Here is a 57,058-nt window from a genome sequence, read left to right as displayed (position 1 = left end):
CCGCACGTGGCCAGCCAGTCTTCGGCAAGGGCATCGTGGCCGAACATGTAATGCGCGGTTTGCGCCGTACGGGTCAGCGGACTGCTCAACACCACGGCTTGTTGCATGCCCAGTCTGACGAAGCCTTCGCCGACTGATTGCGCCGCGCTGCTGCCCAGTTCGGTGATGCCATCCGCCGGGCCCAGGCAGGTATTGCTTGAGCGGTCACAACGTTCGGTGTGCCGCACCAGCGCAACGACTTCACCGGCTCGCCAGGCTTTTATCCATTCAGCGGTGGTGCTGCGTCCGGCATGATCGAGGTCGGTCGGTGAGCGTGGCCACCAGACAAACCCGCTGACCAGAATGGCCACAAGCACGACGCACACCAGTGCACTCCATAGCCGAAAGCGCGGCGTGCGCCGGTAGCGGAATAAATGTTTCAACTGAAATAATTGCGCCACAATGTTGCCTCTTAAAACGCCAGATAGTTCATTCATTGCAACGCAAGGCTTGGGCAGCGAGAAACTTTACGACTGTTTACTTGAATGCTGGCTGAACACTACGTTCGAGGTCGTCGGGGCGCGGTGAAGAACATGTGAAAAAATTGCCAGAAGTTGATCGGGGTAACTAAAGCGGCCATTTGATAAATAAACTCAATTGTTGTTTTTATTTATCGGAGGGCCTTACCAAGTCTGCACCGTTGCGGTGACGCTCAGGATTACCGGGCAACGGCGTAGCGCTGGGCTATCGTTGCCGTGACATGGATAAACAAGGGGCCACTCAAACGCATGGATCTCAAGCAAAGCCTGACGAAACGGATCGTGATTGTGTTCGCGCTGATGAGCGCCTTAGTCGCCGGTGTCTTTGCATTGGGGATCGTCGCGACCGTACACGTGGTGGAGCGCAAGTTGACCACCACCACGTTGAGCGGGGGGCTACACCGGTTATTGGCAATGGACGACATCCGTCTCTGGAGCCATACACCGGAAAAAAGCGAATTGTTTTTCTTCGAGGGCGGGCAGGGGCCGTTGGCACTGACTCGACAACTGGCTGAGTTACCCTTGGGTTTTCAGGAAATCACCTTCCACGGTGATGCCTTCTACGCCATGGTCGAAGCCGTCGGCGGGCGCAAATACGTGTTGTTGCGCGATCAGGAGAGCCTCGAAAAGCGTGAGCATCTGCTGTTTATTGTGGTGATCGTCGGATTCATCCTCAGCATCGTTCTGGCGCTGGTCCTCGGCCGCTTGCTCGCACGACGGGTCATGGCGCCGGTGATTCGCCTGGCCCGACAAGTGCGCCATCGCGATCAGCTCATTGAAGTGGCGCCGCCGTTGCATCCCGATTACGCCGCTGATGAAGTCGGCGAGCTGGCGCTGTCGTTCGATCAGACTTTGGGACGCCTGCGCGCCACCTTGAGCCGGGAGAAACTGTTCACCAGCGATGTCAGCCATGAACTGCGCACACCCTTGATGGTGCTAACGACGTCCTGCGAACTGCTGTTGGCCAATCCGTCGCTTGATGCCCGTTCAGGCGCGCAGGTCAGCCGGATTGCCCGGGCCAGCCACGAGATGCGCCTGTTGGTCGAAACCTTTCTGATGCTGGCGCGCAAGCCTGAAGAAGTTCGCGTGCAATCCACGTGCACGCTCAAGGAAATTGCCGATGCGCAGACAGAGGTGTGGGGCCGCTTGATCCGCGAAAAAGGCCTGGAGTTTGTCTACGATCCTCAGCACGCCGGCGCCGGACGCTTCAACCTGACTTTTCTGCAATCAGTGATGGGCAACCTGTTGCGCAATGCCTGGCATTACACCGACCACGGTTACGTGCGCCTGACCCTGCTCGAAAACAGCTTCGTGGTTGAAGACAGCGGCATCGGTATTCCGGAAGAACAGCGCCATGCGATGTTCCAGCCCTTCGTGCGCGGCGATGAACAACGCGGCGAGGGGCTCGGCCTCGGGCTTTCGCTGGTGCAGCGGATCTGCAGCCAGCAACACTGGCAAGTGCAACTCACCACCCGTGAGCCGAATGGCTGTCGCTTTACCGTGAGCCTGACTCAGGACGCGGGCGGGCAGCCGCGCGGATTGCCGGCGGCCTGACTGATCGCCGCAGCCAGGCGTTTGACGTTGTTCTGCTGGGCGCCCACCAGATCGTCGATGGTCTGGCCGGACGGTGTTTGCAGGGTCGAACGGCAGGTCAGCGAGCCATTGTCAGTGGCGCCGACGGGACGCAAGCGCCATTTGGCGTCGATCAGGCCGTACTGACCGGGGATCGAGTCGAAGCGTTGCACTTCGATGCGCACCGAAACATTGCCTTGCCCACTGGTATTGCTCAATTGATCGGCCAACGCACCGCGCAACTCATCCGCCAGTGTCGCCCCCCACCAATCTGTTTCCAGAATCGCCAGGCCGCTGTTGCCCTGGCGGATAACGATTTGCGCACGATCGACCTGCGGCGGCACGCTCAGCGCTTCAATCGGAATCTGCGCGCCGGTCCGTGTGTTGGCGATCTGCACCGGCGTCAGCGTGTGAAAACTGATCGGGTCGCTGCGGCAGGCGCCAAGCAGCATAAACGCAGCGAGCACGGTGATTTTCAGCGGTACAGCCATGGTTCAGCTCCTGTGCTCAGTTGCGTGGCGGGCCTTTCAGATCGATAGGCGCGGCGTTATCGGGGCGACCACGAATCAGCGATTCCGGATGACGACCGAGATAATCCGACAGCTCACGCAGCGAACGCGACATGCGCCCGAGTTCATCGAGGGTTTCCGTGAGTTTTTCGCGCTGTGGCGAATCTTCGGCCAGGGTTGAGCTGGCGGACTGTAAGGTCTTGCTGACATCGGCGAGGGTGCTCTGCACGCCCGGCAGGGTCTTGGCGTTGAACTGGGTCAGGCCTTTGCGCAGCTCGATCAGATTGCTGTCGAGGTTGTTGGCGATGCGATCGACCGGCAGCTTGTTGAGTTTGTCGACCACGGCTTCGAGTTTCTCCTGCAGCTGTTCGAGGCTGCCCGGAACGGTCGGTAGAACGACCGGGCGAGCGCTCGGATCGAACGCGACTTTCTCCGCTTTCGGGAAGAAGTCCAGTGCCACGTACAACTGACCGGTCAGCAGGTTGCCACTGCGCGCCTGAGCGCGCAGGCCATTGTCGATGAAGGTGCCCAGCAGGCGGATGCCGGCGGCTTCGTCGTTGGGGTCGTGCTTGAATTCGGTGAGCATCTTTTTGTAGGCCTGACCGAGACGCTGCGGGTAAATGACGATGCCGACGTTAAGCGGGAAGGTGCGTTTTTTCGCATCGAAATCCAGGTTGATGCCCACCACCCGGCCGATTTCCATACCGAGGAACTCGACCGGCGCATCGACCTTGAGTCCGCGCAGTGACTGTTCGAAACGCAACACCATGTATTGCGCCTTGCCGTTCGGCGGGGCGAGGGCGCTCTGCTGGTCGGCGAACAGTTCGAAATCCTTGTCGTCGGCGGCGGCCACATCGTTGGGACTGTAGTCCGGAGCTCGGAACGCAATACCGCCCACCAGCATGGTCGACAGCGATTCGGTCTTCACGGCAAAGCCGTTGGCACCAACATTGATGTCGATGCCGCTGGCATTCCAGAAGCGGGTGTTTTCGGTGACGAACGCGTCGTTCGGCGCGTGAATGAACACCTCGATATCGACCCCTTTGCCTTCCGGGTTAAGGGCGTAAGTGACGACCTGACCGACCGGAATCTTGCGGTAATAAACCGGTGAACCGATGTCCAGTGAACCGAGGTCCGGCGCATGCAGCATGAAGCGCTTACCGGGCTCGCCATAGGTTATCGGCGGCGGATTTTCCAGCCCCTTGAAGTTCTTTGCGCGGCTATCGGACTGGCCGACGTCGGCGCCGATGTAGTCACCGGAAAGCAGGGTGTCGATGCCCGAAACGCCGCCGGCACCAATGCGTGGGCGCACCACCCAGAACTGTGAATCTTCGCGCGTGAAGGTTTCCGCCTGTTTGGACAGTTTGATGGTGGCGTCGACGCTTTTCTGGTCGCCACTCAACTCGACATCCGTCACCTGACCGATGACCACGTTGCGGTATTTGACCTCGGTCTTGTTCGCCGTCAGGCCGCTGCCGGTCTTGAAGTTGACGATGATCGTCGGCCCTTCCTGCATCACGTTGTGCACCACAAGCGAAATGCCCACCAGCACTGCCACGATCGGCACGATCCAGACGAGGGAGATGCCGAACCGGCGGGTTTTGACGGGGGCTTGGCCTGGCGCTCGCGGTTCGTCGGTGGCTGACGACTTCATCCATGTCTCCTCGATTGAATGGGCACTGAGCGTCAGGAACGCAAAAGCACCTCATCAATATAGAAGTGCTTGGCGATAGAGCAAATGTGTACGGGGCATACGTCATGGAATCTGTAGGAGCTGTCGAGTGAAACGAGGCTGCGATCTTTTGATCTTGATTTTTCAGGATCAAAAGATCGCAGCCTTCGGCAGCTCCTACAGAGGCATGGTGTTCGGCGCGGATTACGGTTATCCGAGCATTTCCCGCAGGCGATACCAGAACATGCCCAGTGCCAGTAGTGGCGAGCGCAGGGCCGGGCCGCCGGGGAAGGTCATATGCGGCACGCCGCTGAACACGTCCATGCCCTGGCTGTGGCCGGCATGAATCGCCTCGCCGAGCAGCTTCGCGCACCAGTGCGTGACGTTCAGGCCATGGCCGGAATAGCCCTGCGCGTAGAACACGTTCGGGTGCTGTTTGAGCCGGCCGACCTGCGGGAAGCGGTTGGCGGTGATGCCGATCTTGCCGCCCCACTGGTAATCGATGCGCACATCCGCCAGTTGCGGGAAAACCTTGAGCATCTTCGGCCGCATGTACGCGGCGATGTCCGCCGGATCGCGGCCGGAATAGTGGCAGGCACCGCCGAACAACAAGCGCCGATCGGCCGAGAGCCGGTAGTAATCAAGGCCGACTTTCTGGTCGCACACCGCCAGATTGTGCGGGATCAGTTGCGTGGCGCGTGCCTCGGACAACGGCTCAGTGGCGATGATGTAACTGCCGGCCGGCAGCACCTTGCCACTGAGTTGCTGTTCGAGTTCGTCCAGATGCGCATTGCAGCCGAGCACCAGACTGCCGGCGCGCACGGTGCCGGTTGCGCAACGCACCTGCACGGTCGCGCCGTGGATGATTTCCAGCACCTCGCTCTGTTCGAAGATCCGCACCCCCAGCGAGGCTGCCAGTCGCGCTTCGCCTTGCACCAGATCCAGCGGATGCAAGTGACCGGAACCCATGTCCACCAGGCCGCCGGCATAAATGTCGGAGTTGACCACTTGCTGGCGGACCTGCTCCGGGCCGATCAGACGGGTTTCGTGGGCATAGCCGAGTTCGGCGAGGTCGACCAGTTCGTCCTTGAAGGCGTCGAACTGCGCAGGGGTGTTGGCCAGGTCGCAGAAGCCCCAGCGCAGATCACATTCGATACCGTTGTCGCCGATGCGCTGGCGCACCAGTTCCACCGAATCGATGCCGGCGCGCTGCAAATAGCGTACGCCTTCCTGACCGACATACTTGGCGAAGCCTTCGACCTCATGACCAATCCCGCGAATCAACTGACCGCCGTTGCGCCCGCTGGCACCCCAGCCGATGCGCCGGGCTTCGATCAACACCACCGACAATCCGCGCTGAGCCAGTTCGATGGCGGTGTTGACCCCGGTGAACCCGCCGCCGATCACGCAGACATCGGCGGTCAAGTCACCGTCCAAAAGCGGATAAGGTGTGCTCGCCCGGGCCGAAGCGGCGTAATAGGAGCGAGCGTGTTCCTGGGTGTACTGATTCATTTGTTCGACTTCACTTTGCTCCAGGACCGGGTCATCAGACGCATGATCGCTTGGGGCGGGGTGGTAGAAATATAGAGTTTGTCGAGCACTGCTTGAGGTGGGTAAACCTCTGGATTGTTGACCAGCTCCGGATCCATGTACTGCTTGGCGGCCGGGTTCGGGTTGGCGTAACCGACCGAAGCGCTGACCTTGGCGATCACTTGTGGATCGAGCAGGTAATTGATGAAGGCGTGGGCTTCTTTGGTGTTGCTCGCATCAGCCGGGATCGCCAACAAATCGAACCAGAGGTTAGCGCCTTCCTTTGGAATCGCGTAGGCGATGTTCACGCCGTTCTTGGCTTCCTTGGCGCGGTTGGCGGCCTGGAACACGTCGCCGGAATAACCGAAGGCTACGCAAATATCACCGTTGGCCAGGTCGGACACGTATTTCGAGGAATGGAAATAGGTGATGTACGGGCGAATGCTCAGCAGTTTCGCTTCAGCCTTTTTATAGTCTTCGGGGTTTTCGCTGCGTGGGTCCATGCCCATGTAATTGAGCACGGCAGGGAAGACTTCGTCGGCGGAGTCCATCATCGACACGCCGCACTGGCTGAGTTTTTTCAGGTTCTCAGGCTCGAACAGTACGGCCCAGGAATCGATATGATCGATGCCCAGCACTTGCTTGACCTTGTCGACGTTGTAACCGATGCCGTTAGTGCCCCACAGGTACGGCACCGAGTGCTCGTTGCCCGGGTCGTTTTTCTGTAGCAGTTCGAGCAGTTTCGGGTCGAGGTTCTTGAAGTTCGGCAATTGCGAGCGATCAAGTTTGAGAAATGCGCCGGCCTTTACCTGACGCGCGAGAAAGTGGTTGGACGGCACCACCACGTCATACCCGGTGCGGCCGGCGAGCAGTTTGCCTTCGAGGGTTTCGTTGGAGTCGAAAACGTCGTAGATCACCTTGATCCCGCTTTGGCTCTGAAAGTCGGCGAGGGTGGTTTCGCCGATGTAGTCGGTCCAGTTGTAGACGCTGACCTGAGGTTGGGCTTGGGCTCCGATGCTGCACATCAGGGCCAGAGCGGCGGGAACCATGGTTTTCAATAGACGCATTTCGACACCTCTTAAATTGTTGGATTTTTCAGGTGGTTCGCTATTCCCTTGTGGGAGCGAGCCTGCTCGCGAAAGCGGTGGGTCAGGCAACATCAATGGTGACTGTGCTGACGCCTTCGTCGGAACGCCGCCCGGAGCAGGCTCGCTCCCACAGGGATTTGTGCAGATTTGAGTTAGACGCTCAGCATCAGAAACTCACGCTCCCACGAGCTGATCACGCGCTTGAAGTTTTCATGCTCGGCACGCTTCACCGCGACATAGCCACGGACAAACTTGTCGCCAAGGTATTGCGCGACGGTTTCGCATTCTTCCATTTGCGTCAGCGCTTCTTCGATGGTGATCGGCAAACGCAAGTTACGGCGTTCGTAGGCGCGGCCTTGTACGGCGGCGCTCGGTTCGATGGCTTCGACCATGCCGATGTAACCGCAGAGCAGACTCGCGGCGATCGCCAGATACGGGTTGGCATCGGCGCCCGGCAGGCGGTTTTCCACGCGCATGGCTTCCGGGCTGGACGTCGGTACACGCAGGCCGACGGTGCGGTTTTCTTCGCCCCATTCGACGTTGACCGGTGCTGAGGTGTCCGGCAGGAAGCGGCGGAACGAGTTGACGTTCGGCGCGAACATCGGCAGCACTTTCGGAATGTACTTCTGCAAACCGCCGATGTAATGCAGGAACAGCTCGCTCATCTGCCCGTCGGCATTGGCGAAAATCGGTTTGCCAGTGGCGATGTCCACCACGCTCTGGTGAATGTGCATGGCGCTGCCCGGCTCATCGCCGATCGGCTTGGCCATGAAGGTCGCGGCGACGTTGTGCTTGAGCGCTGCCTCACGCATGGTGCGTTTGAACACGGTGATCTGGTCAGCCAGATCCAGCGCATCACCGTGGCGGAAGTTGATTTCCATCTGCGCCGGGCCGTCTTCGTGGATCAGCGTGTCGAGGTCCAGGCCTTGCAGTTCGCACCAGTCGTAGACGTCTTCGAACAATGGATCAAATTCGTTGGCGGCATCGATGGAGAACGACTGCCGGCCACTTTCCGCGCGGCCCGAGCGGCCCAGCGGTGCCTTCAGCGGCAGGTCCGGGTCTTCACAGCGCTGGGTCAGGTAGAACTCCATTTCCGGCGCCACAATCGGCTTCCAGCCTTTGTCGGTGTACAGCTGCAAGACTTTCTTCAGCACGTTGCGCGGCGACAGTTCGATCGGGTTGCCGAACTTGTCGAAGGTGTCGTGGATGACGATGGCGGTCGGTTCGATCGCCCATGGAATCACGTAGACCGCGTCAGCCACGGGCTTGCAGACCATGTCGATGTCGGCAGGATCGAGCAGGTCGTAGTAGATGTCGTCGTCGACAAAATCCCCGGTTACCGTTTGCAGCAGCACACTCTCCGGCAGGCGCATGCCTCGCTCATGCAGGAACTTGTTGGTCGGTGCGATCTTGCCGCGGGCAATGCCGGTCAGGTCGCTGACCACACATTCAACTTCGGTAATCTTGTGATCTTTCAGCCACGTGAACAGCTGATCGAAAGGGGCATTCATAAAGACCTCGTTATTGGTTTTATAGACGCCGGGGAGGGCGGGTTTCATCTTCCGCCCCTTCCCCTGTGGCGTGTTGACGACTATCTTGGGCGAGCCTTGCAGTTCCATCTATCCACTTTAAGCAGCACCAAAGCGCACCAAAAGAGTGCGCAAGGTCACCCCATGACAACGTGCAATCCGCTACACGTCCAAGCGTTCAACACCGCCGATGTGGCCGAGCAAATCCGCGCCACACCGGGCTGGGTCCAGCATTACCAACAGATGTCGCCGGGCCATTTCGCCGGGCAGATCCGCTATCTGGATCTGCAGGGTGTCGAGGTCTATGAAGAGCAGATGAACACCCGGGTCGAGCAGAATTTCAGCGCGCCATCGGGTGCGCTGGCGTTCTGTTTTGATCGCAGCGACAACGCGCTGTACCTGCTCAATGAAGACAGCCGCAACATCTGGATCACCCCGGAGAACTACCAGGAAATCGCCGTGGTGTTCGGTCCGGATTTTGTCCGTCAGCATGGTTTGAATGTGGCGAAACTCGAAGGGTTGTTCATGACCCAACTCAATTGCGGGCAGAACGCTTTGTTCAGTCGCTGGTTAAGCTCGATTCTCACGAAGGTGTCGCAAGCTGTTGATCCGCTTGATAAAGATGCGCTGACAAAGCAACTGCTCGAAGACTGTCTGTACATTCTCGACAACGCCCATACCAGCCTCGATCGCGGTGGCCTACAGCGTCGTACCGAAGAACGAATGATCATGAAACGGGTTGGAGAGTGGGCGGCGGATTCGCCGGAAGACACGGTCAATCTGCTGGAGCTTTCCCAAGTGGCCGGGGTGCCGTTGCGGCAATTGCAACAGGCGTTCAAGGCCTACACCGGGATGACCCCGAGTCACTGGCTGCGCCTGCGCCGGTTGAACAGCGCACACCGCGAACTGCTCAAGCGCCGGCCGACGGAAACTACGGTGGCCGAGGTGGCGATGCACTGGTCGTTCTGGCATTTGGGAAGGTTTTCAAGCAGTTACCGGGCGTTGTTCAAGGAGTTGCCGAGCGAGACGTTGAAGCGCTCATGAATGCCGTGGATAAAAAGGCTTTGTGTCGGCGCGCAAGTTAAATAGAATCACTCTCATTTGAAACTGACATCGCGCAGGACTCTTGAGATGACTGAAGCAGCGACGCCATCGCCGCAGCACCTGCACGAACTCTATCGCGATCACCGAGGCTGGCTGGAAACCTGGCTGCGGCGGCGCATGGGCAATGCGTGGGATGCGGCGGATTTGAGCCAGGACACCTTCCTGCGCGTACTCTGCAGTGCGCAACCGATCGCCGACATGCGCGAGCCGCGCGCGTATCTGCTGACCGTGGGCAAACGCCTGCTGAGCAATTTCTACACCCGCCGCAGTCTGGAAAAAGCCTATCTCGAAGCCCTCGCGCAATTGCCCGAAGAATGCGTGCCGTCGCCGGAGCAACGTTGGCTGCTGTTGGAAACCCTGCAAGCGCTGGATGAGCTGCTCGATGGTTTGCCGCGAGCGGTGCGTCGGGCGTTTTTATGGAGTCAGCTTGAAGGCCTCGGTTATCGCGAAATCGCCGAGCGCCTGCAGGTCTCCGAACGCACAATAAAACGTTATATGGCGCAGGCTTACGAGAATTGCTTGATGTTGGATCTAGCATGCGCGTAGCGCCCAACGCAGAAGTGCGCGAAGTGGCACGCGCCGCCGCGCAATGGCTGGCGCTGCTCGAATCGGGCGATGCCACGGATGATGATCACGCACGGCTGCAGCATTGGCGCAACAGTGACAGTCGTCATGAAAATGCCTGGCAGAAGATCCAGCTGTTGCGCCAACGCTTTTCCGCTGTGCCGGCGGCGTTGGCCATGGCCACGCTGGATCGTCCGGATCTGGCGCGTCGCGCGGCGCTGAAACGTGCGCTCGGTCTCGCCGCGTTGGTGCCGGCAGCGTGGCTGATCAGTCGACAATTGCCGATGGATGTATGGCGTGCAGATCTGCACACCAGCACTGGAGAGCGCCAGCGTTTGTCGTTGGGTGACGGCAGTTCGTTACAACTGAACACCGCCAGCGCAGTGAATGTCGATCTGCCGGGACGGCAATTGACGCTGGTGCGTGGCGAGATAGCGCTCAACGTTCCGGGCAGTTCGGCGCTGACTATCAACGCGCCTTACGGCCGGATCATCGTCAGCCGCAGCGAAGTGTGCGTGCGTCTCAATGAGCGTGATTGCAATGTTTCGGTGGTCAGCGGGACGGTGCAGTTACAGCCGTTGCACGGACCCGCGCTGGTGTTGAATCAAGGACAGCAAGTCAGCCTGCAAGCGTCTGGCGCAGGTTCGGTCAAAGCATTCGATGCGTTAATGCCGGGCTGGCGTGACGGCGTGTTGATGGCGCAGAACCAAGCGCTGGGAGACTTCTTGCGCGAGCTGAGTCGCTATCGTTCGGGGCTGTTGCGCTGGGATTCGGCGTTGGAAGCGTTGCGCATCACCGGCAGTTTCCGCCTCGACAATACTGATCAAATCCTCGCACTGCTCGCGGCGAGCCTGCCGATCGACGTTCATACGCGTACGCGGTTCTGGGTGTCTCTCACGCCTCGACACATTCCCCCCTCAGAAAAAACTGGTTGAAGTCTGTCCCTTTTTTTCGCCTCACCGGTCATTGCAGGTAAGTGAACAAAATCGAGAGCTTCTTCCAATGCCCGCAGTATTCCCAAGTCGTTTGCGTCCGTTGTTGCAGTTGAGCCTCCTGCTGAGCCTGAGTGCCAACCCTGTGTTGATCCAGTCGAGCTGGGCCGAAGATGCCCGGCGCAGTTATCAGGTGCCGGCCGGCAGCCTGAGTGCAGCGTTGACGCGGTTTGCCGGATTGGCCGGGGTCAATCTGTCGGTCGATCCGGCGCTGGTCAGCGGGCGCAACAGCAACGGTTTGTCCGGCGAGTTTGGCGTGGAGGAGGGGTTCACCCGCTTGTTGCTCGGTTCTGGCTTGCAACTGCAACCGCTAGGCGAACACGCTTACACCCTGGTGCCAGCGGCGGAGGCCGGCAGCCTGCAACTGGCGCCGACGTCGATTCTCGGTGCCACCGGTTCCAGCGATGCCGATGTGTTTGCCGGCGGCCAAGTCGCGCGGCGTGGCTCGCAGGGTTTGCTGGGGTCGAAAGACTTCATGGAAACCCCGTTCAGCATGACCACCTACACCAGCGAAGCCGTGAAAAACCAGCAGGCACGCACGCTGGGCGATCTGATCGCCAGCGACCCTTCGGTGCGTGCAACCAACCCGGCCGGTGGCCGCTACGAGCAGTTCACCATCCGTGGTTTCAGCCTGTTCAACAGCGACGTGGCGTACAACGGGCTCTATGGCGTGCTGCCGACGTACACCATTGACATGGAAATGGCCGATCGTGTGGATATCATCAAAGGCCCGAGCCAGCTCATCAACGGCATTTCGCCGCGGGGCAGCGTAGGCGGGGGGATCAACGTGGTGCCCAAGCGAGCCACCGACAAACCGATCACCTCGCTGACGGCCAATTATGCGTCGAACAATCAGGTCGGCGGCGCGGTGGATGTCGGCCGGCGGTTCGGTGAGGACAATCAGTTCGGCCTGCGCTTCAACGGCGTCAAACAATCCGGTGATACCGAGTGGGATCACCAGAGCGTCGACCGTGACATGGCCGTACTCGGCCTGGATTTTCGCGGTGAGCGCTTGCGACTTTCGACCGATATCGGTCACACCGAACGCGACACCGACGCGCCGCAGGAGCGCGTGCAGGTCGCGGCCAATGCCAAGGTTCCGAGCGCGAACAAGGTGCATCGCAACTACGCGCAACCGTGGACTCAGGCGAAAACCGAGGACACCTTCGGCACGCTCAACGCCGAGTTCGACGTCAATGATTCGGTGATGCTGTACGGCGGCGTCGGCGCGCGCAAAAGTAATCATGACTTCTTGCGCCACGCCGTTTCCGTCACCAACGATGCCGGTGATTTCAGCGTACTGCCGCGCGACTTCACCCGCGACGAAAACGTGCGCACTGCCACGACCGGCGTGCGCAACTGGTTCCATACCGGGCCGGTGAGCCATGAGGTCAACCTCGCGGCCAGCTACTTCTACATGGATTTCGAGAATGGTGGCGCGCGTTACGCGGCAGGGCGCAGCAATCTGTATGACCCGGTGGAAACGGCGAAACCCGGCACGCCGACACGCAATGACGCCAAGGTCTATACCGAAAACCGCTTCAGCGGCGTGGCGCTGTCCGACACCCTGGGCTTTTTCGACGATCGATTGCTGCTGACCCTCGGCGCTCGCTGGCAGCGGGTGAAAGTCGACGACTGGAGCGATGACGTCAAAGGCGACACGGCTTACGACGAAGAGAAGGTCTCGCCATCGGGCGGGATTCTGTTCAAGGCAACTGACAAACTGTCGTTGTACGCCAACTACATGGAAGGCTTGAGCCAAGGCAAAATCGCGCCGTCGACCTCCATCAACGAGGACGAAATCTTCCCGCCATTTATCAGCCGCCAGGTTGAAGTGGGGGCCAAATACGACGCCGGTGCCTACGCGTTGACTGCTGCAGTGTTCCGCATCAAGCAACCGGCGTACGAAACCAACGCCACCACGCGAGTCTTCGGCCCCAATGGCAAGCGCGAGAACAATGGCGTGGAGCTGAGCGTGTTCGGCGAACCGCTCAAAGGTTTCCGTTTGCTTGGTGGTGTGATGTACATCGACAGCGAATTGACCAAGACCACCAATGGCACCTTCGACGGCAATCGCGCACCGGCGACGCCGAAATACAACGTCAACCTGGGCGCAGAGTGGGACGTGCCGACGGTGCAGGGGCTGACGCTGACGACGCGGGGCATCTATTCGAGTTCGCAGTATCTGGATCAGTCAAACCAGAAAGAGATCGACTCGTGGGAGCGCTTTGATGTGGGCACGCGCTATGCCTTCAAGGTTGACGACAAGACCATCACTTTGCGCGGCAATATCGAGAACGTGCTGGATAAACGCTACTGGAGTTCGGCCGGGGCGTCGGATGACAGTGAGCCGGGGCTGACGTTGTCGACACCAAGGACGTACCTGCTGTCAGCCACGGTGGATTTCTGACTGAATGCACTGCTCACCGAGCGTGGGCAGTCACACTATCGCCGGGCTGGACAAGCTTCGAGAGCAAGGCGCAGCGCTCTACTGCCTCGAGACGCCCGGCACATCCATATTGATCTTGCGCCAGCACGCTTCAGAAAAACTGTAAACCGAGAACGCAATCAGCCCCGCGGCCATCACCATCAATATCAGCCATCCCGCTGGCAGATTCTGCAGGGCGTCGAGGGCTTCCTTCATACCCGGTGGATCCATGGCTTTATAGGCGGAACCGCTGACGGCCAGCAGCACGGCAATTTCAATAAATACGACGCCACGGGCGATCAGACCGAATCGAGATACCGGGCGGACGTAACGCATGACCTCTTCGTCGGCCTCGAAATATCGCTCGAATGAGGCCTTCCAGCCTTTGATGATGTGAGCAATGCCAACACCCAAAGGAATGAGCGCGATCAGGTACACCAATCCATTCGAGTAATCCCAAGACAAAAAATGCGCCAGCCAGTCATTGCTTTGCTCACCGGAATTGCCCGAGCTTTCAATGCCGCTGACCAGCAAGCCCAAGGCAAAGAATGCCAGAGCACCGTTGACCAGGCCGCCGGCGAACAGACCGGCGCGAATCACCAAGCCCTTGAGGTTTTTACCGTGATGGTCGACATCGCGGGTCGCTTGCAGGAAACGCCAGGCGGCAAAAGCGAGCAGGCCGGCTACGACAATCCCAACGAGAAAATAGCCGAATGGCTGAGCCAGCAAGGCCTCGAGGCTGCGGTGGCTGTCCTTGGGTTTTGTCGAATCATGGGCTGCCAGCAATGCAAAAATACCGATGATCAGATAAAGCACACCACGAGCGGCGTAGCCTCCCCGAGCGAGTATGACAAGGCTGCGTTGCGTGGACATTGGATCGATTCCCGAGAGTGATGCAAGAGCAGACCCCGCTGCCGGGAAGGGGTTCTATTGGCGAAGGGAAAACCGTCGGAGCCGGCGCCTGCGACTCATCATCTTTGAACTAATCATCCGGCGCGCGCCCCTAACGTCGTGCTGATAGCCACTCGGACAGGGCGGTCGGCATTCCCCACTCATACACGCAGGGTTGATCAATCATGAAGAGCGAACAAGTAGAAGGTGTGGCAGAAAAGCTGGCCGGCAAGGCGCAAAGCGCAGTCGGCAGACTGATGGGGGACTCGGCAATGGAGGCCGAAGGTGCTGGTCGTCAAGCGGCTGGCCAACTGACCAAAACCTACGGCGATACCCTCGACAGCGTCTCGACGTTCGTTAAAGAGAAGCCCGTCGCCGCAATCGCCATTGGCGCGGCCGTCCTGCTCTTGGTCAATCGACTGCTGCGCCGCTGAGCCAGGGTGTAGGGAAGTTCCCAACCTGAGTCAATTCGCGCAAGTGCCAGGTATCGTTGTTGACGATACCTGGCAGCGACGCATGCGATTGGTGCATCGGTAAGCCGCTGGTTAAGGTCAGGATGTGTTGTGGACCATGCCCGTCATCTCGGGCAAACATCTGACCCACGCCCCCCAGCGGAACCGACATGCGATATCGACGCCTCGACCTTAATCTATTGGTTGCGCTGGACGCTTTGCTGAGCGAATGCAGTGTCAGCAGGGCGGCCGAGCGTCTGTGTCTGGGGCAGTCAGCAGCCAGTTCGGCATTGGGCCGCTTGCGTGAACATTTCAACGACCCGTTACTGGTACAAGTGGGGCGCCGCCTGGAACCCACTGCGCTGGGTCTGGAGTTGCTGCCAAAAGTGCGTGCAGCGTTGGCGCTGACACGGGAAGTCGTCGACGCGCCGCTGAATTTTGATCCGGCGAACTGCGACCGGCATATCACTCTGGTAGCCTCCGACTATGTCGCCGACGTGCTGCTTCCGGCTGTCAGCCGTGTTTTGGCGCAGGTCGCTCCGAATATTCGCTTGAGCCTGCGCGACATGCCTGTCCCGCGCGACGGTGATGTCGTCAGCGAAGCGCTGGATTATCGGCGCAGCGATTGTGTGGTAGTGCCGCAACGACGACTGAATCCGGCCTATCCCCATATGCCGCTCCTGACTGACCAGCTGTGTTGCATCGTCTGCGCGCAACAGCCACAGTTTGCCGAGCAACTGAGCATGGCCGACTATCGCGCCGCGGCGCATGTGGTGCGCGAGTTTGCCGACGGGCACAACCTGGCGATGGATGCCATGCACCTGCATGAACTCGGAATCGAGCGGCAAGTGGCGGTAACCGTGGAAAGCTTTGTGCTGATGCCGCAATTCATTGTCGGTACCGCACGCATTGCCACGGTGTTTCGACGACAGGCGCAACGCTTCGCCCAGTGTTATCCATTACGCGTCCATCCGGCGCCGATGGCTTTTCCCGAGGCCGTTCAAGTTTTGCAATGGCATCCCTATCAAGAACATGACCCGGTCATGCAGTGGTTTCGCGGCCTGCTTCTGGAACAGGCCGCGTTGCTCGATCAGCCCTCTGGTTGATCGCCGTTGTCGGCCATTAATCCGGCCTTGGCGATGGCCAGCAATGCGCAGCGCTCGTCGTTGTCCGAGGTATCGCCACTGATGCCGATGGCCCCGAGCACCACGCCCTCGGTATTACGGATCAACACACCGCCCGCTATGGGAATCACCTCTCCGCCAGTCAAACTGTTGATCGCGTCGAAAAACGCCGGCATGGCCTGAGCGCGCCGCGCCAATTCACGTCCGCCAAAACCCATACCCAGGCAGCCACGTGCCTTGCCGGTGGCGATTTGCGGGCGCAGGAAGCTGGCGTGTTCGTCGCGCAGAACCGCCAACGGATGGGCGGCGGCATCCAGTACCGCGACGCCCAGAGGTTTGATCCCGGTTTCCCGAGCAATGCGAATGGCATCGCTGGCCATGTTCGTCGCAGTCAGCAGATCCAGTCGTTGCATGGCATCTGTCCTCATACGGTCCACTTGCCCAGTTGGGCCACGCGGTCACGGGTGTAAAGATCGGTCCATTTCAGCGAGTTGAAATCGGACACTTGCTTGGGGTTGTAGGGGCTGCGATCCATGCGTACCGGTTGGCCGGCCTTGTAAACGGCCTTCAGGCGCGAACGATCCTGAAGGAGGCGGATGTCATCCAGCGGTGAACCATCAAGCACGAGGAAGTCTGCCTGCTTGCCCACCTGCAGCGAGCCGAGGGTTTCACCGCGCGGCATACAGCGCGCACCGACAGCCGTCGCTGCGTATAACGCTTCGGCCGGAGTGAATCCCAGGCGCGTGACCAACAGCTCCAGTTCGCGCGCATGCCATTCGCCATAGGGCGTCACCGCAAAACCGCTGTCACTGCCGCAGGCAAACGGTACGCCGGCCGCTTTGGCGCGTTTGAGCACCGCCGAACCGACTTCCAGTGTGCGTGCACAATAACCGGCATAACCCGTGCTGATCGCCGGATCGTGGGGCTGACAGAAATCCACGGTGTTCTGCGGGAACGTCATGGTCGGGGCAAGGATGCTACCGGCCTCGAGCAACGCTTCGATGCACGCGTCGTCCATGTAAAAGGCGTGGAAAACCAGATCAACGCCTGCACGCGCCGCGTACATCACAGCTTCGCGCCCATAGGCATGGGTGGCGACCTTGCAGCCCAGACGATGCGCTTCCTCAACCATTTCGAAGGTTTCGTCGGCGGTGAAGGCCGCAATGATTTCGCCGTTGGGGCGGCGGTGCGTGCCGTCCATGGCGATCTTGATCAGGTCAACGCCATCCTTGGCCTGCTTGCGGATCTCCGCGAGGGCGTCGCTACGGCTGGTGACCAACTGCGCGGTGAAGTACTCCGGAGCGCCGACCCGACTCGGGAACCAGTCATTGAGACTCTGGCGGTTGGTGATGACGCGGCTGCTGGCTGCGATCCTCGGCCCTTCGAACAAACCAGCGGTCACCGCATTGCGCACGGCGATGCTGAGCTGGCCGCTGTCACCGGGGCAGACCATGCTGGTGACGCCGGCAGCCAGCACGTGTTGCGCGAAGAACATCCCGCGCAATGCGCGAAATTCGTCGCTGGTCCACAGATCAATGTCTTCTTCGCTTTGCGCGTTGCCGAAGGCCAGATGCGTGTGCACATCCACCAGCCCCGGCATCACGAAATCATCCCCCGCATCCACCTGTGTATCGCCTGGCTGGGGAGCGGGTGCCAACGCGGTAGCGCCGACGTAACTGAGCAAGCCGTTTTCGACGATCAATGTCTGTTGTTGGCGGGTTTGCAGTCCGGTGCCGTCAAACAGGGTCTGGCATTTCAGGTGCAGGGCAGTCATGGCGTCTTCGCTCTGTGATTGTTCTGCAAAGAGAGGCTAGAGAGCAGGCGAGGGGACGACCAGCAGATTGCATCGATGGCTGCGTATTGACGGCATCAATAGCTGCGCCAGCGCTTGAATCCGTTAATGCAAAACGCCGGACAATCGAAAGATTGTCCGGCGTTTTTTATGGCGTGTTTTTCAGTGGATCAAGCGGTGCGACCGCCGAGGGTTTCAGCAACCCAGTCAGCAATGTATTGCCCGGCATTGATGCTGTTGTCGAAGCTCGAATGCTGCACGCCACCTTCACGTTCGGTGAAGATTTTCAGTTCACATTTTGGACTGTTGACCAGTTGTTCGTAGGTGCGATGCGCCCACTTCAATGGAATCTGCGAATCCTGCTCACCGTGGGTGACGAGGAAGGGCACCTTGATCCGATCGAGCACGCCATCGAGGTGGACGTTTTCGGCGATGGTCATGAACTCTTCGACGTCCTTGGCGCCCCATACCCAGCACACGTGCGCCCAGTAGTGCGGCACCGGGAAGCTGCCTTCCTTTTCCAGTCGACGCTTTTGCACATCACGCCAGTCATGGTTGGCGCCCCAGACTACGCCGCAGGCGAAGCGTGGTTCGAATGCAACCGCGCGCGGGCAGTAATAACCGCCCAACGAGACGCCTTCCAGACCGATACGTTTGGCATCGATGTCGCTTCGGGTTTCCAGCCAATCCACCACACGACTGGCCCAGTGTTCACTGTCGAATCGTGCGGTCAGGCCATGCAGGCGCAGCGCTTCGCCGGTGCCGGGCTGGTCGATGATCAGCGAAGAGATGCCGCGTTTCGCCAGCCACGCAGGCAGTCCCACGCGGTATTTCATTTCTTTGGTCGAGTCCAGACCGTTGACCTGCACCAGTATCGGCGCCGGACCCTCGACGCCTTCGGCGCGTACGAGCAAGCCGGAAAGATGTTTGCCCTCGTAAGGGATTTCCACCCGTTCGCAGTTTTCACGCGACAGTTCGATGCCGCGTTTGAAGGTCTGCAGAAAACGCTGATACAGCTCGGTACGGCCTGGCGCACCATGGGCTTGCAGACGCTCGCAGGTCAAATAGTAAGTGGCGGCGCGGTTGTATTTTTCGCCAGCCGAGAGCATCCGGCCATTGCCTTCGTCTTCCTCAGCCAGACCGCAAAGCTTGTCGGCCATTTTCGCCCAGGTTTCGCGAAAGGCGCGGGTGCCGGCCGCGTCCGGCTGCTTGGCCGCCTCTTGCAGCGGGGCACACATCGCTTCGATTTCGCCCATGCGGGCGCCCATTTCAATGGCCAGGTCGACAGAGAGATTCCAAACGTAGTTGGTCGGGAAATAGCGAAACATGATTATTGTTGTCCTTATGGTTGCCTTGGCATTCCCAAGGCACGTTAAGGATCACCCGACTAATTGGCCAATCGTGACGGCGGATACGAGGTATCGCGAGATACGATGGGCACGTGTTGCAGATGCTGGATGGATTCGCTGATGCGCTCGCGCAGCCAGCGGTGCATCGGGTCGCCGTCAACGCTGCGGTGCCACAACATGTACTCGCGCATGACCGGAATTTTCACCGGTGGCGGCAGGATGCGCAGCGGCAGATAGTGCGCGTAGAGGTTCGCCAGACGTTGGTGCATCGTGGCGATGCGCTGCGTGCCGACAATCAGTTGCGGCAGGGTATTGAAGTCGCTGGTGATCACTTCAATGCGCCGATTGAAGCCGTATTGATTCATGAACCATTCTTCGATGCTCATGTGCCGGGTACGGCCAAATCCCACCGAGACATGGCCCATCTCCATGTATTGCTCAAGGGTCAGGGTGTCGCCGACTTGCGTATTGCCTTGCCAGACCACGCACACGTGTTCTTCTTCGAACAGCAGGCGTGAAGGGTGGCCTTCGATGATGTAGCGCTCGGGAACAATCATCAGATCGACCTCACCACGTACCAGCAACTCGCCGGAATTGTCGCTGGGGCCAAGCATTTCGAAAGTGATGTTGGGCGCTTGCTGATGAATGTTCTGGATCACTTGGGCGAACAGCACGCTGATCAGATAGTCCGAGGTCACCAAGCGAAAATGACGCTTGCTGGTGGCCGGGTCGAACACCGGTTTGGCGGTGATTGATGACTGGATCGTCAGCAGGACTTCACGCACCGGTTTGGCCAGTTCCGTGGCATAGGGCGTGGGCTGCATCTTGCGTCCCACCTGCACCAGCAACTCATCCTCAAAGTAGGTGCGCAAACGGGCGAGCACACCGCTGGTGGCGGATTGGGTCATGTGCAGGCGTTCGGCAGCGCGGGTGATGTTCTGCTCTTCGAGCAACACATCGAGCGCGACCAGCAGGTTCAGATCCAGATGGTTGAAACGCATGGGCAGGTCCGTTTTTGTATTTATTTTCGCAATACATTCGAACGAATCCATCGACACGTCAACCTTCGTTGCAGGTATCGCGTTTGCCGATAGGTCGCATCCCGACTCGCGATTAGTCAGCTGTCAGCCCTTGCGCCAATCTTCGCCGCAGTCGGCCCTGCAGCCGACACCACCACCGGTTTCCAGTCAGGCCCGGCGCGCTGCAAGGCGCCCATGGCGACAGTCACCGGATCATAATTTCAATGGAGTGGTAAGCCATGAACATCATTGGCCTTGATGCCCTGATTTTTGGCGTCGATGACATTCAAGCCTGCACCGATTGCCTGCGCGACTACGGCCTTGCGCCGGTCGGCGTTGACAGCAACGGCGGGCGTTTCGAAGCGCTGGATGGCACCGCGGTGATTATCCGTCGAGCCGACGATCCTGATTTGCCGGCGGCGATCGGCCCGGCGCCGTCGATTCGCGAGACGGTCTACGGGGTCGCTGCGATCAGCGATCTGGATGCCATCGAAGATGAGCTGGCCCGTGATCGTAGCGTCCGTCGTGATCAGCACGGCGTGCTGCACAGCGTTGACGACATGGGTTTCGCCATCGCTTTTCAGGTCAGCGTACGCAAGCCTTACAGCGCGCCGGATGACCTGACCAACGCCGCCGGCCATGCGCCACAGCGGCCGTTTAACCAGCCGGGCATTACCCTCGATATGGGCGCTGTCCCGCGCACTTTGTCGCACGTGGTGTATTTCGTGCCCGACGCAGCGAAAGCAGAAGCGTTCTACGCCGAGCGTCTGGGTTTTCGCACCACCGACACCTTCATTGGCGCCGGGCCGTTCATGCGCCCGGCAGGCTCTGATGATCACCATTGCCTGTTCATGATCCAGACCCCACCGCACATGAAGGGCTGCGAACACTTCACCTTCCACATGGGCAGTGGCACCGAAGTACTGCTGGCCGGGACGCGTTTCGAGCAAAAAGGCTGGACCAGTTTCTGGGGCCCGGGCCGTCACCTGTTTGGCTCCAACTGGTTCTGGTACTTCAACAGTCCGCTGGGCTGCCACATTGAATACGACGCCGACATGGACAAGCACGATGACGCCTGGGAGGCCCGTCGCGCGCCGCTGTCGGCGGATAACTCGCAGCTGTTCCTGTTCAGCGCCAAAGAAAAATGGGCTCCCGGTGGCCCGCCGCCGAAACTCGGTTGAAGCCGGCGCTGATCATGAGCGCTATTGCGCGGCCATTGTGTCGGCTGGACGAACTGGAGGAGGGCCGGGCGCGCGGATTCGATCCGTTGGCGCAGGGACGCGACAGCGTGTTTGCCCTGCGTCACGACAATCAGGTGCGGGTCTATCGCAACCGTTGTCCGCATCTGGACGTGCGCCTGGAGTATCGCAAGGACCGCTTCCTGTCCGCCGATGGCCAACTGATCGTCTGCTACGCCCACGGCGCGCAATTTCTGCCGGCGACGGGCGAGTGCATCTACGGCCCGTGCCTGGGCCAGAGGCTGGAGGCGCTGCCGTTCTGCGAGAAGGATGGCTGGCTGCTGTTACGAATGCCTGAAGAGTTGCCGCAGCCGGGATAAATCGAGGTATCGCGTACGGCGATACATCGCATCCTTACTCGCGATTAGTCAAATCCCTGCTTTGCCGGGAAGCTTCATCCAACGATGCCGTGCCCGACGCAGCATCGATCACAAGAATAAAAAGAGAGAACACCATGAGTGCAGTGAACAACGTTCTGATCGTGGGCGGTGGTATCGGCGGCTTGTGTGCGGCCATCGCCTTGCGGCGTAAAGGTATCGAGGTCGATCTGATCGAGCTCAAGTCCGAATGGACAGTCTATGGCGTCGGGATTATTCAGCAGAGCAACGTCGTCCGCGAAATGGCCAAACTGGGCGTTCTCGACGGTTATCTCGATGCCGCTTATGCCTTCGAAGACGTCGCTATCTACGGCCCGGGCGGGCAACAACTGGCGCGCATTCCGGGTCAGCGACTGGCCGGTCCGCAGTACCCCGCCAACGTCGGGATTTCCCGTTTGGCTTTGCACAAAGTCCTCAGCGAAACCGCTCTGCAACTCGGCGCCAACGTGCGTTTGGGCCTGAGTGTGGAAGCGCTGGACGACAACGGCACAGAGGTCGATGTGTTGTTTACCGACGGCAATCGCGGCCACTACGACCTGGTGGTCGGTGCCGACGGACTGTTCTCGAAAGTGCGCAGCCTGGTCTTCGGCGATGCCTACACCCCGCGTTTCACTGGTCAGTCGGTGTGGCGCTACAACTTTCCCCGCGCGCCACAAATCGATCATCTGGCCAACTATCAAAGCGCTGACGGCAACGCCGGGCTGGTGCCGCTGGCGGGCAACCTGATGTACCTGTTTCTGACCTCCCACGAACCGTCCAATCCGTGGATGGAACCTGCCGATCTGGCCGCGCAGATGCGCCAGCGCCTGCAAGGCTTTACCGGGCTGATCGGCGAGCTGCGCGAGCAAATCACTGACAACAGCCAGGTCGTCTACAAGCCGATGGAAGTGGTGTTCGTCGATGAGCCGTGGCATCGCGGACGCGTCCTGCTGATCGGCGATGCGGCCCATGCGACCACGCCGCACCTCGGTCAAGGCGCCGGCATGGCCATCGAAGACGCGATTGTGCTCAGCGAAGAGCTCACTCGCGAGCAGTCGGCCACTGCCAGCGTCGAACAGCAGCTGCAGCGCTTCATGGCGCGGCGTTTCGAGCGTTGCAAATACATCAGCGAAAGCTCGGTGCTGGCCGGCGACAAGGAGATGCAGCACGACCGCGCCTTCGATCGCATTGGCCTGGTCAAGCAAATGCTCGCGCGTACAGCCGAGCCGATCTAAGCCCCACCTGCGACGCATCCACAGCAGTTACCACTATAAAAACAAGAGGTTAACGCGATGGTTAGTTCTACGACTGCGGCGCTCGCGCGTCGCCCGGTCTGCTCGTCTGCACCCTTTGGTTTGAGCGTCGCTGCGCTGCTGGTGCTGTGCAGCCAGGCCGCTCAGGCTTTCGACATCGATACTGGCAACCCGGATTTCAAGTTGCGCTGGGACAACACGGTCAAGTACAGCGCTGCCTGGCGCACGCAGAACCCGAGCAGCAAGTTGACCGAAGGTCAGGTGGCGCTCAACCAGGACGATGGTGATCGCGCGTTCAAAAAAGGCCTGATCTCCAATCGCACCGACATCCTCTCGGAGCTGGATCTATCGTTTCAGGACTTCGGCGCACGTTTGAGCGCTGCAGCGTGGTACGACAGCGAGTACCAGGGCAACAACGACAATAACGATCCGTCCCGCGCCAACGCACGTTCCGTGGGCTACGACGAGTTCACCGATGACACCCGTCATTTGCACGGTGGTGACGGCGAAATCCTCGACGCGTTCGTCTACTGGAACGGTGAACTGGCCGACCGTGCAACGTCGGTGCGCGCCGGCCGTCATGGCCTGATCTGGGGCGAGAGCCTGTTCTTCGGCGCCAACGGCATTGCCGGTGGCATGGCCCCGGTTGACGTGGTCAAGGCGCAGTCGGTGCCGAACACGCAGTTCAAGGAAATCACCCGTCCGGTCAATCAACTGTCTGGCACGTTCCAACTGACTGACGACGTATCGCTTGGTGCCTACTACCAACTCGAATGGGAAGAAACACGTCTGCCCGCCGCTGGCAGCTATTTCTCCACCAGCGACACCATTGGCGAAGGCAATGAGCGTTTGATCGTCGGGGCACCGTTTCCGGCATTCCTCGGCGGCAACCCGGCCAGTCCCGCCGCGTTTTTCCACGGTAACGATAAGGAAGCGCGCAGTTCGGGGCAGGGCGGTCTGCAACTGAAATACAGCGCTGAGACCGTCGAGTACGGCCTCTACGCCATCCAGTATCACGACAAGACGCCGAAGCTGTATCTGAAACCGTCGACGGCGGCGCCGAACTTCAGCACCGGACAGATCGGCGAATACTACTGGGTTTACCCCGAAGACATTCGCGCGCTGGGCGCGAGTTTTTCCACCACCGTGGACGAGTACAGCTTCGCCGGTGAAGCATCGATGCGCTGGAACATGCCGCTGGTTTCGAACGGTCAGACCGTGCTGCCCGGCGTCATTGCCGACAACGATGATGACGCGCTGTACGCCGTGGGTCGCACCGCTCACGTCAACTTGAACGTGTTGGCATCGTTTGGCCCCAACTTCCTCGCCCGCGAGTCCGGACTGGTCGGCGAAGTGGCGTGGAACCGCTTGCTCAGCGTCACCAAAAATCGCGCCGCGCTGGACCCGAACGCCACCGATGATGGCCTCGGTTTCAAAGTCGTCTACACGCCGACGTACCGCCAGTTCTTCTCCGGCATCGATATCAGCATTCCCGTTGGCGTGAGTTATTTCCCGCTGGGCAAATCAGCGGTGGTCAGTTCGTTCGGCCCGGACAACGGTGGCGACATCAACATCGGCATCACCGCCACTTACCTCGATCGCGTCACGGCCGGCCTGACCTACACGCATTACTACGGCGCCGAGGACACCAACCTCAACGGCCTCAGCCAGTTCAATTACAAGCAATCGCTGAAGGATCGGGATTACCTCGCCTTCTCCGTCAAGACCACGTTTTAAGAGGACTTGCGCATGACTTCTCACCACCACAATCGCTTCCCACGCCTTACGGCCCTGTGCTTTGCCTTGCTCGGAACGCTGACCGTCCTGAGTCAGGTTGCAACGGCGGCCACCGCAGAAGAGGCGGCCAAACTATCGAGCAGTCTCACGCCAATGGGTGCCGAGCGCGCAGGCAACGCCGACGGCAGCATTCCGGCCTGGCAGGGCGGTTACACCAAGGTCGACCCCGCGTACAAACCGGGCGGCAAACGTAGCGATCCGTTTGCGGCTGACAAGCCGCTGTTCAGCATCACCTCGAAAAACCTGGCGCAATACGCCGCCAAGCTCAGCGATGGCACGAAGGAAATGTTCAAGCGTTTTCCCGACACCTATCGCATCGATGTCTATCCGACCCGTCGCACCGCCGCCGCACCGCAATGGGTGTATGACAACACCCTGAAAAATGCGACACGCGCCAAGCTGGTCGACAGCAGCGCGGGACCTGTGCCCGAAGGTGCGTTTGGCGGTATTCCATTCCCGATTCCGCATAACGGCGCCGAAGCCATGTGGAACCACATCCTCAACTGGCGCGGCACGTCACTGGCCATGCACTTTCGCCATTACCTGATGACCGCAGACGGCAAACAGGTGATGACCACCGACGGCCAGGCGATCCAGGACATGCCGTATTACTACCAGGACGGCACGCCGGAAAGCTTCGCCGGTGATTACTGGCTGTTCCGCCTGCTTAACGTCGGCCCGCCGTTGCGTGCCGGTGAGCAAATCATGGGGCGCACCAATATCAACGGCGACAAGTCCCAGGCCCACGTCTATCTGACCGGCCAGCGCCGCGTGCGCAAGTTGCCGAATGCCTGCTGCGACACACCGACGCCGGCCACCGCCGGGGTGATGTCGTTCGATGAGTTGAGCGTGTTCCAGGGGCGCATCGATCGCTTCGACTGGAAGCTGGTCGGCAAGCAGGAAATGTATATCCCCTACAACACCAACAAGGTCCTGACGGCCGGCAAACCGGAAGACCTGTTTCTGGCCCATCACATGAATCCCGATTACGTGCGCTGGGAGTTGCACCGCGTGTGGGTGGTAGACGCCGAACTCGCGCCGGGCAAGCGTCACCAACTGCCGAAGGGCCGCTACTACCTCGACGAAGACACCTGGCAAGCCATGCTCGGTGATCGCTGGGACGCCAACGGCCAACTCGCCAAAACCTTGTGGTCGCTACCGGCCGTGCTGCCGGATCTGCCAGCGCAGGCGCAGCTGTCTTCGGGTTTCTACGACCTGACCTCCGGCGCCTGGTTTATCCAGAACGTCTACACCGGTCTGCCTGAGCAATACGGTGTGGTCGATCGCTACAAGGCATCTGAATTCTCGCCAGCGGCGATGGCGGGTGCCGGGGTTCGTTGAATCGGGCCGGATCGCGACAGGTGTGGCGATCCGGTTTCACAGGTGGTTTCGAGGTCGGTATGAACAGAATCTGTCAGGTGCTCGGGCGGTTGTTAGCGTTACTGGCGCTGTCTTGTGTATTACCCGTGAGCCAGGCTCAGGCTGCTGTTGTCGGTGATGTATTGCACACCCCGGCGATGCGCGCGCCGCAGGCCCGGCAAGCCGTCCTGCTTGATCTGGCGCGGGCAGGTGCGCGGTTGGTGGCGGTCGGCGAACGCGGCATCGTCTTGCTCTCCGATGACAACGGTATCAATTGGCGGCAGGCGCAGGTGCCGGTGTCCGTCAGCCTTACGGCGGTGCAATTTGTCGATGCGAACACGGGCTGGGCGGTCGGCCATGCCGGTGCGGTGCTGGTCTCCCATGACGGCGGCGAAAACTGGGCGTTGCAGCTTGACGGCAACCGCGCTGCGCAACTGGAATTGCACGCCGCACGCGAGCAACTGCCGACAGCCACTGACCCCGATGCAGCGGCGGCACGCGTGCAAACCGCCGAACGGATGGTCAGCGAAGGCGCGGACAAACCGTTTCTGAGTCTCAAGTTCACCGATGCGCGTCACGGCCTGATCGTCGGCGCCTACGGCCTCGCGTTTACCACCGAGGACGGCGGCGTGAGCTGGCAGTCGCTGATGGGCCATATCGACAATCCGATGGGCGCGCATCTGTATGCCATCGCGCAACAAGGCGAGCGTTGGTTCATCGCTGGCGAGCAAGGTTATGTGGCGCGTTCCGAGGACGGCGGACGATCCTTCGTCGCGCTCGACAGCCCGTACAGCGGCAGCTTTTTCGCCCTGCAAGTACGCGATGACGGCACGCTGCTGGCGGCAGGCCTGAAAGGCAACGCGTTCATTTCCACCGACGGCGGCAACAGCTTCGTGCCCGCGCCCGTACCGATGCCGGTGTCCTTCAGTGAAGCGATCCGCACCGCTGACGGCCAGCTGTTGTTGGTCAATCAGGCGGGCGCAATGTTTCGCACCACGGGCGACGCACCAACCCTGCAGCCTTTCGGCAAACCGCTGGGCAAACCGATTTCCAGTGTCGTGCAGGCCGCCGATGGCAGCCTGGTGCTGGCCGGTTTCACCGGGGTGACGCGCCTGGCGTCGCCCACTGCTACAGCTTCGGAGTGAGGTTATGAAACCATTCGACAACGCCACGGCCAGCCTGGCGAGTTTCGACCCGCGCTCCGGCTCGGTCGTGGAACGCACTTTGTTCAATCACCGGTTGTGGGTGTTGCTGGTGTGCCTGGTGACCACGCTTTTCCTGGGCTATCAGGCCACGCGCGTCGAGCTGAACGCCAGTTTCGAAAAGATGATTCCCACGCAACAACCTTACATCGCCAATTATCTGCAACATCAAAAGCAGCTCAGCGGTCTGGGCAACTCCTTGCGCATCGTCGTCGCCAATCGCCAGGGCGATATCTACGACGCTGAGTATCTGAAAACCCTACAGGCCTTGAGCGACAAGCTGTACCTGCTGCCCGGCGTCGACCGTGCCTACATGAAGTCGCTGTGGACGCCGGCAACGCGTTGGGTCGCAGTGACTGAAGACGGACTGGATGGCGGCCCGGTGATCCCGGACGATTACGCCGGCACCCCGGCCAGTCTCGAGGCCTTGCGCCGCAACGTGCAGCGCTCCAACGAGCTCGGCCAACTGGTCGCGTTCGATCAAACCTCGAGCATCATTTACGTGCCGTTACTGGCGACGACCGCTGACGGCCAAGCGCTGAATTACTCGGTGCTGTCGGAGCAACTGGAAGCGTTGCGCAGCGAGTACCAGAACGACAGGATCGACATTCACATCACCGGTTTCGCGAAAAAGGTCGGCGACCTGATTGCCGGGCTCAAGCAGATCCTGTTGTTCTTCGCCGTCGCGATCCTGATCACCACCGCCGTGCTGTTCTGGTACACGCGCTGCCTGCGCAGCACGTTGCTCGTGGTGTTCTGTTCGCTGGTGGCGGTGGTCTGGCAACTGGGTCTGTTGCCGTTGCTCGACTATCAACTGGATCCGTATTCGGTGCTGGTGCCGTTTCTGGTGTTCGCCATCGGCATGAGCCATGGCGCGCAGAAGATGAACGGCATCATGCAGGACATCGGTCGCGGCATGCACCGGGTCGTTGCCGCACGCTTCACCTTCCGCCGACTGTTTCTCGCCGGGCTGACGGCATTGCTCTGCGACGCAGTGGGTTTTGCCGTGCTGATGCTGATCAAGATCCAGGTGATTCAGGATCTGGCGGTGATCGCCAGTATCGGTGTGGCGGTGCTGATTTTCACCAATCTGATTCTGCTGCCGGTGTTGCTGTCCTATGTCGGCGTAACGCCACGAGCGGCGCAATTGAGTCTGAAGAGCGAGCAGAACGATCAGGCCGGCGCGCGGCGTCATGGCTTCTGGCGTTTTCTCGATCTGTTTACCCGACGTCGCTGGGCCAGCCTGTGCATTGCCATCAGCCTGGCGCTGGCAGCATTGGGCTTTGTGGTCAGCCTGCAATTGAAGATCGGTGATCTGGATGCCGGCGCACCGGAGCTGCGGGCCGACTCACGCTACAACCAGGACGATGCGTTTCTGACCCGGCATTACGGCGCCAGCAGTGATTTGTTCGCAGTGATGGTCAAGACCCCGGCCGGACAATGTGCGCGTTACGACATCCTCGCCAAAGTCGATGCGCTGGACTGGCAACTGCGTGCGCTGCCGGGGGTGGATTCGATCAATTCGCTGGCCTTGCTCAACCGGCGCATGCTGGTCGGCCTCAGCGAAGGCAGCGCCAAGTGGTACGAGCTGCAGAACAATCAGGCGATGCTCAACATGATCACCGCCAGTGCGCCACGCGGCTTGTACAACGAGGATTGCAGCCTGCTCACGCTGTACGCCTACCTCACTGACCACAAGGCTGAAACGCTGACGCGGCTGGTCGATCACGTTGAGCAATTCGCAGCTGCCAATAACGATAAGGATGTGCAGTTCCTGCTGGCGGCGGGCAATGCCGGCATCGAAGCGGCGACCAATATCGTGGTCAAGCAGGCCAACCGCGAGATGCTCTTCTGGGTTTACGGGGCGGTGATCGTCCTGTGCCTGATCACCTTCCGTTCGTGGCGCGCCACGCTGTGCGCGGTAATTCCGCTGATGGTCACCTCGATTCTCTGCGAAGCATTGATGGTCTGGCTGAACATCGGCGTGAAAGTCGCGACGTTGCCGGTCATCGCGTTGGGTGTCGGCATTGGTGTCGACTATGCGTTGTACGTGATGAGCATCCTGCTCGGTCATCTGCGCCAGGGTGCAAGCCTGTCAGAAGCCTATTACCGCGCGCTGGTGTCCACCGGCAAAGTGGTGATGCTCACCGGCATCACGCTCGCCATTGGCGTGGCCACGTGGATCTTCTCGCCGATCAAATTCCAGGCCGACATGGGCGTGCTGCTGGCGTTCATGTTCGTCTGGAACATGGTCGGCGCGCTCCTGCTATTGCCAGCGCTGGCGTACTTCCTGCTGCCTGCTCGGCGCACGAACACTGACGCAGAAACGCCGGCGGAGGCCATCAATCTGGCCGTGCCGTCGCGAGCCGTAGCGCTAGATGTTCATCAATCGCGTCATCGGGAGACCTGTTATGGCCGTTGAGTCTTCATTGGAAAACAGCGGCCGCCGCGCCGGTTTGGCGCAATCGTTGCTGTTGCTGCTCGGCAGCTGTCTGCCGGTGCTTGGCGCGGTATTGCTCGCACCGGTGTTACCGCGCATGCAGGCCCATTTTGCCGAGGTCGCAGGCAGCATGGTGCTGGTGCCGATCGTGCTGACGTTGCCGGCATTGATGATTGCATTACTGGCACCGTTTGCCGGGGTCATCGCTGATCGGCTCGGGCGCAAACCGCTGTTGTTGGCGAGCATGGCCCTGTACACGCTCTGCGGTGTGCTTCCACTTTGGCTGGATTCGCTGCCGGCGATTGTCGCCAGCCGCGCCGGCATCGGTCTGGCAGAGGCGGGGATCATGACCTGCTGCACCACGCTGATGGGCGACTACTACAGCGGCGCCCGACGTGAGCGCTTGTTCGCCTTGCAAATGGTCGCGACGTCGCTCTCTGCTGCGGTGTTTATCGCCTTGGGTGGCTTTCTCGGCCAGGACGACTGGCGCACGCCGTTTGCCCTGTACGCAGTCGGGCTGATCTTCCTGCCGCTGATGGCGTGGAAACTCTGGGAACCGCAACCCCGCGTGCAACCGGCAGCAACGGTGTCGGTGCCAGTCCAGCGCCTGTTTCCGTGGCGCGCACTGACGCCCCTGTATGCGTTGTCGCTGCTCGCGGGCCTGAGCCTGTTCATCGTGCCGGTGCAGGCCGGCTACTTGCTCAACTTGTTGCACGTGGATGCGCCGCAGCAGATCGGCATGACCATGGGTGCCAATCAACTCGGTGTGCTTGTCGGGGCCTTGAGTTTCCGTTTGTTGAGCGGCTTGCGCAGCCAGCATCTGTTGCTGATTGCCTATGGCCTGGCCGGCATCGGCGGCCTGTTGATGGCCGCTGCCGGCAGCCACGCGCAAGTGGTGGTCGCGGTCCTGGTCAACGGTCTGGGCATCGGCCTGATGTTGCCGACGTTGATCACCTGGATCATGGCGCAAGTCGGTTTTGCTCAGCGTGGGCGAGCGGCGGGGTGCTTCACCGCTGCGATTTTTGCCGGCGAGTTCATCAGCCCGCTGGTGGTGCTCGCCATCACCGCCGGGGCTTCCACGGCGTTGCCGCAAGCGTTGACCATGATCGGTTGGCTGCAACTGGTCGTGGCGCTGTTTTGTCTGTCCGTGCCGAGGCTCGGTGGTCTGTTGATCCGCAGCCATGTCGGCGGTCACGACTCCATCGGCAACGGCCATTGAACGAGGATCTTCCATGCAAGTGCTTCCCCCATTCAAACGCGTGGTCACCGGGCATGATGCCCACGGCCGAGCCGTCGTCGCCAGTCACGGAGCAACTGCCAACGTCTTCGCACTGCAAGCGGTGCCAGGCACGGTGTTTCATGAAATATGGAACAGCAGCGGCAGTCCGGCACTGCTCGACAATGCCGATGATCCAACCAGCAAACCTTTACAACTGAGCCCCGGCCCGCTGGGCAGTGTGATTCGTGTCGTCGACATTCCGCCAGACAGCGTGCAGAACCAGGTCAGTGATGCCGCTGCTGCGGCCGCATTTGCCGAGATTGGCCAGGCGCATGCCGGCACCGCTCAGGCGAACTCGCGGCACAAACTGATGCATCGCACCGAAACTCTCGATTACGGCATCGTCACCGAAGGCGAAGTCTGGCTGGTGCTCGACGAGACAGAAGTCCACCTCAAACGCGGCGACGTGGTGGTTCAACGCGGCACCAATCACGCGTGGAGCAACCGCACCGAGGCCATGGCACGCATTGTCTTTATCCTGCTGGACGGGCGTTTCGCCGCTGAACTGCAAAACCGCCCGGGAGAAAAATCATGAAGCTCGCAACCCTAAAGAACGGCAACCGTGACGGCCAATTGGTGGTGGTTTCGCGTGACATGGCCCGGGCGCTGGACGCCCGTTCGGTAGCGCCGACCTTGCAACAAGCCATCGAAAACTGGGCTGAAGCCGAGCCGCGTTTGCAGGCCCTGGCGCGTGAGCTTGAAAACCACGATTGCCGCGAGGCCTTTGCCTTCGACCCCGCGCAGGCGATGGCACCGTTGCCGCGTGCTTATCAATGGTGCGACGGTTCGGCGTTTCTCAGTCACGGCGCATTGATGCAGAAAGCGTTCAATCTCGAGCCGATCGAAGGCGCTGACCGCACGCCGTTGATGTATCAGGGCGCCGGTGATGACTTCATCGGCGCACACGATGACATCGAACTGCCGAGCGAAAGCCAGGGCATCGATTTCGAAGGCGAATTTGTCGTGCTGGTCGATGATGTGCCGATGGGCTGTTCGGCCGAGAGCGCGTTGCAGCACATCAAACTGATCCTGCAGATCAACGATGTCAGCCTGCGGGCACTGGCTCCGCGTGAAATGCGCACCGGTTTTGGATTTCTGCAAGCCAAACCGTCCTCCAGTTTTGCCCCGTTGGCGATTACCCCGGATGAACTCGGCGAAGCCTGGCGAGACGGTCGCGTCAATCTGCCCCTGCAAGTGCACTGGAACGGCGAGTGGTTTGGCCAGCCGCACGGCGCACAGATGAACTTTCATTTTGGCCAACTGATCGCTCACGGGGCCCTGACCCGTCGCCTGCGCGCCGGCACGCTGATCGGTTCCGGCACGGTGTCGAACGCCGAGCGCAACGTCGGCTCGGCGTGCATCGCCGAACGTCGGGCCATTGAGATGATCGAGCAGGGCGCACCGGTGACAGGCTTTATGCGTTTCGGCGATCGCGTGCGCATGGACGTCACCGGCAGCGATGGTCAGTCACTGTTTGGTGCGATCGATCAACGCGTCGTCAAAGCCCACGGCTAAGGAACGCCCATGCGTGTACTGATTACCGGAGCCAATGGCTTTGTCGGTCGCGAACTGCTGCGTTGTCTGCTCGCGCGCGGCAGTTTGCGCGGGCAAGTCATTCGTTCGTTGCTGGTACTGGACACCGACGTCCAAGGCCTGCCAGACGATCCGCGCCTGCGTCGGCACAGCGGCAGCGTGACGGATGCGGCGTTGATGCGCCGTGTCTTGGCCGATGGCATTGATGTGGTGTTTCACCTGGTCAGCATTCCCGGCGGAGCGGCGGAGGCGCATTACGAATCGGGTTATCAGGTCAACCTGCTGGCCAGCCTCGAACTGCTCGATCAACTGCGCAACAAGGCACGTCCACCGGTGCTGGTGTATGCCAGCAGCGTTGCGGTGTATGGCGCTGATCTGCCGGCGAAGATGAACGAGCAGACTGAACTGCACCCGCAATTGTCGTACGGCACACACAAGATGATGGTCGAGCGTGCGCTGATCGATCTGGGTCGGCGCGCTGAAGTCGATGGACGCGCGGTGCGCCTGCCGGGGATTGTCGCGCGCCCGCGTGAACCCAACGGTTTGCGCTCGGCCTTCATGAGCGACTTGATGCGTGCTTTTGCCGAGGGCGCAGACTATTGCTGCCCGGTGTCGCCGCAAGCGACGGCGTGGTGGATGTCGGCGCGCTGTTGCGTGAACAACCTGATCCACGCCGCCGAGCTGGATGACGCCGCCGCGCAACAGCGGGTCTGGCAACTGCCGGTGCTGCATTTGTCCATCGCCCAGGTCATCGATGCACTGGCGGTAACTTACGGCGAGCAACGCCGTGCGTTGATCAGTTTCGCCGCTGACCTTGACCTCGAAACCCTGTTCGGGCGCATGCCGCCCCTGAAAACCCCGCAGGCCCGCGCTGCTGGCTTCAGCCATGACGGCAACGTCGCCACACTTATTCGCAACGCCCTCAATCCAGTCCCTTATCGGCCTCTGCCGTTGAACGGAGATACGCCTCATGTCACAGCCCATCCAGCGTAAACGTCGTCTGGTCGACCTTTCGGTGACCCTCGATAACAACCCGTATACAGACCCGCCGCCGCTGTTGCCGAAAATCGATTACATGGACCACCAGCAAGGCTGGCCGGAAATGGCCGCGATGTTCCCGGGGTTGCAGCTTGAACAGATGCCCGGCAATGAATCGTGGGCCGCCGAGCGTTTGCAGATCACCACCCACAGTGGCACCCACATGGACGCCCCGTGGCATTACGCCTCGACCACTGATGGCGGCGAGCCGGCGTTTGGCATTGATGAGTTGCCGCTGGACTGGTGCTTGCAGCCGGGGGTCAAACTGGATTTTCGCCATTTGCCCGACGGTCACGTGGTGACGGCTGAAGAGGTCGAAGCGGAACTGGCGCGTATCGAGCACACGTTGCAACCGCTCGATATCGTGCTGGTCAACACCCGCGCCGGGGCACTGTTTGGCCAGCCGGGTTATCTCGATGCCGGCATCGGCATGGGGCGCGAAGCGACGATGTACTTGCTGGAACGCGGCGTGCGCGTGGTCGGCACGGATGCCTGGAGCTGGGACGCGCCGTTCAAATACACCCGTGAGCGTTTTGCCGCCAGCGGCGATGCCTCGATCATCTGGGAAGGGCACAAGGCCGGGCGCGATATCGGCTACGGGCAAATGGAAAAACTGGCCAACCTCGAATCCCTGCCAGCGATCGGCTTCACGGTGTCGTGTTTTCCTTACAAGATCCGTCATGCGTCAGCAGGTTTTGTGCGTGCGGTGGCTATTTTCGAAGAGTGAGTTCCGGACACTCCTTCAACAACAATAAGAGAAAAACGATGGCTCTATCGCGATTACCGCTGACGGCACTTTTTTGCGCCCTGGCAATGGGCGGCGGCGTGGCCATGTCGGCCAGCCAACCGAATATTCTGCTGATTGTGGCGGACGATCTCGGCTACTCGGATCTGGGCAGTTATGGCGGCGAGATTCACACCCCCAGGCTGGATGAACTGGCTCAACAGGGCGTGCAATTCACCAGCATGTACGCGGCGCCGACCTGTTCCATCACTCGATCGATGTTGCTGTCCGGCACTGACAATCACTTGGTCGGACTGGGCTCCATGGCCGAAGCATTGCAACCGTTTCAACAGGGTAAACCGGGGTATGAGGGGTACCTGAATAGCCGGGCCTATTCGGTTGCCGAAACCTGGACAAATACCGCGGCCGTTTCGATCAAGGCTACGACACCGTGCGCTCATCGCGCATTGATCGGCTGAAAAAGCTCGGCCTGGTGGACAAAGACTTTCAGCCAGCGCAACCGTTGCCCGTTAACCCACGGCTGCCCGGTTGGCAGCAACTTACGGCTGAGCAGCAGAAAGTCGAAGCGCGGAAAATGGAAATCTACGCGGCAATGGTCGACAACCTCGATCACAACATTGGCCGGGTTATCGACTACCTGCGCCAAAGCGGCCAGTACGACAACACGATGATCGTGTTCATGTCCGACAACGGCGCGGCGGCGGAAAACCATGCGCAGTTCTATCCGCCCGGCGTGAACACCGATAACAGCCTGGCCAATCTGGGCCAGCGCGGCTCGCAGATCGACTATGGATTGCGCTGGGCGGAAGTCAGTGCGGCGCCTTTTCACTTGTTCAAGGGCACCACGGCCGAAGGCGGAATCAGTGTGCCGGCGATCATTCAACTGCCCAAGACACTGCGTCGTCAGGGCGTAGAAAGGGGCGTGGCGCGGGTGGATGATCTGGCGCCGACGTTCCTTGATTTGGCGGGCATCGCCTTGCCGAGCGAAGCGGACAAACACCCGATTACCGGCCGATCCATCCTGCCCATGCTCGAAGGCAAGAGCAGCCCTCACGACGCTGAAAGTCTGGCCGGAGAGTTGTTCGGTAATGCTTATTATCGTGAGGGCAATCTCAAATTGTTGGGCATGCGCCCGCAAACGGGGTTCGGCGACCATGCGCAGCCGCCGCAATGGCAGTTGTTTGATGTTGCGCAGGACCGTGGTGAAACCCATGACCTGGCGGCCGCTCAACCGCAGACGGTCGAACGGCTCAAAGTCGCATGGCTCAAGTATGCCGAGCGGGTCGGCGTAGCATTTCCGCCGCGCTAGCACGGCAGAGGCTTTGCACACAGTGGACGGCGTTTACCGCCGCCACTGTTTTGCGGCCATCAAACCGTCGGATTGCGCAGTCGCTCGATGATTCTGCGGGCACGATTGGCTCCGACATCGACATGAATATCAATCATCGGGCGCGTACCGAACCGGCACATGTTCTGGTACTGCGCTTCGATCACCACTTTGTCTTCGTCGAACGTCAATCGCGTCTGATGCAGAACTTTGGCTGTGACGGCCTCGGGATCATGTTCAGGGTTTGTAGCCATGGTCCAAAAGTAGTGGCTTGAAGTGTCTGTTTCCGGCGTTACGCCGTGAAAGCCGCGCATATGAAACCCACCTCGATCCGGGTTGTTCAAATCGTCCGTGCCCGCGTCTATCGCGCCGGTCCAGATGCGCAGGTGATTGAAGTGAAATTCGATCTCCTGCCAGCGGTCGATGTTGCCTTTGAACGGGTAGGCCGCAGTGTAGGTCGGCGGCGGAACGGAATCGGGCATGTGGCGAACCACGCGAACCATTGAGTCATCACCATCGACGTTCATCTTCGCGTTCATATGAATGCTGGCGTTGCCGCCAATGGTGTGCAGATGAACATAGCCCAGGTGACTGAGATCCATGAGGTTGTCGTGGATGAGTTGATAGGGCGCGTCGTAGTGATAGACATCACCGTCGAACAGGTATTTACCGCTGCTGTGCACGTCGTAGACCGGTGGTGCGAATGTCGGCTCGGGATGCTCGGCGCTGCCGAACCAGATCCAGATGATCTGATCCTGCTCCCGGACAGGGTAGGCAGGCACTTTGGCTTTGCTCGGGATCTTGTCCTGGCCGGGAATTTCAATGCATTTACCGCCTTCATCAAATAGCAGACCGTGGTAACCGCAGCGCAATCCGCGTGCTTCCACCGTGCCGCCGGACAGCGGCAGTGCGCGATGGCAGCAGCGGTCTTCAAGCGCGGCGACCTGGTTATCTGCCGTGCGGAAAAGCACCACGGGTTTATTCAGTAACGTGCGGCCAAGGGGCTGGTCTTTCAGCTCGCGGCTCAAGGCCGCGACATACCATTGATTGAGGGGGAAGCTCGGCGCAGTGGCCGGGGCAATTTCATGGGCGAGGAGGTGGGCAGCGGTAGTCATGATGTTCTCCGGCGAGCGGTCGAGGCTCGGTTCAGGTCAAAGATCCAATACCAGTCGGGGCGATTTGGCACGTGAGCAGCACGGGGTGAAACGGTCATTGGCAGCGTGTTCTGCAGCCGTCATGAACTGGTCACGGTGATCGCCAATGCCTTCGAGCAAACCCGTGACACAGGTGCCGCAGATGCCTTGCTCGCACGATGACTCGATGGCGATCCCGGCCTCATCGAGCACTTCGAAAACAGTGCGATCGGCGGGGATGTAAAAAATCTGCCCTGTGCTCGCCAGCTGAACTTCGAAGGGCAAATCAGCGCTTGCATCGACAGGTGCGGCGGCGAAGAACTCTCTGTGCACACGATCTTCGGGCCAGCCAGCGGCCTGCGCGGTGTCGAGGATGAAATTCATGAAGCCGGCCGGGCCACATACGTAGAGGTGAGTCGCGGTGTCTGGCGCGGCGAGGAGGGCGGTTGCATCGAGCTTCTGTTCGGGCGATCCGCTGTCGTCATGCAAGTGCACGTGGTTGGCGAACGGCGCTTGCTCGAGCAATCGGATAAACGCGGCGCGTTCGCTGGATCGAAAGCTGTAATGCAGCTCGAAATCCGCGCCTTGATGATTAAGCTCATGGGCCATTGCCAGCATCGGCGTAATGCCAATACCGCCGCCAAACAGCAGGTGGCGCTTGGCTGAATCAGCGAGTGGAAAGAGGTTGCGGGGGGCGCTGATGCTGAGTGTCTGGCCTTGGCTGATGGTGTCGTGCATCGCAGTGGAACCACCGCGGGAGGCGGGATCCTTCAGCACACTGATTACGTAGCGATGATGTTCTTTTGAGTCATTGCACAGCGAGTATTGCCGGGTGAGGCCGCCGGCAATGTGGATGTCGATGTGAGCACCGGCATTGAACGGTGGTAACGGCCGGCCGTCTGCTGCGCACAGCTCAAAACTGCAAATACCCTCGGCCTCGACGACCTTGCGGGTGACGTTGACTTGAAGCATGACTTCTCCCTCCACATTGAAGTGGCTGCTGAAAACGAAAGGGGGGCTTGCGGGTGACGAATCAGCCAGGCAAGAAGAAGTAGAAAGGGTGGGTAATCATGGGCGCCAAGAAAGGGCACGGGTGGGGAGCGTTCATAAGCAAGACCTGTTAATTATTTTTTTGAGGTTGTGCTACGGCGTATCATGCGGCGCATCGTCCGCAATGACAGGCTGAGTGAATCCTCAGATAATTTAGTTGCGGTGTCAACCAAATTGCAGGATCTTCGATCTACGGTGTTTTCTCGATGGCTACCGATACAAAACTGAACCTGTCGCGTTATGTACCTGGCCTGGTGACATTCCTGGCGAACAAACTCGCCACCGGGGCTTCCCAGTGCTACCGCAAACACTTCGGAATCGGCGTGGTTGAATGGCGGATGCTGTCGATGCTCGCCGTTGAATCCGACATCACCGCCAATCGAATCTGCCAGGCGATCGGTCTCGACAAGAGCGCTGTCAGTCGTTCATTGCAGACACTGGAAGCAGCGGGGCGGATCACCAGTCAGCTGGATCCCAAGGATGCGCGGCGTTACACCGTGCGATTGACGGCCAGCGGCAAAGAACTGCATGACCGCGTGCTCAAAGTTGCACTTGAGCGAGAAGCGCGACTGCTCAGCGGATTGACCCCGGCTGAGGTCGACACGTTGATTGACTTGCTTGGGCGCCTGCATCTGCAAGTGCCTAATGTGAACAGTTACGACCCGAGTGAGGAGTGAGTCGCGGCAGACTAGCGTGAAATCGGCGTTGGGGGCTGCTGCCCGACGCGAGTTGGCGGGCTGCTGATATTTGGTCATTGGATCAGAGGTTGTAGACCGTCCAAAAGGCTGGGAGGCTAGCGTGACATTTACCATAAGGACATGCCGAAATGAGCTCAGGAAAAATCCTCGTCACAGGTGCGGCAGGAAAGATCGGCAATGCTTTTTGGCAAGAGCGCGACGATAAATCAGATTTGCGTTTGGCCGATCTAGACGTAACAGCACTTCCGGACTCGGCACAGCGTTTCACTCTCGATGTCACGGATCAAGCCAGTTGCCTTCGAGCTTGCGAAGGTATCCATACTGTCATCCATCTAGCTGCTGACCCAAATCCAGACGCCGATTTCATGGCCTCACTGCTTCCAGTGAACATTGTGGGCACTTACAACATGCTGTTCGCCGCAAAGGCACAAGGCTGCAAGCGCTTCATATTTGCGAGCAGTGCCCAAGTGATCGAAGGATATCCAACGGATGTTCAGATACAGGAATGCATGGCACCTAAACCAGGCAATCTCTACGGCGTCAGCAAGGCGTTTGGAGAAGCTTTGGCTTCGATGTATGCAAACGATGGACAGATGACAACCATCGCAGTTCGTATTGCCAACGTAGCCAAATTTCAACAAGGGGAGACCCACAGTCCCAGAGACGTCGCGGCCTTCATCAGTTTTAGAGATGTTGTCGCGCTACTCAATAATTGCGTTGAAGCCGAGCTAAAGGGATTCCACGTTATTCATGGGGTCTCAGATAACCGCTATAAGCGCCTCTCTATTGATCAGAGTAGAAAAATTGTCGGATATGCTCCCATTGATGATGGGTTTGAGATTTTGGAAGGAGGCGCTCAATCTGATTGAACGCAAACTTCCTCTGAGAAGGTCACCGTGATGCGCCGGGAAAACGTGCTGGTTTAATGATTGGAAGCGTTGCTCAGTTGCTGAAGCTCAAGTTGCCTGGCAGCACTGGCTTCCAGAGTGGCGCGCTCTTCATCCAGATACCGATAAACACCTTGGAGGTTGGCGATTTTCTGTTTGATGTCGGCCATCTTCTTTTCAATCAGCTTCGCGCCTTCAGCACAATCGATCAGCTTGTTCCGCTGAGCATCCAGAATCTCGCCTATTTCCCCCAGAGAAAATCCCATGCTTTGCGCGCGCTGGATAAAGTCCAGATCCTGCAGAGTTTGCTCGTTGTAAACGCGATAGTTGTTGGTTTGCCGTAGGGGGGAGATCAGGCCGATTTGCTCGTAATAGCGCAACGTATGACGGCTGGCGCCGCTGCGCGCTTCGAGTTCGCCGATTTTCATGGAAACACCGCTTGACTGTAGAGTGGGGTCGATACTTTACGCTTGATTTCTCACCTTCAACAAGGAACAGGGAAATGGGCGTGGAGTGCTTTGTCACAGGCGGGACGGGTTTCGTCGGTCAACATTTAGTGGCGAACCTGAGTGCAAAAGGTCACACCGTTCGGGTGTTGATGCGTCGCCCGGAGCGACTGGCTGCCTTGCGCGAGCAAGTCGATCATTTGGGCGGGTGCGCAACCCGGGTATTCGCCGTCGCTGGCGATCTGGAGCAAGTCAACCTCGGGCTGAGCGTTGCTGACCGAGAAGTGCTGAGGCGCGCCAGCGTCATGTTCCACTTGGGCGCGCACTTCGCATGGGGGCTTTCAGTGGAGCACTCTCGTGCGGTGAACGTAGAAGGGGCAAAGCGCGTGGCGCTGTTGGCGGCTGAGCAAAAAAGCCGTTTAGTGATGATCGGCGGCTACATGCTGAAAAATCATGAACATCTACAACGCATCGGCATTGACCCTCGTTATCCGGAGCGGACGAATTGGCCTGCCGTCTACCGGCGTGTCGGTGGTTACGAGGGAAGCAAGCTGGAGGCGCATTTTGCGACCCTGGAGGTCATGTCAGCCAAGGGCGGGGAGATTACTGTTGTCCACCCTGCGACGGTCTGTGGCCACAGCCGCACGGGGCATATCCTTGACGGTCAGCCGCTGGTGGAGCTGATACGCAACCTTGTGCAGGGCAAGTTGACTGCGGTGCCCGGCACCGCCAGGCACTGGCTGCCACTGGTGACCGTGGATTACCTGGCTGAACTGGTGGCAGTTTGTGCGTTTGATCCTGCCATGGCGGGTCAGGAACTGCTGGCGCTTGATGACCAGACGCCAAACCTGCGAGAGCTCCTGGCACAGGTTGCACAACCGTTGGGATTAAAGTCTCCCAAGCATCACATTTCACTTCGATTACTGAAACTGCTACTGAGTATTCCTCCCGTAGCGAGGTTCTTGAATTCAAAACCCGAAGCCCTGGATTTTATCCAGACCACTCGTTTTAATACGGCGGCGGTTGAGCAATTTGCCAACAGGCACGGAATAGCCAAACCGGATATACGTCAGTCTCTGCAGCACACTGCCATGTTCGTCAACGCGTATTGCATCGCCAAAGGCCAGGCCCTCTGACCGTTGGCGACATGACGGCGAATAGCACTCTATCGGTATTAGTCGGCTGTTCGTGTGCTCAAACTTTGCGCCGTCGATACAGGGCGGCTTTCAATCGAACGACCATTCAGCGACAGGGATCGTCATCCATGCAATCGACTTTCAGGAAAGGCGTCATATTTGCACTCTCCGCTGCGGCACTGAACGCAACGATCGGGGTACTCAGCAAAATACTCATGAGTAATGGTTTCACCTCTACCAGTGTTGCTGTCATCAAGACCGTACTGGGTTGCGTGCTTCTCTCGATTCTGTTGTTTTTCCTCAAGCGCCCGGCGACATCGACCAAATGGACGCAGGCGGCTGTCTGCGCGTTTCTTGGCATCTTTGTGCTGTTCCATTTCGAAACGTCCGCCTATCGACACTACGCTGCGGCAGGTGTTGTGGTGGTGCTGATGGCCAGCGCCTCAATTTCCTCGATCATTCTGGGGCGCATTTTCCTCAAGGACGCGATCACCGCGAACGCTACTGTTGGCGCCACACTGGCTATCGCCGGAATCTCGGTGATCTTCGGCGGCGACTTGCAGCAGGGCTTTACATTGCAAGGTGCTGCGCTCGCCGCCGTGGCCGGTTCCGGCTATGGCGCCTTTTCGGTGGCCATGAAGCATATGGGGGTGTCGGGGGGACTGCACTTCACCCGGCAATTGCTGTTCTTTGGCAGCCTGTACTTGCTGATGCCGGCTGCCGCCGATGGTTTTGTAATAGGCGAGTTGTCGCCGATGGCGATCGCCGCGCTGCTGGCGTTGGCCACGCTGCCGACAATCCTGGGCTTCTTCTGCACGACCAAGGCCATCGAGTATCTCAAGCCATCCCAAGTACAAGCGCTGGAATTGACCGAGCCACTGTTTGCCGCGCTGCTGGCGTTTGTGGCGCTCAATGAAATACCGCGCGAAAGCCTCTATGCGGGAGCGGTGCTGATCATAGTCGGCCTGTGTTTCTCCAATGAACTCATACGCTTGGGCAGCAAAGGTTCCGCCCCTTCGACCGAGTGAGGCTATTCGGATCCTGATTACGTGCGGTCCAAGAAGAATGCGATGAAGAGAAAAGCAAGAAAGGCTGAAGTTCTGGCTGGAAAAACCGGGGCCCAGTCCAAAGCTGACAGTGGTGGGTATGCGGTTGCTTCGATGCTTTTCAATGAAGATCATCAGAACTCGACAAGGAGACGTCCCCCATGACCAAACCAATGCTTCATTTGATGTCAGGCAAGATTGCATCCGGTAAATCGACGTTGGCCAAGGCCTTGGCGTCTGAACGGTCGGCTATTTTGATGAGTGAGGATTATTGGCTCTCAAGGCTTTACCCTGATCAGATCCAATCAGTGGCCGATTACGTGAGGCTTGCGCGTCAGATTCGGGCACTGGTGGGCCCGCTTGTCATCGATGTGCTGAAGGCTGGCGTGACTGTGGTTCTGGATTTCCCGGCCAACACGCCAGAGGATCGGCTGTGGTTACGCGGTCTGGCTGACGCTGCCGAAATTCCCCACTGTTTCCACTACATCGAAGTGGATGATGAGACCTGTCGGGGCAGGCTACATCGGCGCAATGGCCGCGCCGAGCATGAGTTTGCAGCAAGCGACGCTGAGTTTGATTTGATAACGAGCTACTTTCGTGCTCCAGATACGAATGAGGGGATACGGATTGAAATTCACCGATACTGAAGGGCGGTCATATTGCTTGGAGTGAGTTATCTGTAACGTCTGCTTCTGGCGGCGCAGGTGATCGTTGATGAGAGGGGTAACCATGAACAACAGCCGAACTGCACTGGTCACTGGTGCAACCAAAGGGATCGGTTTTGCACTCAGTACTCAGTTGAATCAGGCAGGCTGGAATGTGGTCGGCATCGCCAGGCATCCGGTTGATGATTTTCCCGGGAAGCTGTTGCTCTGTGATTTAAGCGATGCTCAGCAAACGAGGAAAATGCTTGAGAAACTCCTGGAACGGACCTCTATTGATGCCGTCGTCAATAACGCAGGTGTTGCGTCTGCGCAAAGCCTGGAAACGCTTGAACTCGAAACACTCCAAAACGTTTTTGACCTGAATGTCAGAGCCTCGGTACAAATCACCCAGGCTTGCCTGCCGTCTCTGAAGCGATCGTCTGCGGGACGCATCGTGAATGTGTGCAGCCGTGCCATTTTTGGCGCCCGGGACAGAACCGCTTACGCTGCCGCAAAAAGTGCATTGGTGGGGGTCACGCGTACGTGGGCACTTGAGTTGGCGCCCATTGGCATTACGGTCAATGCAGTCGCACCGGGCCCCATAGACACCGAGCTTTTCCGAAAAAACCGTCCCGTGGGAAGTGAGGGTGAGCGTCAGATACTCTCCACCATTCCGATGCAAAGACTGGGCACGCCATCAGAAGTGGCCTCGCTGATTACCTTCCTGCTGAGCGAGGGAGCATCCTTCGTTACCGGCCAGGTGATCAGCGTCGATGGGGGAGGGAGTCTCGGTGGCAAATAGCGATACGAAGAAGATTTCCGGCCTTCGTTCCATCCCGGTTTCAAGTTGTGAGGCCTCATGAATGTAAGCCGCGCCAACGTCGCAGACTTTGTCTACTTTCTCGCCATTGCCCGCCATCAAAGTTTTAATCGCGCAGGCAAAGAGGTGGGCATCAGCGCTTCCGCCTTGAGCCACGTAATGAAGAGGGGGAAACCTGATGGGTAAACGTTTATTAGGAGTGGTGGCATTGGCTGGATTACTGGCAGGACAAGCGCTGGCCGCCGAGGAAAATGGCTTGGTGGTGCGCATCGCGCAACTCGAAATCGATCCTGCACAGGTTGCGGCCTATCAAGCCGCAGTCAAGGAAGAGATAACAGAGTCGACCCGAACAGAGCCGGGCGTCATATCAATCTACGCCGTCGCCGAAGTCGACCGCCCGAACTGGTTTCATTTCTTCGAAATCTACGCCAGCGATTCGGCATACCGAAGCCATATCGAATCGCCGCACTTCAAAAAGTACGCTGCCACTACCAAGTCGATGATTGTGTCAAAGCGCTTGATTGAAACCGCGCCAATCGAGCTAAGCCCCCGGCCTGCGCCGTAACCGGCCAATTCGAAAGTTATTGGCGCGCTGCGCAAGCTGATTTTTTAAATGGAGGAAAGTGATGAAAAATTTGAAGGTGATGGCGATCTGATGAGGTTTTGCATTGAGGGTAGGGCAGCGCTGTCATGATTGCCTGGAGATACCACCGGCGTAGTGAATTTCAAAAGCATTGGCACGAGCATGGACCTTTATTTTTTAGAAATCATGTTTAACTACACTAAATGGTCGTTTAGTCGAGTTAACGTAAAATAGCATCATGTTCGACGGAGAAGAGACCATGATCAAGCGCGAGGCCAAAGTTGGATACATTATTAGAACGCTGGATCTGCAGCCTCACCTCGAAGGTGGCTATTTCCGCAGAACCTATCAAGCCGATCATCGCGACCCACTCGAAACCCCCAGCGGTCCACGGTATCTGATGACCTCGATTTACTATCTGCTGGATCAGCAATCACCGGTGGGCCAGTTTCATTTCAATCGATCCGACATCCTGCATTATTTCCACCTGGGCGACGCCATTGAGTACAGCCTGATTCATGCTGACGGCTCGTTGCAGACATTGGTGATGGGCGCCGACATTCTGGCAGGACAGCTTTTGCAATTACACGTACCGGGTGGAATATGGAAAGCTTCACGGTTGCTCGAAGGCGAAAACGGATTTGGGCTGATCAGCGAAGCCGTTTCGCCAGGATTTGATTTTGCCGATATGGAAATGGGTGATCGGCAGAAACTCACGCAGCAATTCCCACAGCATCGAACGCTGATTGAAAAGCTGACGCGTGATGAGGGTTGAGCGCCGTCGAATTCAAGGAAAAGCTGTGGATCGGATTCAGGGCGATTCTGCAGGTTGCAATCCACTGTGCAACCGGGCTGATCTGGTAACACCTTGTTACGTGTAATGTATATTATGTTAAATCATGTATTAAGCTGCGCGCCCTAGCAGCAACGCCTGTCTCCATTTCGACAAACACCCCAGCACCTTGTAGATCTCATCAACCACCTGCATCTTCGCATCTTCAATCGTTCCCTCGTTACGACATAAAACCCAGTCGTGATCTGCAACCGCGTGCTTAAACATCATCAGCGCGTCGCTGCCTCTTGCTGATACTCCCGAGGCGTACAACCCAACTCCCGTCGAAACACCGTGTGCAGATACTGCGCAGACTTAAACCCACAACTGCGCGCAACGTCAGCAATCACCGAATCGCAACTTGTCAGGCCCTTGGTAGCCGCTGCCAATTTGAAACGCAGAATCTCGTCATGCACGCTACAGCCTCGCTCCGCACGAAAATGCGCTTCAAGTGACGAACGCGACACACCGACATAAGCCGCGACCTGTGCCGTTTTGATGCCCTGGCAAGCATATTGGCGAATAAACAGCAGCGCCTGCATAACGTACGGATTGCCCAATGGTTGGTGCAAACTCGACACCTGCACGTTGACCGCATCCGGCGGGATCAGGATCTGCGTGCCGGTGGATGGCATGCCGTGCAGCATCTGGTGCAGCAATTGCGCGGCGGTTCGGCCCATGGTTTCCGTGCCCTGAATGACTGAGCTCAGCGGCACTCGAGTCAGGCTGCGGGTCAGCGGATCATTGTCGATGCCGATCAATGCCACCTGCTCCGGCACGGCAATGCCGGCGGTCAGGCAGGCTTGCAGCAACTGGCGCGCACGGGCGTCGCTGACGGCGATGATGCCGATGGGTTTGGGCAGGCTGTGCAGCCAGGCGATCAGTTGTTCGACGGCGCTGTCCCAGAGCGGCGCGCTGGTGCCCATGCCGCGATAGATTTCGCCGTGCAGGCCGTCGCGTTTCATCAGTTTGCGAAAGGCTTTTTCCCGCTCCTGTGCCCAACGATTGGCTTGCGCTTCCGGCAGGCTGAAGCAGGCAAAACGCTGCAGTCCCGCCTCGATCAAGTGCGTGTAAGCCAGTGTCATCAGCGCATTGTTATCGGTGGCGACGTAGGGAATCGCTTTCGGATAGGCACGTTTATCCTCGTACGAACCCCCTACCGCTACCACGGGCATCTGGATATCGGCCAGCGCCTCGCCAATCAGCGGATCGTCGAAATCGGCAATGATCCCGTCCCCCTGCCAGCGCTCGATGCCTTTCAAGCGACAGAGAAAATCCTCCTCGAGAAACAGGTCCCAAGAGGCTCGGGTACTGCTCAGGTAGTTGCCGATGCCGCTGATGATGCCACGGTCGTAGATCTTGCTGCCGTTGAACAACAGGGCGATGCGGTGAACAGGCGGTACGGTTTTCATTGTTTTTACGCTTGTCCCGGGCCCCTTTTCACAGAGGCGATTGGCACAGACTAGGCGCCTGGCCGGAGAAGCTCAATACGCAAAATCGCACTCCGTGTTGATGCTTTTCATAATCAGCGGGTACAGGGCCGTTGCTAGTATCGAGACACCGCCAAGAACAACAAGGACAAGGTCCATGCAGTATTTTCCCGATGTCGATGCGATTCGCTACGAAGGCCCGGATAGCGACTCTCCCCTCTCCTTTCGTCACTACGACGCCGACAAACTCATCCTCGGCAAACCCATGCGCGAACACCTGCGCATGGCTGCCTGCTACTGGCACACGTTCGTTTGGCCGGGTTCCGATGTGTTCGGTGCGGGGACGTTCAAGCGCCCTTGGCAACACGCCGGCGACCCGATGGAAATGGCCATCGGCAAAGCGGCAGCCGCTTTCGAATTCTTCTCCAAACTGGGTATCGACTATTACTGCTTCCATGACACCGATGTCGCCCCGGAAGGCAGCTGTCTGAAGGAGTATCGCAACCACTTCGCACAGATGGTTGATCACCTGGAGCAACATCAGGAAGCCAGCGGAATCAAGCTGCTGTGGGGCACCGCCAATTGCTTCAGCAATCCGCGCTTCGCCGCCGGCGCCGCGAGCAACCCCGATCCGGAAGTGTTCGCCTGCGCCGCTGCTCAGGTGTTCAGCGCCATGAACGCGACCCATCGCCTGAAAGGCGCCAACTACGTGTTGTGGGGCGGTCGCGAAGGCTATGAAACCCTGCTCAACACGGACTTGAAACGCGAGCGCGAACAGCTCGGCCGCTTTATGCGCATGGTGGTCGAGCACAAACACAAGATCGGCTTCACCGGTGACCTGCTGATAGAACCGAAACCGCAGGAGCCGACCAAGCACCAATACGATTACGACAGCGCCACCGTGTTCGGCTTTCTTCAGCAGTTCGGGCTGGAGCACGAAATCAAGGTCAACATCGAGGCCAACCACGCGACCCTGGCCGGGCACAGCTTTCATCACGAAATTGCGACGGCCGTTTCCTTGGGGATTTTCGGCAGCATCGACGCCAACCGTGGTGATCCGCAAAACGGCTGGGACACCGACCAATTCCCCAACAGCGTCGAAGAAATGACCCTGGCCACCTATGAGATCCTCAAGGCCGGCGGGTTCAAGAATGGCGGTTTCAACTTCGACTCCAAGGTGCGCCGGCAAAGTCTCGATCAGATTGATTTGTTCCATGGCCATGTCGGCGCCATGGACGTTCTCGCCCTGTCCCTGGAGCGCGCAGCGGCCATGGTGCAGAACGACGAACTGCAACGGCTCAAGGATCAACGCTACGCCGCTTGGAAGCAGCCGTTCGGGCAGGCGGTGATGGCGGGTGACTTCAACCTTGAATCGCTGGCCGAGCACGCGTTCACCAACGAGTTGAACCCGCAAGCCGTCAGCGGCCGCCAGGAAATGCTCGAAAACATTGTTAACCGGTTTATCTATCGCTGATCACACAGAGGGTCTGGAGGCGCATCCACGCGGTGACATTTCTACGACAATTCTGTGCCTGCGGCGCCGGCGGATTCTCTACAGTTTTACCAGCCCGATACTCATCGTCAGGCCGTGTCTTTCCAACAACAATAAAAGGACGCCCCACTATGAAGAACGTAAAACGCACGCTATTGGCCACTGCCCTGGCGCTGCTGTCACTGCCGGTGATGGCTGACGCTGCCCACCCGAAGATCGGTTTTTCCATTGATGACCTGCGTCTGGAACGCTGGTCGCGTGACCGTGACTACTTCGTCGCGGCGGCTGAAAAAATGGACGCCAAGGTCTTCGTACAGTCGGCCGATGCCAACGAGCAGAAGCAGATTTCCCAGATCGAAAACCTGATTTCCCGGGGGGTCGATGTCATCGTCATCGTGCCGTTCAACGCCACGGTGCTGACCAACGCGGTGGCCGAAGCGAAGAAAGCCGGGATCAAGGTTGTGTCCTATGACCGGCTGATTCTCAACGCTGATGTCGACGCCTACATTTCCTTCGATAACGAAAAAGTCGGCGAGATGCAGGCCAGCGGCGTGCTGAATGCCGCGCCCAAGGGCAATTACTTCCTGCTCGGTGGTGCGCCCACCGACAACAACGCCAAGATCCTGCGTGAAGGCCAGATGAAAGTGCTGCAACCGGCCATCGACAAGGGCGATATCAAGATCGTCGGCCAACAGTGGGTGAAGGAATGGAACCCGACCGAAGCGCTGAGCATTGTTGAAAACGCCCTGACCCGCAACGATAACAAAATCGACGGCATCGTCGCCTCCAACGACGCCACGGCCGGTGGCGCGATCCAGGCACTGGCGGCGCAGCAACTGGCCGGCAAGGTGCCGATTTCCGGGCAGGACGCCGACCTTGCTGCAGTCAAGCGAGTGATCGCCGGCACGCAGACCATGACCGTGTACAAACCGCTGAAACTCATCGCCACCGAAGCGGCCAAGCTCTCGGTGCAACTGGCGCGCAACGAAAAACCCGCCTTCAGCTCGCAGTACGACAACGGCAGCAAAAAGGTCGACACCATCTTGCTCACGCCCACCCCGCTGACCAAGGACAACATCGACCTGCTCGAACAGGACGGCTTCTACACCAAGGCGCAAATTGCCGGGAAGTGATCTCCGGTAATGCGAAAAACCCTTGTGGGAGCGAGCTTGCTCGCGAAGACGGCAGCACATTCAGTATCGATGCCAGCTGAACCACCGCTTTCGCGAGAAAGCTCACTCCCACAGGTTTCGTGGTGTGTGAGTCTTTGATATACGAGCCCTGCCCATGTCCGACTATCTGCTGCAAATGAACGGCATTGTCAAAACCTTCGGCGGTGTCAAAGCGCTCAACGGCATCGACATCAAGGTCAGACCCGGCGAGTGCGTTGGCCTGTGCGGCGAGAATGGCGCCGGCAAATCCACGCTGATGAAGATCCTTTCGGCGGTCTACCCCCACGGCACCTGGGACGGTGAAATCCTCTGGGACGGGCAACCGCTCAGGGCGCAATCGATCAGCGAAACGGAAGCTGCCGGCATCGTCATCATTCACCAGGAACTGACGCTGGTGCCCGACCTGTCGGTGGCCGAAAACATTTTCATGGGCCACGAACTGACGCTGCCCGGCGGACGCATGAATTACCCGGCAATGATCCACCGCGCCGAAGCGCTGATGCGCGAATTGAAAGTCCCCGACATGAACGTCTCGCTGCCGGTTTCGCAGTACGGCGGTGGCTATCAGCAACTGGTGGAAATCGCCAAGGCCCTGAACAAAAAAGCCCGCCTGCTGATCCTCGACGAGCCTTCATCAGCCTTGAGCCGTTCGGAAATCGAGGTATTGCTGGACATCATCCGCGATCTCAAAGCCAAAGGCGTTGCCTGCGTCTACATCTCGCACAAGCTCGATGAAGTGGCCGCCGTGTGCGACACCATTTCGGTGATTCGCGACGGCAAACACATCGCCACCACCGCCATGGCCGACATGGATATTGCGCAGATCATCACGCAGATGGTCGGGCGGGAAATGAGCAACCTCTATCCCACCGAACCCCACGACGTTGGCGAGGTCATTTTCGAGGCCCGGCACATCACCTGCTACGACGTCGACAACCCCAAGCGTAAACGGGTCGACGATATTTCCTTTGTGCTCAAACGCGGCGAGATCCTTGGCATCGCTGGGCTGGTCGGCGCGGGCCGTACCGAACTGGTGACCGCGCTGTACGGCGCTTACCCCGGCCGTCATGAGGGCGAAGTCTGGCTCGATGGCCAACCCATCGACACCCGAACGCCGCTCAAGTCCATCCGTGCCGGCCTGTGTTTGGTGCCGGAGGACCGCAAGCGCCAAGGCATCATTCCGGACCTGGGCGTCGGCCAGAACATCACCCTCGCCGTGCTGGACAACTACTCGAAGCTGACCCGCATCGATGCCGAAGCCGAACTGGGCAGCATCGATAAGGAAATCTCGCGCCTGCACCTCAAGACCTCCAGCCCTTTTCTACCGATCACCAGCCTGTCGGGTGGCAATCAACAAAAAGCCGTTCTGGCTAAGATGCTGCTGGCCAAACCCCGGGTGCTGATTCTCGATGAGCCGACCCGAGGCGTGGATGTCGGCGCCAAATACGAAATCTACAAGTTGATGGGTGCGCTGGCCGCCGCCGGCGTGTCGATCATCATGGTCTCGTCGGAGCTGGCCGAAGTGCTCGGCGTGTCCGACCGCGTGCTAGTGATCGGCGAAGGCCAGTTGCGGGGCGACTTCATCAACCATGAACTTACCCAGGAACAGGTGCTCGCCGCTGCCCTCAGCCAGCCTGGCAGCCATAACAATAATGATCGGAAATCCGCGTAAATGAATCAGGTCAAACAACTGTTCACCCGCTACAAAATGCTCGCGCTGGTGTTTGCCGTGGTGCTGATCTGGCTGTTCTTCAGCTGGCAGACCGAGGGCGGATTTCTGACCCCGCGCAACCTTTCCAATCTGCTGCGGCAAATGTCGATTACCGGCATTCTCGCCTGCGGCATGGTGCTGGTAATCATCAGCGGCGAGATCGATTTATCGGTCGGTTCATTGCTCGGCCTGCTCGGCGGCCTCGCGGCGATTCTTGATGTGGTCTACCACATTCCGCTGTTGGCGAACCTGAGTCTGGTCGCCTTGTGTGGCCTGATGATCGGCCTCGCCAACGGCTACATGACGGCTTACCTGCGCATCCCCTCGTTCATCGTCGGCCTGGGCGGCATGCTGGCTTTTCGCGGGATTTTACTGGGGATTACCGGCGGCACAACCATCGCACCGGTATCGCCGGAGCTGGTTTACATTGGCCAGGGTTACTTGCCCCACGCAATCGGCACCGGTCTGGGCATCCTGCTGTTTGCGCTGACCGTGTTCCTGACCTGGAAACAACGGCGTAATCGCGCTCTTCACGGCCTCGCGGCGCATTCGTTGGTGCGTGACGTCATCCGCGTGTTGGTGATCGGAGCTGTGCTCGCCGGTTTCGTGCAGACGCTGAACAGCTACGACGGCATTCCCGTGCCGGTCTTGTTGCTGCTGGTTTTGCTGGGCGTGTTCAGCTACGTCACCAGTCAGACCGTGTTCGGTCGGCGCGTCTATGCCGTGGGCAGCAATATGGAAGCGACGCGCCTGTCCGGGATCAATGTGCAAGCCGTGAAACTGTGGATCTTCGGGATCATGGGCGTGATGTGCGCCCTCGCCGGCGTGGTCAACACTGCGCGCCTCGCCGCCGGTTCGCCCTCGGCCGGCAGCATGGGCGAACTCGACGCCATCGCCGCGTGCTTTATCGGCGGCACCTCCATGCGCGGCGGCTCCGGCACGGTGTACGGCGCCCTCCTCGGCGCGCTGGTCATCACCAGTCTGGACAACGGCATGTCGATGCTCGATGTCGACAGTTACTGGCAGATGATCGTCAAGGGCAGCATTCTGGTGTTGGCGGTTTGGGTGGATGTCAGTACGCGGACCGGGCGCCGTTGAGCCGCAAGCATCACGCTGCGGGCGTGGTCGCGGGCGCCGGGCTGAGAATCTCCACCAGAAAATCGATAAACACATTGATCCGGCTCGACCCACGGTGATTGGGTAAATACAACGCGTTGATGCAGGTGCTGGCACTGCCGGGATTGACCTCGTAGTGCTCAAGCAAGCGGGTCAGTCGGCCGGATGCGACGTCGTCGCGGACCAGCCAGTCGGCCAGCAGCGTCACCCCGCCGCCGCCGATGGCTGCTTCGCGCAGGATGTCGGCGTTGTTGCTTTGCAGGCGCCCATGGACGTTGAGCTGAATGGGCGTGTCTTCATTCTGAAAGGTCCAGTGCTGGTGGGGGCCGCCGTAATCGAAACGCAGGCATTGATGCTCCAGCAAATCCCGTGGATGGCAGAGCGCCGCGCTACGCGCCAGATAATCCGGACTGGCCACCACCCAGCGTTCGAACTGCCCCACGCGTTTGCTGACGATGTCTTCACTGACCACCGACGATCCGAGCCGCACGGAAACATCGATCTGCTCGCTGAGCAGGTCGCTGACCTGATCGCTTAGCGACAGACTGATCTCCAGACCCGGATGCCGCTCCAGCAAGCGGCTCAGGTGCGGCGCGATCAGGCGCCGCCCGAACTCCACCGGCACGCTGATGCGCAGACGGCCCTGCGCTTCGGCGCCACGATCGGCGACGACAGCATCGGCTTCGTCGATCGCGTCGAGAATCGCCACGGCTTTTTCGAAATAGGTCTGGCCGGCAACGGTCACGCTGGTGTTGCGCGTGGTGCGATTGAGCAGGCTCGCGCCCAGCTCGTGCTCCAGCCCGGCCACTTGCCGTGTCACTGACGACGTTGATATCCCGAGTTTGCGCGCTGCCGAGGAATAGCCCCCGCAGCGCACGGTTTCCACAAACATCTTCAGTGCCAGCAACTTGTCCATAAGCGGGGTCCGGTCGATAGGGAACGCGGATGATTGTGCATCACTGTTCCCCCGACGTCTTGTACCGCCGTGCTCGCCCGCAGTTGCCGGATGTTCAGACATCGGCCTTGCGGCTCAGGAACAACCCGAGCGCGAGCGCTGGCAGCAGCGCCACCGCGACGGCGGACAGGTTCCAGCCGAAATGCTCGTACAACGGGCTTGCAACCAGCGACCCCAGCGCGCCGCCGACGAAAATACTGGTCATGTACACCGCGTTAAGACGCGCACGGCTGTGAGGATCAAGGGCGTAGACCTCACGCTGGCCGAGCACCATGTTCAATTGCACGGCGAAATCCAGCAGCACCGCGCACACCACCAGCCAGACATAACCGCTGCCCGGGAGCGCGGCGATCAACAGCGAAACCGGTGCCAGCAACAGTGCTACCAGCGTGCCGCGACGACCATGCCCGGCATCGGCCAGACGCCCGGCAATCGGCGCCGCAATGGCACCCACCGCACCGACCAGCGCGAAGATCGCCACCTGTGCCTGAGTGAAGCCGTGGTGACGCATCAGTTCAATTGGTGCGAGGGTCCAGAACAGGCTGAAACTGGCAAACAGCAGCCCTTGATACAGCGAGCGCTGACGCAACAGTGGATAGCGCCGGGCCAAGGCAAACACCGAACCGATCAGCGCAGCATAGGTGGCTTTATGTGTCGGCAGCCGACGCGGCAGCGCCACTGCAGTGATCAGCGCGATGACCGCCATCAGGGCCGCCGCGCTGTAAAACACCCCACGCCAGCCGAACACTTCAACCAACAGGCTCGACAGTGGCCGTGACAACAGAATGCCCAGCAACAAACCGCTCATGATATTGCCGACAACGCGGCCACGGCTGGCCTCGGGCGCCAGGTGCGCCGCCAGCGGCACGAGGATCTGCACAGCCACCGACGTCAGACCGATGAGCAAAGACAACACCAGGAACATCGACGGCGAATGAGTCAGGCCGGCGCACAACAGCGTGACGCTCGCCGCCAGGGTGAAACCGACCACCAGCCGGCGGTTTTCCATCAGGTCGGCCAGCGGTACCAGCAGCAACAGGCCCAGCGCGTAACCAAACTGCGTCAGCGAAACGATCAGGCTGGCATTGGCGCTGGACAGACCGATCTGCGGTGCAATCAGTTCGACGATCGGCTGCGCGTAATAAAGATTGGCCACGACCGCGCCACAGCAGAATGCCAGGAACGCGACCATCAGGCCGGACAGTGAAGTTGGCTGTTCGGCATTCGCCGCAACGGCCGGATTGCCCGTGAGCATGATGACACCTCATTGAGTTCAGGAAAGTGCGGCCAAGGCTACGGCCCTGTGTCGACGTGCAGAATCCACGCGGCGGGCAATGCACTGATGCGTCCTGCGCAACGGCGCGGGCGTTGCTTCTCGCGCAACGCGCTGTTGCGTGGGCCGCTGATTCTCCCGCGCAGACGGTTTCTCTACGCTTTGGCCCCTGGCGCCGTCGTCCCCATCGGCGCCCTTCCCCGGCTGTTACAAGGAGCGTTGTCATGACCCGTATCCGATCCGTTCTGCCATTGCCTGCCGCGTTTTTCTCCGTGCCATGAACAGCTCTTTACTGAAGTCCAGAACGCTATGGATCAGCGTGGCAGTCGTCGCTGTGCTCGGTCTGATCGGCGCCGTTTGGCTGATGTGGCGCCCGGCAATTGCGCCGATCGAGCGCCCGACGATGTTCGACACCTCGCAGTTGCAACGCGGGGCGCGGGTGGTCGAGGCCGGCGATTGTGCGGTCTGCCATACCCGCCCCGGTGGCGAATATCTGGCCGGCGGGCTGCCGCTGGTAACGCCGTTCGGCACGCTGTACAGCACCAACATCACCCCGGACGTAGAGACCGGTATCGGCCAATGGTCACTGCCGGCCTTCGAGCGGGCGATGCGTCAGGGCATTGCTCGCGATGGTCACTTGCTCTATCCGGCGTTCCCCTACGTGCACTACCGGCGCATGAGCGCAGCAGACATCGCCGACGCCTACGCCTACTTGATGAGCGGCCCCGCCGTGCACGCGCCGGCCGAGCAGAACCAGATGAATTTTCCGATGAACATTCGTCCGTTGGTGGCGTTTTGGAACCTGCTGTTCCTGCACGGTGAGCCGCTGACGCCGCTGGCGGGACGTAGCGAGGCATGGAATCGAGGGCGTTATCTGGTCGACGGCCCGGGGCACTGCGCCGGCTGCCATTCGCCACTGAACCTGATCGGCGCGGAAAAATCCTCGGACTATTTGCAGGGCGGCAGCGTCGATGGCTGGCAAGCGCCCGCGCTGGTCGGTATGGGCCAGCGCGGCAACCCGTGGAGTCGTGAGCAACTGGTGGGCTATCTGCGCGCCGAGATCGTCGATGGCCACGGCACACCCACCGGCCCTATGCGTCCGGTCAGCTTGAGTCTGGCCCGCTTGCCCGCCAGTGAAGCCGAGGCGATTGCCGAGTATTTGCTCAGCCTGGAAAACCCGCCTTCGGTGACAGAGACAACACCGAAGACGCCTGCCAGTGAGCCGGCAGACCACTCGACCGGCGCCCTGCTCTTCAGCAGCGCCTGCGCCGGTTGCCATTCCCCAGCGGCGCCGATGCGCACCATCGATGGTCGCCCGGCGTTGCAAAACACTTCGGCGTTGCAAGCGGCCAGTTCGCGCAACTTCCTCAAAACCGTACTTGAAGGCTTGCCCGCCACGCCAGGATCGCCCGGCCCTCTGATGCCTGCATTCGCCGCCAGCCTCGACAACGCGCAACTCGGCGCACTGGCCGCGTATCTGCGTCAGCAAGCCAGCCCTGATCAACCGTGGGCCGACCTCTCTTCCACTATTGAAGCGTTACGTCAGGAGACGAAATGAGCCAGATCACCCTCAACGTCAACGGAGCCGCGCAACCGCTTGAGCTGGAGCCGGACATGCCGCTGCTGTACGCGCTGCGCAATCACTTGAACCTCAACGGCGCCAAATACGGCTGCGGTCTCGGCCAATGCGGCGCCTGCACGGTGATCGTCGATGATCGACCGGTGTTTGCCTGCCTGACGCCCTGCGCCGGTCTCGAAGGCAAAAAAATCCGCACCGTGGAAAGCCTCGGCAGCGCGGAAAAACCTGGCCCCTTGCAAGCCGCGTTCATCGAAAAACAGGCGGCGCAATGCGGCTACTGCATCGCCGGCATGCTGATGCGCGCGCAGGCGTTGCTTGAGCGCAATCGACACCCGGATGAGGCAACCATTCGCGAGCACATGGCCAGCAACCTGTGCCGCTGCGGCACGCATTTGCGGATCATCGAGGCGATCAAACAGGTGGCCGGGGACAATGGGAGCCTGACATGAGTGAATCGAATGGTTTGCAGCCGAGCCGACGCGCCTTTCTGCGCGGTGGTGCGTTGCTGATGGCGTTCACCTTGATGCCGGTCGCGCGGCGTGTGTTGGCGGATACGGAAGTCGATACGCTCGGCACCGTGGTTCTCGCGCCCGACCTGCCCGGAAGCCTGCGCACCAACCCGTTTCTCGACGCCTGGATCCGCATCGGCGCCGACGGCATTACCGTCTACACCGGCAAGGTCGAATTGGGCACCGGGGTGAAAACCGCATTGCTGCAAATTGCTGCCGAACGTTTGCAGGTGCCGGCTACCTCCATCAATCTGCTCACCGCCGACACCGCGCTGACACCTAACGAAGGCTACACCGCCGGCAGCCACAGCATTTTCGACAGCGGTACCGCGTTGTATAACGCCGCCGCGCAGGTACGCGAAATACTCGTCGAGGCCGCCGCGCGCCGTTGGCAGGTTGATGCAGCACTACTGAGCACCCGCGACGCTGTGATCGAAGGCCCGGCCGGCCAGCAGATGAGTTACGCCGACGCGGTCAAACATGTCGATGTGCACAAATATGCCAAGGCGCAGTCACCGGCGATGGCCGCCGCTGACTTCAAACTGATCGGCCATTCGTTGCCGCGCCTCGACATTCCGGCGAAGGTCAGCGGTGGCGCAGCATTCGTCCAGGACCTGCGCCTGCCGGGGATGCTGCATGCGCGGGTGATCCGCCCGCCCCGTCCGGGCTGCACGCTGCAAGCATTCGATGCGGCGTCCATCGAAGCATTGCCTGGGGTGGTCAAGGTGATCCGCGACGGCAACTATCTGGCGGTGGTCGCCGGTGATGAGTGGCAAGCGATCAAAGCCATGCGCCGTGCCAACGAGGTGATGCAATGGAGCGAGGGCGAAGCGATTCCCGAGGCGA

At 59.6% G+C, this 57,058-nt stretch carries 51 protein-coding genes and 2 pseudogenes (2 of these 53 running past the window's edge); 36 read left to right on the top strand and 17 right to left on the bottom strand.

Annotation, left to right across the window (positions count from 1 at the left end; translation table 11 throughout):
* Positions 1-365 carry the 5' portion of a histidine phosphatase family protein gene (locus tag F8N44_RS04005; RefSeq protein ID WP_150649404.1) on the bottom strand. It extends 235 nt beyond the left edge of the window, so only the first 365 of its 600 coding nucleotides appear in the window; it begins with the start codon at positions 363-365; the stop codon falls past the left edge of the window.
* Between the two features lie 402 nt (positions 366-767).
* On the opposite strand from F8N44_RS04005, the gene F8N44_RS04000 reads away from it, so the two are divergent.
* Positions 768-2,072: a sensor histidine kinase gene (locus F8N44_RS04000; RefSeq protein ID WP_150649403.1), complete on the top strand. Its 1,305-nt coding sequence runs from the start codon at positions 768-770 to the stop codon at positions 2,070-2,072.
* Here F8N44_RS04000 and F8N44_RS03995 read toward each other — a convergent pair.
* The 5 genes from F8N44_RS03995 to F8N44_RS03975 all read right to left on the bottom strand — a co-directional run bounded on the left by F8N44_RS03995 (position 2,030) and on the right by F8N44_RS03975 (position 8,400).
* The gene (locus tag F8N44_RS03995; RefSeq protein WP_150649402.1) at positions 2,030-2,581 is read right to left on the bottom strand and encodes a membrane integrity-associated transporter subunit PqiC; all 552 of its coding nucleotides are present in this window, start codon (positions 2,579-2,581) and stop codon (positions 2,030-2,032) included. The two genes, F8N44_RS04000 and F8N44_RS03995, sit on opposite strands and share 43 nt — an antisense overlap.
* Positions 2,582-2,597: 16 nt before the next feature.
* A complete protein-coding gene (locus F8N44_RS03990; protein WP_150649401.1) occupies positions 2,598-4,253 on the bottom strand; it encodes an intermembrane transport protein PqiB in 1,656 nt (551 codons plus the stop codon).
* A 228-nt stretch (positions 4,254-4,481) separates the two neighbouring features.
* Entirely contained in the window at positions 4,482-5,783 is a 1,302-nt protein-coding gene (locus F8N44_RS03985) for an NAD(P)/FAD-dependent oxidoreductase (RefSeq protein WP_150649400.1), read from the bottom strand.
* Positions 5,780-6,868: a polyamine ABC transporter substrate-binding protein gene (locus tag F8N44_RS03980; protein WP_150649399.1), complete on the bottom strand. Its 1,089-nt coding sequence runs from the start codon at positions 6,866-6,868 to the stop codon at positions 5,780-5,782. The genes F8N44_RS03985 and F8N44_RS03980 overlap by 4 nt, the downstream gene beginning before the upstream one ends.
* A 173-nt stretch (positions 6,869-7,041) precedes the next feature.
* Positions 7,042-8,400: a glutamine synthetase family protein gene (locus F8N44_RS03975; protein ID WP_150649398.1), complete on the bottom strand. Its 1,359-nt coding sequence runs from the start codon at positions 8,398-8,400 to the stop codon at positions 7,042-7,044.
* A gap of 162 nt (positions 8,401-8,562) precedes the next feature.
* On the opposite strand from F8N44_RS03975, the gene F8N44_RS03970 reads away from it, so the two are divergent.
* The 4 genes from F8N44_RS03970 (at position 8,563) to F8N44_RS03955 (ending at position 13,488) form a co-directional block, all read left to right on the top strand.
* Positions 8,563-9,462 carry a helix-turn-helix domain-containing protein gene (locus tag F8N44_RS03970; protein ID WP_150649397.1) on the top strand — a complete coding sequence of 300 codons (900 nt, stop codon included), beginning with the start codon at positions 8,563-8,565 and terminating at the stop codon, positions 9,460-9,462.
* An 87-nt stretch (positions 9,463-9,549) separates the two neighbouring features.
* The gene (locus tag F8N44_RS03965) at positions 9,550-10,068 is read left to right on the top strand and encodes a sigma-70 family RNA polymerase sigma factor (protein ID WP_150649396.1); all 519 of its coding nucleotides are present in this window, start codon (positions 9,550-9,552) and stop codon (positions 10,066-10,068) included.
* Positions 10,059-11,021 (top strand): FecR domain-containing protein, encoded by a 963-nt coding sequence (locus F8N44_RS03960; protein WP_150649395.1) that lies wholly within the window; start codon positions 10,059-10,061, stop codon positions 11,019-11,021. The genes F8N44_RS03965 and F8N44_RS03960 overlap by 10 nt, the downstream gene beginning before the upstream one ends.
* A gap of 67 nt (positions 11,022-11,088) precedes the next feature.
* A complete protein-coding gene (locus F8N44_RS03955; protein WP_150649394.1) occupies positions 11,089-13,488 on the top strand; it encodes a TonB-dependent receptor in 2,400 nt (799 codons plus the stop codon).
* A gap of 78 nt (positions 13,489-13,566) precedes the next feature.
* Here the strand turns inward: F8N44_RS03955 and F8N44_RS03950 are convergent, their stop codons facing one another.
* Positions 13,567-14,379, bottom strand: coding sequence for a DUF1206 domain-containing protein (locus tag F8N44_RS03950; protein WP_150649393.1), 813 nt, complete (start codon positions 14,377-14,379; stop codon positions 13,567-13,569).
* A 203-nt stretch (positions 14,380-14,582) separates the two neighbouring features.
* Here F8N44_RS03950 and F8N44_RS03945 point away from each other — a divergent pair, with 203 nt between their 5' ends.
* Positions 14,583-14,831: a CsbD family protein gene (locus tag F8N44_RS03945; protein WP_150649392.1), complete on the top strand. Its 249-nt coding sequence runs from the start codon at positions 14,583-14,585 to the stop codon at positions 14,829-14,831.
* Between the two features lie 188 nt (positions 14,832-15,019).
* A complete protein-coding gene (locus tag F8N44_RS03940; protein ID WP_150649391.1) occupies positions 15,020-15,955 on the top strand; it encodes a LysR family transcriptional regulator in 936 nt (311 codons plus the stop codon).
* Here the strand turns inward: F8N44_RS03940 and F8N44_RS03935 are convergent.
* The 4 genes from F8N44_RS03935 to F8N44_RS03920 all read right to left on the bottom strand — a co-directional run bounded on the left by F8N44_RS03935 (position 15,940) and on the right by F8N44_RS03920 (position 20,115).
* Entirely contained in the window at positions 15,940-16,386 is a 447-nt protein-coding gene (locus F8N44_RS03935) for a GlcG/HbpS family heme-binding protein (RefSeq protein ID WP_150649390.1), read from the bottom strand. The two genes, F8N44_RS03940 and F8N44_RS03935, sit on opposite strands and share 16 nt — an antisense overlap.
* Positions 16,387-16,397: 11 nt before the next feature.
* Positions 16,398-17,747, bottom strand: coding sequence for a metal-dependent hydrolase family protein (locus F8N44_RS03930; RefSeq protein ID WP_150649389.1), 1,350 nt, complete (start codon positions 17,745-17,747; stop codon positions 16,398-16,400).
* A 188-nt stretch (positions 17,748-17,935) separates the two neighbouring features.
* Positions 17,936-19,093, bottom strand: coding sequence for an alpha/beta hydrolase family protein (locus F8N44_RS03925; RefSeq protein ID WP_150649388.1), 1,158 nt, complete (start codon positions 19,091-19,093; stop codon positions 17,936-17,938).
* Positions 19,094-19,152: 59 nt separating this feature from the next.
* A complete protein-coding gene (locus F8N44_RS03920) occupies positions 19,153-20,115 on the bottom strand; it encodes a LysR family transcriptional regulator (protein WP_007910238.1) in 963 nt (320 codons plus the stop codon).
* A 257-nt stretch (positions 20,116-20,372) separates the two neighbouring features.
* Between F8N44_RS03920 and F8N44_RS03915 the strand changes: the two genes are divergently transcribed.
* The 13 genes and pseudogenes from F8N44_RS03915 to F8N44_RS03855 all read left to right on the top strand — a co-directional run bounded on the left by F8N44_RS03915 (position 20,373) and on the right by F8N44_RS03855 (position 35,682).
* Positions 20,373-21,314: a VOC family protein gene (locus F8N44_RS03915; protein WP_150649387.1), complete on the top strand. Its 942-nt coding sequence runs from the start codon at positions 20,373-20,375 to the stop codon at positions 21,312-21,314.
* A 14-nt stretch (positions 21,315-21,328) separates the two neighbouring features.
* A complete protein-coding gene (locus tag F8N44_RS03910) occupies positions 21,329-21,691 on the top strand; it encodes a Rieske (2Fe-2S) protein (protein WP_150649386.1) in 363 nt (120 codons plus the stop codon).
* Positions 21,692-21,825: 134 nt separating this feature from the next.
* Complete coding sequence (locus F8N44_RS03905) at positions 21,826-22,962, top strand: FAD-dependent oxidoreductase (protein WP_150649385.1); 1,137 nt, start codon at positions 21,826-21,828, stop codon at positions 22,960-22,962.
* Between the two features lie 57 nt (positions 22,963-23,019).
* Complete coding sequence (locus F8N44_RS03900) at positions 23,020-24,717, top strand: DUF1302 domain-containing protein (protein ID WP_150649384.1); 1,698 nt, start codon at positions 23,020-23,022, stop codon at positions 24,715-24,717.
* A gap of 12 nt (positions 24,718-24,729) precedes the next feature.
* Positions 24,730-26,118: a DUF1329 domain-containing protein gene (locus tag F8N44_RS03895; protein WP_150649383.1), complete on the top strand. Its 1,389-nt coding sequence runs from the start codon at positions 24,730-24,732 to the stop codon at positions 26,116-26,118.
* A 59-nt stretch (positions 26,119-26,177) separates the two neighbouring features.
* Positions 26,178-27,281, top strand: a complete 1,104-nt coding sequence (locus tag F8N44_RS03890) for a WD40/YVTN/BNR-like repeat-containing protein (RefSeq protein ID WP_150649382.1) — start codon at positions 26,178-26,180, stop codon at positions 27,279-27,281.
* Between the two features lie 4 nt (positions 27,282-27,285).
* The gene (locus tag F8N44_RS03885; RefSeq protein ID WP_150649381.1) at positions 27,286-29,760 is read left to right on the top strand and encodes an efflux RND transporter permease subunit; all 2,475 of its coding nucleotides are present in this window, start codon (positions 27,286-27,288) and stop codon (positions 29,758-29,760) included.
* A complete protein-coding gene (locus tag F8N44_RS03880; RefSeq protein ID WP_150649380.1) occupies positions 29,750-30,997 on the top strand; it encodes an MFS transporter in 1,248 nt (415 codons plus the stop codon). The genes F8N44_RS03885 and F8N44_RS03880 overlap by 11 nt, the downstream gene beginning before the upstream one ends.
* 13 nt (positions 30,998-31,010) lie before the next feature.
* The gene (locus F8N44_RS03875; protein WP_150649379.1) at positions 31,011-31,592 is read left to right on the top strand and encodes a cupin domain-containing protein; all 582 of its coding nucleotides are present in this window, start codon (positions 31,011-31,013) and stop codon (positions 31,590-31,592) included.
* On the top strand, positions 31,589-32,572 hold the full coding sequence (locus F8N44_RS03870; protein WP_150649378.1) for a fumarylacetoacetate hydrolase family protein: 984 nt from the start codon (positions 31,589-31,591) through the stop codon (positions 32,570-32,572). Before F8N44_RS03875 ends, F8N44_RS03870 begins: the two co-directional genes overlap by 4 nt.
* Positions 32,573-32,581: 9 nt before the next feature.
* Positions 32,582-33,583: an NAD-dependent epimerase/dehydratase family protein gene (locus tag F8N44_RS03865; RefSeq protein WP_150649377.1), complete on the top strand. Its 1,002-nt coding sequence runs from the start codon at positions 32,582-32,584 to the stop codon at positions 33,581-33,583.
* A complete protein-coding gene (locus F8N44_RS03860) occupies positions 33,561-34,355 on the top strand; it encodes a cyclase family protein (protein ID WP_150649376.1) in 795 nt (264 codons plus the stop codon). The genes F8N44_RS03865 and F8N44_RS03860 overlap by 23 nt, the downstream gene beginning before the upstream one ends.
* 38 nt (positions 34,356-34,393) lie before the next feature.
* Positions 34,394-35,682 (top strand): annotated as a pseudogene (locus tag F8N44_RS03855) (sulfatase-like hydrolase/transferase).
* Between the two features lie 59 nt (positions 35,683-35,741).
* On the opposite strand, the gene F8N44_RS03850 reads toward F8N44_RS03855, so the two are convergent.
* Both F8N44_RS03850 and F8N44_RS03845 read right to left on the bottom strand, forming a co-directional pair.
* Positions 35,742-36,815: an aromatic ring-hydroxylating dioxygenase subunit alpha gene (locus tag F8N44_RS03850; RefSeq protein WP_150649375.1), complete on the bottom strand. Its 1,074-nt coding sequence runs from the start codon at positions 36,813-36,815 to the stop codon at positions 35,742-35,744.
* A gap of 36 nt (positions 36,816-36,851) precedes the next feature.
* Positions 36,852-37,805: a PDR/VanB family oxidoreductase gene (locus tag F8N44_RS03845; RefSeq protein ID WP_150649374.1), complete on the bottom strand. Its 954-nt coding sequence runs from the start codon at positions 37,803-37,805 to the stop codon at positions 36,852-36,854.
* A gap of 284 nt (positions 37,806-38,089) precedes the next feature.
* On the opposite strand from F8N44_RS03845, the gene F8N44_RS03840 reads away from it, so the two are divergent.
* The gene (locus F8N44_RS03840) at positions 38,090-38,560 is read left to right on the top strand and encodes a MarR family winged helix-turn-helix transcriptional regulator (RefSeq protein ID WP_150649373.1); all 471 of its coding nucleotides are present in this window, start codon (positions 38,090-38,092) and stop codon (positions 38,558-38,560) included.
* A 149-nt stretch (positions 38,561-38,709) separates the two neighbouring features.
* Complete coding sequence (locus F8N44_RS03835) at positions 38,710-39,450, top strand: NAD-dependent epimerase/dehydratase family protein (RefSeq protein WP_077572849.1); 741 nt, start codon at positions 38,710-38,712, stop codon at positions 39,448-39,450.
* Between the two features lie 53 nt (positions 39,451-39,503).
* Here F8N44_RS03835 and F8N44_RS03830 read toward each other — a convergent pair whose 3' ends face one another.
* On the bottom strand, positions 39,504-39,896 hold the full coding sequence (locus F8N44_RS03830) for a MerR family transcriptional regulator (RefSeq protein WP_150649372.1): 393 nt from the start codon (positions 39,894-39,896) through the stop codon (positions 39,504-39,506).
* 74 nt (positions 39,897-39,970) lie between these two features.
* Here F8N44_RS03830 and F8N44_RS03825 point away from each other — a divergent pair, with 74 nt between their 5' ends.
* From F8N44_RS03825 to F8N44_RS03795, 7 genes and pseudogenes are all read left to right on the top strand, one after another.
* Complete coding sequence (locus F8N44_RS03825; protein WP_150649371.1) at positions 39,971-41,050, top strand: SDR family oxidoreductase; 1,080 nt, start codon at positions 39,971-39,973, stop codon at positions 41,048-41,050.
* Between the two features lie 128 nt (positions 41,051-41,178).
* On the top strand, positions 41,179-42,078 hold the full coding sequence (locus F8N44_RS03820; RefSeq protein ID WP_150649370.1) for a DMT family transporter: 900 nt from the start codon (positions 41,179-41,181) through the stop codon (positions 42,076-42,078).
* A 179-nt stretch (positions 42,079-42,257) separates the two neighbouring features.
* Positions 42,258-42,743: an AAA family ATPase gene (locus F8N44_RS03815; RefSeq protein ID WP_150649369.1), complete on the top strand. Its 486-nt coding sequence runs from the start codon at positions 42,258-42,260 to the stop codon at positions 42,741-42,743.
* 82 nt (positions 42,744-42,825) lie between these two features.
* Positions 42,826-43,542: an SDR family oxidoreductase gene (locus F8N44_RS03810; protein ID WP_095049093.1), complete on the top strand. Its 717-nt coding sequence runs from the start codon at positions 42,826-42,828 to the stop codon at positions 43,540-43,542.
* Between the two features lie 57 nt (positions 43,543-43,599).
* Positions 43,600-43,725 (top strand): annotated as a pseudogene (locus F8N44_RS03805) (helix-turn-helix domain-containing protein); the annotation flags it as partial.
* Positions 43,726-43,738: 13 nt separating this feature from the next.
* A complete protein-coding gene (locus F8N44_RS03800) occupies positions 43,739-44,125 on the top strand; it encodes a putative quinol monooxygenase (protein ID WP_150649368.1) in 387 nt (128 codons plus the stop codon).
* A 277-nt stretch (positions 44,126-44,402) separates the two neighbouring features.
* The gene (locus tag F8N44_RS03795) at positions 44,403-44,918 is read left to right on the top strand and encodes a cupin domain-containing protein (protein ID WP_150649367.1); all 516 of its coding nucleotides are present in this window, start codon (positions 44,403-44,405) and stop codon (positions 44,916-44,918) included.
* Between the two features lie 287 nt (positions 44,919-45,205).
* On the opposite strand, the gene F8N44_RS03790 is transcribed toward F8N44_RS03795, so the two are convergent.
* Positions 45,206-46,387, bottom strand: coding sequence for a XylR family transcriptional regulator (locus tag F8N44_RS03790; protein WP_150649366.1), 1,182 nt, complete (start codon positions 46,385-46,387; stop codon positions 45,206-45,208).
* Positions 46,388-46,562: 175 nt separating this feature from the next.
* Here F8N44_RS03790 and xylA point away from each other — a divergent pair, with 175 nt between their 5' ends.
* From xylA to F8N44_RS03765, 4 genes are all read left to right on the top strand, one after another.
* Entirely contained in the window at positions 46,563-47,879 is a 1,317-nt protein-coding gene (xylA, locus tag F8N44_RS03785) for a xylose isomerase (RefSeq protein WP_150649365.1), read from the top strand.
* Positions 47,880-48,028: 149 nt separating this feature from the next.
* Positions 48,029-49,030 carry a D-xylose ABC transporter substrate-binding protein gene (gene xylF, locus F8N44_RS03780; RefSeq protein WP_007913194.1) on the top strand — a complete coding sequence of 334 codons (1,002 nt, stop codon included), beginning with the start codon at positions 48,029-48,031 and terminating at the stop codon, positions 49,028-49,030.
* A 154-nt stretch (positions 49,031-49,184) separates the two neighbouring features.
* Positions 49,185-50,741, top strand: coding sequence for a D-xylose ABC transporter ATP-binding protein (gene xylG / locus F8N44_RS03770; protein ID WP_150649364.1), 1,557 nt, complete (start codon positions 49,185-49,187; stop codon positions 50,739-50,741).
* A complete protein-coding gene (locus F8N44_RS03765; RefSeq protein ID WP_016986081.1) occupies positions 50,742-51,878 on the top strand; it encodes a sugar ABC transporter permease in 1,137 nt (378 codons plus the stop codon).
* 10 nt (positions 51,879-51,888) lie between these two features.
* Here F8N44_RS03765 and F8N44_RS03760 read toward each other — a convergent pair whose 3' ends face one another.
* Positions 51,889-52,812: a LysR family transcriptional regulator gene (locus tag F8N44_RS03760; protein WP_150649363.1), complete on the bottom strand. Its 924-nt coding sequence runs from the start codon at positions 52,810-52,812 to the stop codon at positions 51,889-51,891.
* Between the two features lie 94 nt (positions 52,813-52,906).
* The gene (locus F8N44_RS03755) at positions 52,907-54,106 is read right to left on the bottom strand and encodes an MFS transporter (RefSeq protein ID WP_108224630.1); all 1,200 of its coding nucleotides are present in this window, start codon (positions 54,104-54,106) and stop codon (positions 52,907-52,909) included.
* A 337-nt stretch (positions 54,107-54,443) separates the two neighbouring features.
* On the opposite strand from F8N44_RS03755, the gene F8N44_RS03750 reads away from it, so the two are divergent.
* The 3 genes in view from F8N44_RS03750 to F8N44_RS03740 are tightly spaced (each overlapping or abutting the next) and all read left to right on the top strand, a layout consistent with a single transcriptional unit that may run on beyond the window.
* Positions 54,444-55,682, top strand: a complete 1,239-nt coding sequence (locus tag F8N44_RS03750; RefSeq protein WP_412071499.1) for a c-type cytochrome — start codon at positions 54,444-54,446, stop codon at positions 55,680-55,682.
* Complete coding sequence (locus tag F8N44_RS03745) at positions 55,679-56,152, top strand: (2Fe-2S)-binding protein (protein WP_150649361.1); 474 nt, start codon at positions 55,679-55,681, stop codon at positions 56,150-56,152. Before F8N44_RS03750 ends, F8N44_RS03745 begins: the two co-directional genes overlap by 4 nt.
* Positions 56,149-57,058, top strand: the 5' portion of a protein-coding gene (locus tag F8N44_RS03740) for a xanthine dehydrogenase family protein molybdopterin-binding subunit (RefSeq protein ID WP_150649360.1). The gene runs 1,325 nt beyond the window's last position; the window shows 910 of its 2,235 coding nt (coding positions 1-910); it begins with the start codon at positions 56,149-56,151; its stop codon lies beyond the right edge, outside the window. The genes F8N44_RS03745 and F8N44_RS03740 overlap by 4 nt, the downstream gene beginning before the upstream one ends.

Origin of the sequence: Pseudomonas fluorescens, from assembly GCF_902497745.1 — a bacterium.
Lineage (GTDB): Bacteria > Pseudomonadota > Gammaproteobacteria > Pseudomonadales > Pseudomonadaceae > Aquipseudomonas > Aquipseudomonas fluorescens_BM.
The sequence above is the reverse complement of the archived record's forward strand: the minus strand, read 5'-3'. Positions and strand labels throughout refer to the sequence as shown.

Coding starts and splice junctions, on each gene's coding strand:
- F8N44_RS03950 (WP_150649393.1), bottom strand. CDS start 14,379: ATGTCCACGCAACGCAGCCTTGTCATACTCGCTCGGGGAGGCTACGCC.
- F8N44_RS03755 (WP_108224630.1), bottom strand. CDS start 54,106: ATGCTCACGGGCAATCCGGCCGTTGCGGCGAATGCCGAACAGCCAACT.
- F8N44_RS03900 (WP_150649384.1), top strand. CDS start 23,020: ATGGTTAGTTCTACGACTGCGGCGCTCGCGCGTCGCCCGGTCTGCTCG.
- F8N44_RS03825 (WP_150649371.1), top strand. CDS start 39,971: ATGGGCGTGGAGTGCTTTGTCACAGGCGGGACGGGTTTCGTCGGTCAA.
- F8N44_RS03955 (WP_150649394.1), top strand. CDS start 11,089: ATGCCCGCAGTATTCCCAAGTCGTTTGCGTCCGTTGTTGCAGTTGAGC.
- F8N44_RS03840 (WP_150649373.1), top strand. CDS start 38,090: ATGGCTACCGATACAAAACTGAACCTGTCGCGTTATGTACCTGGCCTG.
- F8N44_RS03810 (WP_095049093.1), top strand. CDS start 42,826: ATGAACAACAGCCGAACTGCACTGGTCACTGGTGCAACCAAAGGGATC.
- F8N44_RS03975 (WP_150649398.1), bottom strand. CDS start 8,400: ATGAATGCCCCTTTCGATCAGCTGTTCACGTGGCTGAAAGATCACAAG.
- F8N44_RS03865 (WP_150649377.1), top strand. CDS start 32,582: ATGCGTGTACTGATTACCGGAGCCAATGGCTTTGTCGGTCGCGAACTG.
- F8N44_RS03985 (WP_150649400.1), bottom strand. CDS start 5,783: ATGAATCAGTACACCCAGGAACACGCTCGCTCCTATTACGCCGCTTCG.
- F8N44_RS03890 (WP_150649382.1), top strand. CDS start 26,178: ATGAACAGAATCTGTCAGGTGCTCGGGCGGTTGTTAGCGTTACTGGCG.
- F8N44_RS03990 (WP_150649401.1), bottom strand. CDS start 4,253: ATGAAGTCGTCAGCCACCGACGAACCGCGAGCGCCAGGCCAAGCCCCC.
- F8N44_RS03820 (WP_150649370.1), top strand. CDS start 41,179: ATGCAATCGACTTTCAGGAAAGGCGTCATATTTGCACTCTCCGCTGCG.
- F8N44_RS03800 (WP_150649368.1), top strand. CDS start 43,739: ATGGGTAAACGTTTATTAGGAGTGGTGGCATTGGCTGGATTACTGGCA.
- F8N44_RS03925 (WP_150649388.1), bottom strand. CDS start 19,093: ATGTTTCGCTATTTCCCGACCAACTACGTTTGGAATCTCTCTGTCGAC.
- F8N44_RS03795 (WP_150649367.1), top strand. CDS start 44,403: ATGATCAAGCGCGAGGCCAAAGTTGGATACATTATTAGAACGCTGGAT.
- F8N44_RS03960 (WP_150649395.1), top strand. CDS start 10,059: ATGCGCGTAGCGCCCAACGCAGAAGTGCGCGAAGTGGCACGCGCCGCC.
- xylF (WP_007913194.1), top strand. CDS start 48,029: ATGAAGAACGTAAAACGCACGCTATTGGCCACTGCCCTGGCGCTGCTG.
- F8N44_RS04000 (WP_150649403.1), top strand. CDS start 768: ATGGATCTCAAGCAAAGCCTGACGAAACGGATCGTGATTGTGTTCGCG.
- F8N44_RS03895 (WP_150649383.1), top strand. CDS start 24,730: ATGACTTCTCACCACCACAATCGCTTCCCACGCCTTACGGCCCTGTGC.
- F8N44_RS03910 (WP_150649386.1), top strand. CDS start 21,329: ATGAGCGCTATTGCGCGGCCATTGTGTCGGCTGGACGAACTGGAGGAG.
- F8N44_RS03930 (WP_150649389.1), bottom strand. CDS start 17,747: ATGACTGCCCTGCACCTGAAATGCCAGACCCTGTTTGACGGCACCGGA.
- F8N44_RS03940 (WP_150649391.1), top strand. CDS start 15,020: ATGCGATATCGACGCCTCGACCTTAATCTATTGGTTGCGCTGGACGCT.
- F8N44_RS03980 (WP_150649399.1), bottom strand. CDS start 6,868: ATGCGTCTATTGAAAACCATGGTTCCCGCCGCTCTGGCCCTGATGTGC.
- F8N44_RS03815 (WP_150649369.1), top strand. CDS start 42,258: ATGACCAAACCAATGCTTCATTTGATGTCAGGCAAGATTGCATCCGGT.
- F8N44_RS03885 (WP_150649381.1), top strand. CDS start 27,286: ATGAAACCATTCGACAACGCCACGGCCAGCCTGGCGAGTTTCGACCCG.
- F8N44_RS03845 (WP_150649374.1), bottom strand. CDS start 37,805: ATGCTTCAAGTCAACGTCACCCGCAAGGTCGTCGAGGCCGAGGGTATT.
- F8N44_RS03880 (WP_150649380.1), top strand. CDS start 29,750: ATGGCCGTTGAGTCTTCATTGGAAAACAGCGGCCGCCGCGCCGGTTTG.
- xylA (WP_150649365.1), top strand. CDS start 46,563: ATGCAGTATTTTCCCGATGTCGATGCGATTCGCTACGAAGGCCCGGAT.
- F8N44_RS03945 (WP_150649392.1), top strand. CDS start 14,583: ATGAAGAGCGAACAAGTAGAAGGTGTGGCAGAAAAGCTGGCCGGCAAG.
- F8N44_RS03830 (WP_150649372.1), bottom strand. CDS start 39,896: ATGAAAATCGGCGAACTCGAAGCGCGCAGCGGCGCCAGCCGTCATACG.
- F8N44_RS03745 (WP_150649361.1), top strand. CDS start 55,679: ATGAGCCAGATCACCCTCAACGTCAACGGAGCCGCGCAACCGCTTGAG.
- F8N44_RS03965 (WP_150649396.1), top strand. CDS start 9,550: ATGACTGAAGCAGCGACGCCATCGCCGCAGCACCTGCACGAACTCTAT.
- F8N44_RS03835 (WP_077572849.1), top strand. CDS start 38,710: ATGAGCTCAGGAAAAATCCTCGTCACAGGTGCGGCAGGAAAGATCGGC.
- F8N44_RS03850 (WP_150649375.1), bottom strand. CDS start 36,815: ATGACTACCGCTGCCCACCTCCTCGCCCATGAAATTGCCCCGGCCACT.
- F8N44_RS03935 (WP_150649390.1), bottom strand. CDS start 16,386: ATGCAACGACTGGATCTGCTGACTGCGACGAACATGGCCAGCGATGCC.
- F8N44_RS03760 (WP_150649363.1), bottom strand. CDS start 52,812: ATGGACAAGTTGCTGGCACTGAAGATGTTTGTGGAAACCGTGCGCTGC.
- F8N44_RS03995 (WP_150649402.1), bottom strand. CDS start 2,581: ATGGCTGTACCGCTGAAAATCACCGTGCTCGCTGCGTTTATGCTGCTT.
- F8N44_RS03790 (WP_150649366.1), bottom strand. CDS start 46,387: ATGAAAACCGTACCGCCTGTTCACCGCATCGCCCTGTTGTTCAACGGC.
- F8N44_RS03765 (WP_016986081.1), top strand. CDS start 50,742: ATGAATCAGGTCAAACAACTGTTCACCCGCTACAAAATGCTCGCGCTG.
- F8N44_RS03905 (WP_150649385.1), top strand. CDS start 21,826: ATGAGTGCAGTGAACAACGTTCTGATCGTGGGCGGTGGTATCGGCGGC.
- F8N44_RS03870 (WP_150649378.1), top strand. CDS start 31,589: ATGAAGCTCGCAACCCTAAAGAACGGCAACCGTGACGGCCAATTGGTG.
- F8N44_RS03920 (WP_007910238.1), bottom strand. CDS start 20,115: ATGCGTTTCAACCATCTGGATCTGAACCTGCTGGTCGCGCTCGATGTG.
- F8N44_RS03860 (WP_150649376.1), top strand. CDS start 33,561: ATGTCACAGCCCATCCAGCGTAAACGTCGTCTGGTCGACCTTTCGGTG.
- F8N44_RS03970 (WP_150649397.1), top strand. CDS start 8,563: ATGACAACGTGCAATCCGCTACACGTCCAAGCGTTCAACACCGCCGAT.
- F8N44_RS03915 (WP_150649387.1), top strand. CDS start 20,373: ATGAACATCATTGGCCTTGATGCCCTGATTTTTGGCGTCGATGACATT.
- xylG (WP_150649364.1), top strand. CDS start 49,185: ATGTCCGACTATCTGCTGCAAATGAACGGCATTGTCAAAACCTTCGGC.
- F8N44_RS03875 (WP_150649379.1), top strand. CDS start 31,011: ATGCAAGTGCTTCCCCCATTCAAACGCGTGGTCACCGGGCATGATGCC.